Raw genomic sequence first — 55,815 nt, 5'->3', positions numbered from 1 at the left:
TCCCCGTCATTGCCGAAGGCGACCTGCCCACCAGTTTCGAACTGCCCGCCGAAACATTGAAGCAAATCATCGACAAGACGCGCTTCGCCATCTCGACCGAAGAAACGCGCTATTATCTGAACGGCATCTATTTCCATGTGTCCAACGACGGCGAGCCGGTGTTGAAAGCGGCGGCGACCGACGGCCATCGCCTGGCGCGCGTCACCGTGCCGCAGCCCGACGGCGCGGACGGCATGCCCGGCATCATTATCCCACGCAAATGCATCGCCGAACTGCGCAAGCTGCTCGATGAAGTCGACGGGTCGGTGCAGATCACCCTGTCGGCCAGCAAGATCCGCTTTGGGCTGGGCAGCGCGATCCTGACCAGCAAGCTGATCGATGGCACATTCCCCGATTACAGCCGCGTCATCCCGACCGGGAACGACAAGCTGCTGAAAATTGATCCGCGCAGCTTCGAGGAAGGCGTCGATCGCGTCGCCACCATCGCCACGGAAAAGACCCGCGCAGTCAAGATGAGCCTGGACCGTGACAAGATCACCCTGTCGGTCACAAGCCCCGAAAACGGCACGGCAGCCGAAGAAGTGCCCGGCGCGTTTCAGGGTGAGGGTTTCGACATCGGCTTCAACGCCCGCTATCTGCTCGACATATTGGGGCAGATCGACAGCGATCTGGTCGAGCTGCATCTGGCCGACGCCGCCGCGCCAACGCTGATTCGCGAAAATGACAGCAGCAACGCGCTCTACGTGCTGATGCCGATGCGCGTCTGACACGCGGATCGGCGCAAACCCGCTTTCCTGTCATGAATTTCGTAATTTAGCGGTCGGTCGCAGTAATTCTCTGTCAATGAACAGGCGCTAAACCATGGCGCATGTCATCGCTGCGCAAGCCCATTTCCGAAACCCAGTCCCGCCCCATGACGTTGATGGTGGCGCTGGGGCTGGCGGAAAGCGGCACGGAAGTGTCCGCGTCGTGGATATCGGGCGCGTTCGTCCACATCGCGCGGCTATGGCCGCTGCTGCTGCTGGCGAAAATATGCGTCGTCGCCTTGCTCGGCATCCCCTTCTATCGCTCCGGCGATGGGCTGCATGCGATGGCGCTGGCCGCCATGCTGCTGATCGACGGCGCGCTGATCATTGCCCCGCACAGACACACGTTCCAGCAACGCATGCCGCACATCCAGAACTGGCTGATGCTGCCGATGGTATTCCTGTCCGGGCTGACGTTCAGCCTCTGGCTGGGGCGCGAGCCGTTGGCGGCATCCGGCATCCTTGTCGCAGCTGCCGTGCCCGAATTGTCGGTCGCGCTGTTGGCGGTGAGCATATTTGGCGATCGCCGATTGCTTGGCATCAGCTATTTTCTGGGCGCACTGCTGGTGTGGGTGGTCGAAAGGGCAGGCATAACGCAGATCGGCCTGCTGATCAGTTGCGTCGCCGTCATGCTGATCGCGGCGCTGCGTCAGGCAAAGGCGGATCGCGACAAGGCGATCGAACGGCATCGGCAGGATTTGCGGGCGCAGCGGTCCGACCGTTTACTGCTGGAACATGAGCGGACCGGCCGCGGCTGGTTCTGGGAAACGGACCGGCAAGGCTGCCTTACCTATATTTCCGATACGTTGGTACAGACGCTGGATACGGCCAGAAACGGTTTGATCGGACGCCCGATTACCGAAATCATCCGTCACGGCGATCGGCAGCATGGCGATGGCGAACGGACACTGGGCTTTCACCTGTCTGCGCGCACCGGCTTTTCCGACATTTCGGTACAGGCCGCGATGGCGCGAGAGGAACGGTGGTGGTCGATTTCCGGCCAGCCGGTGTTCAACGAATATGGGCAGTTTCATGGGTTTCGCGGCAGCGGCACCGACCTTACCGAAATGCGCCGCAGCCAGGCAGAGGTCACGCGGCTGGCACAGTTCGATTCGCTCACCGGCCTTGCCAACCGCATCCAGATGCTGCGGTCGCTGGAACAAGCGGTAACCGCGCGCCAGGGCAAGCCGGGCGAATGTGCGCTACTGATGCTGGACCTGGATCGGTTCAAGAGCGTCAACGACACGCTGGGTCATCCGGCGGGTGACGCGCTGTTGCGACAGGTCAGTCACCGGTTGCAGCGCGTGGTCGGCGACAAGGGGCTGGTGGGTCGGCAGGGCGGAGACGAGTTCAAGATATTGTTGCCGGGCCGCCACGATCAGGCACGTCTCGCCCTGCTGGCGCAAAGCATCATCAGCGCCGTGTCACTGCCCTACACGATCGAAGGGGTGGCCGTGGTGATCGGCGTATCGATCGGCATATCCTTCTGCCCGCAGGATGGTGTCACCGCCGACGCGATGATTCGCAACGCGGACCTGGCCCTCTATGCGGCCAAAGGCGACGGTCGGGGCGTTCACCGTTTCTATTCGCCCGACATGCACGCCGATGCCGAAGATCGTCGTCGGCTGGAGGAGGATTTGCGCCACGCACTGGCCGACGATGGCCTGCATCTGGTCTATCAAGCGATCGTGTCATCACGCACCGAACAGATTACCGGCTATGAAGCGCTGCTACGCTGGATCCATCCGGTGCGCGGTTATATCTCACCGGAAGTTTTCATTCCCATTGCCGAGGATACCGGCCTGATCGGTCAGATCGGCGAATGGGTGCTGCGCACCGCCTGCCGCGACGCGACGCAATGGGCGGATGATGTTCGGGTCGCGGTGAACGTATCGCCGACCCAGTTCGCCAATCCCGGTTTCCCCGCGACGGTCATGAACGCGCTGGCGGCGGCTCAGCTGGCGGCCGAACGGCTGGAACTGGAAATTACCGAAAGCGTGTTCCTGAACGACGACGATGGCACCGACGCCATGTTCGCCCGGTTGAAAGGGCTGGGCGTCCGCCTGGCACTCGACGATTTCGGCACCGGCTATTCCTCGCTCGGCTATCTGAAAAAGGCACCGTTCGACAAGATCAAGATCGACCAGAGTTTCGTGCGTGGCGCGGCGAGCAAGGACAGCCGCAACAGTGCGATCATCAAGGCGATCGTCAGTCTGGCCGAAGCGCTTGGTATGGACACGACGGCGGAGGGCGCGGAAACGCAGGACGAACTCGCGCTGATTCGCAACTTGGGATGCAGCCATGTGCAAGGCTTCATCTACGGGCATCCGATGCCTGCCGCCGATGTGCTGGAGCGTCAGCAGGCCCATGGCGTCACCGCGATCGCTGACGGTTTCCAGTCCAGCCGCCCGGCGCGCAGGACGATGCTGCGCACCGTCGCCGTCCATCATGACGGCCATGTCTATACCGGCCGCGTGCGCAATATCTCCGCCACCGGCGCATTGATCGAGGGGCTGTGGAACGTGCCGCTGGGCACGCTGTTCGCGATCGAACTGGCCGAAGGACAGTCGGTCAACGCCACCGCCCGCTGGTCCAAGGAAGATCGTGTCGGCGTGGAGTTCGTCGGCAGCATCGATCTGGCCGCGCTGCGCAGTCCGCCACGGGCACTGGCGTCCTGATCCTGCCGCATCATCAGCAATAAAATGTCATGATGACGGGCAGGAACGCCCGGATCGCACGATCATTATCATCGGCACGTCCAACGCCAAGGAGACACGCCGATGAACCATTTCGACGATCGCGATCGCAACGAACCTGCACACCGCCATGGCCGAAACCTCGCCGCGATCGCAGGCGTCGCCGCCGTTCTGGCGATCGCGTCGATCAGCGCCTATTCCATGTCCGGCAAAAATGCGCCGGTAAAACCCGCCAGCGGTTCCGCTCAGGCCATGGCGCTGGCCAGTTCGCACGAGCCAGCGCACTAGGGCCGATCGACATTTAGATGATGACGAGCCGAAAATGGTGACTTTTCGTGACCCGGAGCGCAGCGTACTCAAAGTACGTGAGCACCGGAAGCGCGAGAAGTCGCCATTTGCAGGCCGTCAGGGCTGAATGTCGATTGGGCCTAATTTACGGTCACTCTATCCCCGTGGCCGCTGACCCGCTGCGAAATTGGGCAGGAACAGCTTTCGGAAGCTGATCGAGACCGTGCGTCCAAGCGGGTCGAGATAATCCTGCTGGTAACGCAGCGGCGTCAGCCCGCTGGCGTCCCTAACCTCGCGCCGCTGGTTGAAGATATTGTCGATGCTGAACTGCACCCGCGCCCCGCGCAGAAAAGGGATCTTGCTTTGCAGCCCCTGCATCTGCCCCAGATTGGCGAAGATGCGCAGGTTGGCGGTGGCGAGACTGCCAAAATCCAGCCGCGTGCTGCCGCCCGCCGTTCCGGTCAGCGCGCCATCGACATGGGTGCCGCTTTCCCAGTCGAGACCCAGCCGCGCGCCGATGCCGTTGTTGGTATAGCCGACCCGCGCCTCCACCTCATGCCGGGGCTGGCCACCTGAAGATCCGGTCGCGTCGCCGTTCAGCAGGTCGAGTTGCGGCACACCGGGCGCGATCGCGATGCTCTCGGTCAGGTGCCAAGTGTGATAGAGGCTGAAGCTCAGCCGTCCACCGCCCTGTCCACCACCACGGGGACCGCCAAAGCCGCCGCCCCCCGGCCCTCTGCCGCCGCCGGGACCGGCATTGCCGCCCTCGCCACGGGGCCGGTCGCCGCCTTCGCCGGGTGGCGGGCCACCTTGGGGACCGCGTGGCGGACGATTGCCGAACAGGGCCTGCAATTCAGGCGGGCGATCCTCCGGCTTGCCGCCAGCGGCGCGCCACGCTTCCACGACTTTCTGGATATGCGATTTCAGCGGGATCGACAGGTCGAAGCCCCAGCGCAACTGCTCGCTTTGCGACCGCAGGAAATTGATCGGCCGCGCATCGATCTGAAGCAGGGTGCCGTCCGCATCGCGCACGAACCGCTGGGGAAAGGCCGCTTCGATCGCAGGCGTCGGGCTGGGGAAGGCAGCGATCGGATTAGTCGTCCGGCTGTTGAGATAGGTGGCGGTCAGCGTCAGGTTCGGCTTTTCGAACGGCTTGATCCGCGCGCTCAGACGAAACTGATCGCGCACGCTTTCACGCAGGGACGCATTGCCGCCCGATAATTGGGTGACGAACACGCTTTGCCCGGTGGCATAGTCGAACACCGACACGTTGGGCGTCAGGATTTGCGGATCGGTAATCTGCGTGCCGGTCGGTGCGGCGCGATCCTGATTGGCGGACATCAGCAGTTGCACCGCGCTGACCGGTTTCCAGCGCAGGCCATAGCCCAGCGTCGATAGTGTGCCGAAGTCGGACAATTGCTGCGCAGCGACGTTCACATTGACGCCGATGTCGCCCACGCCGCCCAGCACACCCTTGGATCGGCTGGTGATCGGCAGGTCGAAGCTGAGCTGACCGCTGCCGATCTCACGATTATAGTCGGTGCTGCGTTCCACCCCGGACCGCACCGACCGGCTGGAAAAGCCATTGGCCGACGCGCCCAGTTGCACCGATGTCGTGACCTCCCCGGCGGGCAGGGAGAACAGCGATCCATTGACCAGCAGGTCGCCCGTCACGGCCTGCGACTTTGCACGGGCGCTGTCGGACAGGCGCGTGGACAGCAGGTCGGGCGAGAAATTGCCATAAGGATTGACGCTGGCGCTATTGCCATCGAGCGCGGCCTGGACCGCGTCGGTCGATACGCCCCGGTCAGTCCGGGTGCGCGTGATCGACAGGTCGCCATTGCCGGTGAACGACCATTGCCAGCTACCGCCCAGCCGCCCGTTCAGCGTCAGCCCGACATGCCCCGTCGTGCCGCGCACCTGTTGTCCCAGCGCCCCGGCCTGCGCCAGATAGCGATAGAGGGTCACGTCATTGGCGAAGGGGGAAAAGGGATTGTCCGCCGACAGGTTCAGCGCCGCCTGCGACAACCCCTGCAGCGAATCGCTGTCCGACAGTTCCAGCCGCCCGTTCAACGTCGCCGACACCCCGCCCAGCGCGCGGGCCAGCGTGGCATTGGCGGAAAAACTCTCCGTCGCGGGGCTGAGCGTGCGATAGCGGGTCAGGTCGCTGACGCTGGTGACGTTCGCCCCCGCCACGAAGCTGGCGAGCGAAGGCGCCCCGGTCCCGGCATTGGCTGGCACACTCGCCACGGTCACGCTCTGGCCCGCAAGCGCCGACAGCGCCGGGTCGATGTCGGCCCCGCGCACGGTGGAGGTGACATTGCCGTCGATAGCATAGGGGCGGCCCGGCGCGGTCGATACGATGTCCCGCTCGCTTTCCAGCAATTGCGCGGCGCGGCTATATTTCAGGTTCAGCGTAAAGCGATTGTCGCCGTTGATGCGCAGCAGGCCCGCTTCGACCTGCCCATTCTCCCGCCCGCCATCGGTGGTCGTGCCGCCGCGCATATCGGCGGTCTCCGCACGAAACCGCTGGCGCAGGACGATGTTCACGACCTTTTGCGTCGGCGCATAGCCATAGGACAGCGCGACCTGTTCGGGCAAAATATCGACCCGCGCCACCGCTTCGGATGGCAGGTCGGAAATTTCGGAAAAACTGGAAATCCGCTTGCCGTTCAGCAGGATCACGGGCGACCCGTTGGTCTGCGGCGACAATTCGGTGATGAGTTCGGAAATGGACGTGACGCCCAGCGCCCTGATGTCCGCGCCGGACAATTGCTGTTCGGGCTGGATCGTGCCGACCACCGACCCGCGTTGCGGCTGTCCGGTGACGATGATTTCCTCACCCTCCTCCGCCTGCGGCAGCGCGGCACCCTGCGGCATCTCCTGCGCCATCAGGGCAGCGGGCGATGCGCCCAGCATGAGCGACGCACAGACAATGGATGCGGAAAAACGCACGGATAGACCCCCAATGGACAGAATGACATTATGTCCGCTCTAGCGGGCAGTTGTCGCAGAACTCTGCCAAAGCCAAGCCCGATGTGTCGCAAAATGTATTGGCGGCGGTGGAGGGTTGGTTCAGGTGCTGGCGATATGTTGGCGGAACCAGTCGGCCAGATCGTCCTCCGACAGATTGCCAGCCGCCAGTTCCAGAAAAGCGACGACCAGTTCGGCGTCCGTTACGTCCAGGCTCTGGCCGTCGAGTAACAGAAATGTTTCGCTCACTACAGCCGCGATGCGTTTATTCCCGTCAATAAAGGGATGGTTGCGCGCTAGGCCGTAAGCATAGGCCGCCGCCAGCGCCGCTGCGTCCGGTTCGCCATAGTTGACCAGATTCTGCGGCCGCGCCATTGCGCTTTCAAACAGCCCGCGATCGCGCAGCCCATCGCCCCCGCCACCATGTTCGGCAATCTGTTCGGCATGCGCCGCCTCGGCGACTGGCACCGTCACCCAAACCCAGTCATGCCCGGCCATTATTTGGCCAATTCACGCAACGCACGCTTGCGCCGCGCCATGACATCGCGGGCTACTGCCATCTGCGCATCGAAATCCGGCTCGGCAGCGGACAATTCGATCCCGCGCGGGGTGATGACGACGGACAGGCTGTCCCCGGCACCGGCATGAAGATGCGCGAGCAACTCCTTGGGCAGAATGACTCCTGCGCTATTGCCGATTTTTGTGATTTTAAGGGGTGCGTTCATACGGTGGTTATAACAAACTTTCCAGCGTTCGCACAGTCGTAATGACGCCGCTATACTTCACTGACGATCAGCCGCAGGTGCGCCTCGCAGCAATCCCTCCGTACTCAGATCTTCGTCCACATCCGGCCAATGGATGCCATAGCCACCGCCTGCGATTTCCCAATGAGCGCGCTCGACTGGAGTAGCGTGAGCAAGACGGGGATACCATGCGAGCGGCACGGAAATGCTGCGGCCATCCATCAGGTCCACGATCAGGCTGTCGTCGTCGCACCGCACATCGGCGACACGTTCGTCGGTGATCTTAGCCGAAATATTCATGCCATGCCTCCAGAAGGCGATCGCGATGCTCCGCCACTAGGGCGAGTATGCCATTGATCTCCGAGCGACGAAAGCCGGTGTTCTTCGCCATCTTTACCGGATCGAGCCAAACCTTCATGGACGAGCCGCCTTTGTCTACATGGACATGCGGCGGCTCATTGGGTTCATGGCTGTAGAAGTAAAGGCGGTAGCCGTCGGGGCGAGCAATGGTTGGCATATCAGAACTCCTATTGACCGCCAATAAATGCCAATCTCATCGCCCAGCCTCTACGGACGCCAGATATGTGCCTCCCCTCAATCCCGCTCCCGATCCCCAGCGCCCATATACAGTTCGCTACCGGTTTCCCTGAACACTTTGCTCATTTCCGCCATCCCCTTCTCCGCGTCCTCCGCTGCGATAAACGCCGTCGCGTCCTGATTCTGCTTGGCGGCGAAGTCGCGCACTTCCTGACTGATCTTCATCGAACAGAATTTGGGTCCGCACATGGAGCAGAAATGCGCCGACTTTGCGCCTTCCGCAGGCAGCGTCTGGTCATGATATTGCTCTGCCGTGTCGGGATCGAGGCTCAGGTTGAACTGATCCCTCCAGCGGAAATCGAACCGCGCACGCGATAGCGCATCGTCGCGCACCTTGGCGGCGGGATGCCCCTTGGCCAGATCGGCGGCATGGGCGGCCAGCTTGTAAGTGATGACGCCCACCTTCACATCGTCGCGGTCGGGCAGGCCCAGATGCTCCTTGGGCGTCACATAACAAAGCATCGCCGTGCCATACCAGCCGATCATCGCCGCGCCGATGCCGCTGGTGATATGATCATATCCCGGCGCGATGTCGGTGGTGAGCGGCCCGAGCGTGTAGAAGGGCGCTTCGCCGCACGCTTCCAACTGCTTTTCCATATTCTGCTTGATCTTATGCATGGGCACATGGCCCGGCCCCTCGATCATCACCTGCACATCCTGTTCCCAGGCGCGCTTGGTCAATTCGCCCAGCGTATAGAGTTCGGCAAACTGCGCTTCGTCATTGGCGTCGGCAATGGAGCCGGGACGCAGGCCATCGCCCAGCGAATAGGCAATGTCATAGGCCTTCATGATTTCGGTAATCTCGTCGAACCGCTCATACAGAAACGATTCCTTGTGATGCGCCAGGCACCATTTCGCCATGATCGATCCGCCGCGCGACACGATGCCGGTCACGCGCTTTGCGGTCATCGGGATGTAGGGCAGCCGCACGCCCGCATGGATGGTGAAATAATCCACGCCCTGTTCGGCCTGTTCGATCAGCGTATCGCGGAATACGTCCCAGTTCAGGTCTTCGGCCACGCCGCCGACCTTTTCCAGCGCCTGATAGATCGGCACGGTGCCGATCGGCACGGGCGAATTGCGGATGATCCATTCGCGTGTGTCATGGATGTTGCGCCCGGTGGACAGGTCCATCACCGTGTCCGCGCCCCAGCGGATCGACCAGACCAGCTTGTCCACCTCACTCGCCACGTCCGACGCGACCGCGCTGTTGCCGATATTGGCGTTGATCTTGACCAGGAAATTGCGGCCGATCGCCATCGGTTCGGATTCGGGGTGGTTGATATTGTTGGGGATGATCGCCCGGCCCCGCGCCACTTCGTCGCGCACGAATTCCGGCGTCACATAATCGGGGATTTCCGCGCCCCAATCCTGCCCGTCGCGCACATATTCGGCCAGCCGCGCCCGACCCAGATTCTCGCGCTCCGCCACATATTCCATTTCCGGCGTGATGATGCCGCGTCGGGCATAATGCATCTGGCTGACGTTCGCGCCGGCCTTCGCGCGCAGCGGGCGGCGGTGCATGTCGGGGAATTGCGCGACGCCCGCCGAACGATCCGGGCCTTTGAGGCCGTTATCTTCGGGCTTCACCGCGCGCGCATCATATTCCTCCACATCGCCGCGCCCCACGATCCAGTCGCGGCGCAGCGCGGGCAGGCCCGCCATGATGTCGATCTGCGCATCCGGGTCGGTATAGGGACCGGACGTGTCGTACACGCGCACCGGCGCTTCCCCGCTGCCCGGTTCCAGCGTGATTTCGCGCATCGCAACCTTCAACGGCCCGACATGGATCTTGCGCGATCCGCGAATCGCGCCAGTGGTCACGCCGATTTCGGTGCGGGCGGGGATGTCTGCCATCTCATTCTCTCCTCATGGGCGAAGAAGAGAGACGGCAAGCGGTGTGAGCGCGGCAGACCCTCCCTACGCCGGTGTCAGCCGGATCAGGTTCGACGGGTCGCAGCCACAAAGCTGCCTCTCAACCATCTGCGGATGGTCCCCCGGGGATGCTGGACAGGATAGGGAAGTCGCGGCACAAGTCCAGAACCTTATGTTCGATCACCCCCCACCCGATCTGTCGACCAAGGCTGGCCGCAAGGCATGGCGCCACGAATATCGCATGGTCGCGGTACGTCCGCGTCGCTGGGGGCTATGGCTGCTGACCATCGGCTTTCTGCTGCTGCTCGCGCCATCGGCATTGGGCATACATGCCGTCTTCGGATGGTCGCCCAGCCTGATCGGGACAATCCTCATGGTCGCGGCGCTGCCCTTCCTGATCGCAGGCGCTCTCTTGCGCAGGCGATACCGGCGCGGACGGATGATGCCGCGCGCGCACTGAATCATCTGGCCTAAAGGCCACAATCGTGATGTCCGCGACGATTGCCTGTTGCATTGCAACAGGGGGTGTCGTTTGATCCTGTGATGCTCAAGGCCGCTTTACACCATCTCACCGCCTATCGTTACAGCCGTTCGATCCGCTTGGGACCGCAGGTCATACGCCTGCGCCCCGCGCCGCACAGCCGTACGAAAGTGCCCAATTACGCGCTGAAGATCGAACCGGCGAACCATTTCCTGAACTGGCAGCAGGATCCGCACGGCAACTGGCTGGCCCGCGTGGTTTTCCCCGATCCGGTCGATCATTTTTCGATCCAGGTCGACCTGCTGGCCGATCTCGACATCATCAATCCGTTCGACTTCTTCGTGGAGCCTTATGCGGAGACTTACCCCTTCGCCTATGACGACCAGCTGAAAACCGATCTGGCGGCCTATTTCGATGTCGAGGATCAGGGTCCACGGTTCGAAGCGATGGTCGCCCAATATGACGGCTACACCAGCCGCACCGTGGACTTTCTGGTCGAGGTAAACCGTCGCCTGCAACAACAGGTCGGCTATGTCATCCGCATGGAGGCAGGCGTCCAGACACCGGAAGAGACGCTGGACATCGGCACCGGGTCGTGCCGCGATTCGGCCTGGCTGCTGGTGCAATTGCTGCGACGCGTCGGCTTTGCCGCCCGTTTCGTGTCGGGCTATTCGATCCAGCTCGTCGCCGACGTCGAACCGATCGAGGGGCCAAAGGGGGTCACGCAGGACGTCGTAGACCTCCACGCCTGGGCGGAGGCTTATGTGCCGGGCGCAGGCTGGGTGGCGCTGGACGCGACCAGCGGCATGTTCGCGGGCGAAGGGCATATTCCGCTGTGCGCCACGCCACACTACAAGTCCGCCGCGCCGATCAGCGGCATGGCGGAACCGGCCGAAGTCGATTTCGAATTTGCGATGACGGTCAGCCGCATCGCCGAAGCCGTGCGCATCACAAAACCGTTCACCGACACCCGCTGGGACGCGGTGATGGCGCTGGGCGCGCAGGTCGATGCCGATCTCGCGGCTCAGGACGTGCGCCTGACCATCGGTGGCGAACCGACCTTCGTCGCGGTGGATGGCGGCGATGCGGAAGAATGGAATGGCGACGCCGTCGGCCCGACCAAGGCGGCCTATGCCGACCGGCTGATCCGCAAGCTGCGCGCCACCTTTGCGCCCGGCGGCATGCTGCATCATGGACAGGGCAAATGGTATCCGGGCGAAAGCCTGCCGCGCTGGGCCTACGCGGTCTATTGGCGCAAGGACGGCACGCCGATCTGGCACGACGAAAGCCTGATCGCGCCCGATAATGCCCCCGATGGCGCGCGCACGGTAACGGCCACGGATGCTCAGGCGTTTTTGGCGCATATCGCGGGCAATATGGGCTTTTCCACCGACTATACCCATGCGGTCTATGAAGATCCGGCGGTGTGGGCGGTCAAGGAAGCCGACCTGCCCATCAACGCCAGCCCCGACGACCCCAAGATCAGCGATCCCGAAGCACGCGCCCGCATGGTCAAGACGTTCGAGCGTGGCCTGGACCAGCCGGTCGGCTATGTCCTGCCGGTCCAGCGCTGGCAGAGCCAGGTCGCCACGCCGCGCTGGCAAAGCGAAATCTGGCAGTTGCGCCGGGGCAAGCTGTTCGCGGTGCCGGGCGATTCGGCGCTGGGCTATCGCCTGCCGCTCGGCTCGCTGCCCTATGTGCCGCCGTCGGACTATCCCTATATCCACCCCCGCGACACCAGCGAACCGCGCGAGCCGCTGCCCGATTTTCGCGCGCAGATACCCCAGCAGGCCAGCGTCGAGGATGTGCGCGCGCAACAGGCGCAGCGCGTCGCCGGACCGGACGGCGGTTCAGCCGCGCAGGAACGGGTCGAACAGGTCATCATCGAAGGCGCCGTCCGCACCGCCATCACCGTGGAACCGCGCGGTCATTATCTCTCGGTCTTCCTGCCCCCGGTCGAAGCGCTGGAGGACTATCTCGAACTGATCGCGGAGGTCGAATCGGCTGCGAGCGCAACACGCATCCCCGTGCGGATCGAGGGCTACTCCCCCCCGCCAGACCCCCGCATCGACGTGCTCAAGGCGACGCCCGACCCCGGCGTGATTGAAGTCAACGTCCATCCTGCCGCAAGCTGGGACGAAAGCGTCGCCATCACCGAACGCCTCTATGGCCTAGCCCGCGAATGTGATCTGACCGCCGACAAATTCATGGTCGACGGCCGGTCGGTCGGCACCGGCGGAGGCAATCATATCGTGCTGGGCGGGCCGACGCTGGTCGATTCGCCGTTCATCCGCCGCCCCGACCTGCTCAAGAGCTTCGTCCTCTACTGGCAGCGTCACCCGGCCTTGTCCTACCTGTTTTCGGGCCTGTGCATCGGCCCGACGAGCCAGGCACCCCGCATCGACGAAGCGCGGCATGATGGGCTGTACGAGCTGGAAATCGCACTGGCGCAGGTGCCAAATCCCTTCACCGGGGATGGCCCACCCCCGCGCCCATGGCTGGTCGATCGGCTGTTCCGCAACCTGCTGGTCGATGTGACGGGCAACACCCATCGCACCGAAATCTGCATCGACAAGATGTTCTCGCCCGACGGCCCGACAGGACGCCTCGGCCTGCTGGAATTTCGCGGGTTCGAAATGCCGCCAGAAGCGCGCATGAGCCTGGCGCAGCAACTGCTGATCCGTGCCATGGCGGCGTGGTTCTGGCGGCAACCGCAACAGGGCGGCCTCGTCCGCTGGGGCACGGCACTGCACGACCGCTTCATGCTGCCCCATTTCGTCTGGGCCGATTTCCTCGAAGTCCTGTCCGACCTGCGCGGCGCAGGCTACGACTTCGACCCCAACTGGTTCGAAGCGCAGCGGCAGTTCCGCTTCCCCATCCATGGCACGGTGGATGCCGGCGGCGTGGGCCTTGAAATCACTCACGCGCTCGAACCGTGGAATGTGCTGGGTGAAACCGGCGCGATCGGCGGCACGGTGCGCTATGTCGACAGTTCGACCGAACGGTTGCAGGTCCGCGCCACCGGTCTGGTCGCCGGGCGGCATATCGTGTCGTGCAACGGGCGGCGCGTGCCGATGATTGCGACGTCCGTGCCGGGCGAGGGCGTGGGCGGCGTGCGGTACAAGGCATGGGCGCCCGCCAACTGCCTGCACCCGCAACTGCCGACGAATGCCCCGCTCACCTTCGACGTGCTCGATAGCTGGAGCGGGCGGTCGCTGGGCGGCTGCGTCTATCATGTCGCGCATCCCGGCGGGCGCAATTACGACACCTTGCCGGTCAACGGTTATGAAGCCGAAGCGCGGCGCAAGGCGCGGTTTCAGGATTATGGCCACACGCCCGGATCGGTCGACATGCCACCCGCCGAAACGCAGGGCGAATTTCCCATGACGCTCGACCTGCGCCTGCCCCCGCCGGGCCTGTGATGGCCGCCGACCCGCTGATTGCACCGGACATGCAGGCGGACGGTTGGGCCGACGCCTATCTCGCCACCGCCCCGCGCGGCGACCTGTTCGGCGATGCGACGCCGGACATGGGCGCTCGCTGGCGGGCGATGCTGGCCCGACTCAGCCGTCAGGCACAGGGCAACCCCGCCACGCTGGACGATCATGTCGCGCGGCAGGCGGTGGACCTTGGCATGGCGTTCCGCCTGACCGGGGACGAACAGGAACGCGCCTGGCCGCTGGGCGCCGTTCCCCTGCTGATCGACGCGCACGAATGGGCCCATATCGAACAGGGCCTGACCCAGCGCGCCGAACTGCTCGAACAGGTCATCGCCAATATCTATTCCAGCCAGTCGCTGGTCCGCGACGGCAACCTGCCGCCCGGCGTCATCACCGGCAGCCCGCATTATTGGCGGATCATGACCGGCGCGCCGCCGCCGCAGGGCCATCATCTCCATTTCTATGCCGCCGACATCGGGCGCGGGCCGAGCGGCGAATGGCGCGTGCTGGCCGACCGGGTCCGCACGCCGGTTGGCATGGGCTATGCGCTGGAAAACCGGCTCGCTCTGTCGCGCGCGACCGGCGATCTGCTGGGCGCGATGAACACGCGGCGGCTCGCACCCTTCTTCGCCGAACTGCGTCGGGGCTTGGCCGCAGACTGCGAACGGTCCGACCCGCGCATCGGCCTGCTGACGCCGGGCCGCTTCAACCAGAGCTATGCCGAACAAGCCCACCTTGCCCGTTATCTCGGCCTGCTGCTGGTGGAGGGCGACGACCTGATCGTGTCCGACGGGCGGCTGTTCGTACGCACGATTCAGGGATTGAAGCGGGTCGATGGGCTGTGGCGCTGGATGGACAGCCGCTTTCTCGACCCGCTGGCCTTCGACGGCAAATCGCGCATCGGCGTGCCGGACCTGTTCGACGCCTGCGCTAATGGCGGCCTGATGGTCGGCAACTGGCCGGGCGCAGGCGTCATCGAATCGCGCGCCTTTGCCGCCTTCCTGCCGCAACTGGCGCAGGAGATATTGGGACAGGACCTCATCCTGCCCAACATCGCGACATGGTGGTGCGGACAAAGCGAGGAACGCGACCATGTGCGCGACCGGCTGGACGATCTCGTCATCGGTTCCGCCTTCGATCAGGACGTGGCTGGCCTGCCCGACACCCATTCCATCCCCGGATCGGCGCTGGACGCAGACCAGCGCGACGCGCTGCTGGCCGCCATCGCGCGCCGACCGATGGACTATGTCGGGCAGGAGGTGGTGAAACTGTCCACCACCCCCGCCATCGTCGATGGACAGCTTACCCCCCTGCCCTTCACCATGCGCGTGTTCGTGGCGCGCGATGCAGTGGGCCAGTGGCGCGTGATGCCCGGTGCCTTCGCCCGCCTTGCTGCGCATGGCGACATTCGCGCGGCATTGATGGGTCGGGGCGATATGTCCGCCGACATGTGCGTGGTCGACGAACGCCCTGCCCCGCCCGACAGCCTGCTGGGCAGCGGCGCGCCCGCCATCCGCCGGATCGGCGGCATGTTGCCAGCCAAGGCAGCGGATAACCTGTTCTGGCTGGGCCGCTATATCGAACGGACGGAAATGACGCTGCGCATCGTCCGCGCGATCGTGGGCGGTTCGATAGAGGCGGACCTTGGTCCATCGATCGGATCGCCGACCATCACCCGGCTGCTGGATCAGCTCGCGCTCTGGGGCGCGGTGCGCGGCACCGGCGGCGCGCTCGGCCCGCTGTGCGCCACCGCGCTGGGCGACGCGCGCCAGTCGGGCAGCGTCCGCGCGCTGATGGCCATCGTCGGCAATATCGGTCAGGGGCTGCGCGATCGGCTGGCCAGCGATTTCTGGCGACTCGTCCGCCTGCCGCTCCCCGCCTTCGACGGCGCAGTCACTGACACGCTGCTCGATGCGTCGTCGCGCATGATCGAGCGAATTTCGGCGCTGTCGGGGCTGGCGGCGGAAAATATGGGCCGCACCGACGGCTGGCATTTTCACGACATGGGCCGCCGCATGGAGCGTGCCATCAATGGCTGTCGGCTGATCGCCCGGCTCGGCGACGACGGCGCTTCGGCTGACGATCTGACCGTGCTGCTCGACCTGTCGGACAGCCAGATCAGCTACCGCACCCGCTATATGACCGGCCCTGCGCTGGCCGCGGTGCGCGATCTCGTCGCGCTTGACCCCTATAATCCGCGCGCCATCGCTTATCAGGCCCAGCGGCTTGCAGAGCATATCGCCACCCTGCCCACGCTGCGCGCCGACGGCATGCCCGAAGAACCGCGCCGTCTGGCCGACGCCCTCGTCGCGCGGCTGGCGCCCCTGACCGGCGACATGCTGACCATGGCCGATATAGCCGACGTCGAATCCCGCCTGCTTACCCTGTCCGACGCCATCGGCCAGCGCTACTTCCTGCAACTGCGCCAGGCGGAAAAGCCCGACGGCGCGGACCTGCTGTCATGATCTACCATGTCCGCCACCGCACCCTGTTGCGCTATGGCAGCGCCGTGCGGCTCGCCCGGTTCAACCTGCGCCTGAAACCCGCGCCATGGCCGGGGCAATGGACAGCCGATTATGCGCTGGATGTCGATCCCCTGCCATCGATCATCGAATCGCGCCCCGGCGGCTGGCCGGTCAATGTCGCGCGGCTGGTGATCGAACAGCCCATCCGCCAGCTCACCATCGAAACCCGGTTCCGCGCGGGCGTGCAGGACAGTCCCCCGCCCGAACCGCAACCGGGCGATCCGACCATCGCCGCCGTGGCGCAGGCGGCCCTGCTCGATCGCGACATGGGGCCAGCCGCCCCCGCCCACTATCTCTACGCCGGGGCGCGCACGCCGATGCTGGCGCAGATCGGCGACTGGACCGGGGCAACGCTCGCTCCCGACCGACCGATCATCGCCGCTGCGCTCGACCTTACGCTGCGTATCCAGTCGGAATTTCGCTACACCCCCGGCGCAACCGACGCCGCCACGCCGGTCGCCGACGCCTTTGCCGCCCGCCATGGCGTGTGTCAGGATTTCGCGCAGGTCATGGTCGTCGCATTGCGTCTCGTCGGCCTGCCCGCCGCCTATGTCAGCGGCTATCTGCGCACCAATCCACCACCCGGCAGGCCGCGTCTGGTCGGCGTGGACGCCATGCACGCCTGGGTCATGCTGTGGTGCGGGCCGACGCGCGGCTGGATCGGTTTCGATCCCACCAACGGCGTCATCACCGGCAACGGCCATCTCTTCGTCGCCATGGGCCGCGACTATGCCGACGTCGCACCGATGGACGGCCTGTTCGTCGGCGGTCGGGGCCAGAGCATCCAGTCGATGGTAGACGTCGCGCCGGAGGAAGAAGCAACCCTCTAAAAAATTCTCCCCTACAAGGGGAGGTGGCAGCGCATAGCGCTGACGGAGGGGTGTCACCGTCGCCTTACAAAGGCTACTTCACCGGCTCAAACACCAACGGCATCCCCGTGCGCGGACGGATGGTCAGGCGGCTGATCGGTTCCGGCTTGAACCCCAACGGTACGTCCAGATAATAGCGGCGCACGACCGACGCGATCACCGTCATCACCTCCTGCTGGGCAAAGCCCGCTCCCACGCACACGCGCGGCCCGCGTCCGAAGGGAAACCAGGCCTGCTTGACCATATCGGCATTGGCCGGATCGTCGAACCGGTCGGGGTCGAACGCATGGGGGCAGGTCCAATTATCCTTGTTCCGCTGCGTCAGCCATGGCGCGACCACCAGCATCGATCCGGTCTCCAGATGCTTGTCGCGCATGTCCATCGGGCATGTAACCTCACGCGGCAGGAACGACACCGGCGGATAAAGGCGCAACGTCTCGCGAAAGATATTGCGCACCATGCCCATATCCTTGAGCATCGGCGCGGCCAGCGGCGCGTCGCCCGCCACCGCCACGATCTCGTCCCGCACCCGATCCTGGATGTGCGCGCATTCTGCCAGCATATACAGCGCCCATGTCATCGTGCTGGCCGATGTTTCATGCCCAGCCAGAAAGATGGTCGACACCTGCTCCATCACCTGCTGGCAGGTAAAGGGCACGCCGCTCTCAGGATGCTTCGCCTCGATCAGCGATTGCAGGATATCGCGATGCGGCGCGTCCCCGCGCGCGTGCCAGCCCTCATAGCGCGCCTCCACGATCGGGCGGAACACGTCATGAATGGCGCGCGCGGGGCCATGGGATCGCTTCTCGAACCATCCCGCAGGCAGGCCATAGAGCCGCAGCATCGACGCCGAATGCGCCAGCCTCTGGAACCTGCCGAACGCAGTATGGATGATGTTCGACCGCGTTTCGTCCAGCGTCTGCGAAAACAGCGTGCGGAATATGATGTCGGCGGCGACATGCGTCATCATCGGATCGATATCGACCGGCTTGGTCCGGTCCGCAGCGTCCAGCCGGGTGAGCAGGTCGTCCGCCGCGCCCACCATCAAAGGCATCGACTTGGCCAGAGCGGTGTGGGCAAAGGCCGGGTTCACCATCGCCCGCTGGCTTTCCCAATCGGTGCCATTGGCGGAAAAGACGCTGTTGCCGATCAGTGGATCGAGGTTGCGGACCAGTTCGCTATGCTTGGGATAGGCTGTGCCCCCGCGCAATATCTGGTCCACCAGCGGCAGGGCATTGGCGATATACATGGTGCGTCCGGGCAAGCGGATTTCGCCCATCTTCATCGTATAGCTTTTGTCGAACAGCACATGGATCCAGCTATGCCAGCCACGCAGGAAGCGTTTGACCAGCCCGCGCTTGGTCCGGGGCGGCTGCGGATAGGGCGGGGTAAACAGATCGGTCAAGGGATCGTCCTGAAAGCGGCAACGGCGTCGTCCACGGTGCGCGGGCCAGCGGTCAGGCTGATGAAATCGAGCGGCGAGAGCCGGTCGCCCACGCGCAGATAGTCGAAATGCGCCTCATATTTATTCGACCAGCCGCCATGATAATTTTCGGGCCGATAGAACAGATGAAAACGCGGCGATAGCATATCGACCCGCGCGGCGTGGCGTTCCGCGACCAGCCGCAACGGGTTGACGTTATAATAGGCCGCGCCATCGGGGGGCGAAGATATGTCGACATAGCGAAACGCCTTGTCCGCCAGCGCCGCCAGATCCGCATGATACCATCCCGCATCGCTGCGCAGCCCGATCACCGGCACCACCTGGCCCAACCCCACCATCACCACATGATCGGGCAGCGGCTTGCCCCGCAACGCCAGCACCCGGCGCAGCAGCGTCATGCCCAATATCGTCCCCGCGCTGTGCGTGACGATCTGCACTTCGTCCCAGTCGCCGTCCAGTTCCGCCGCGATCCGCGCCGCAAACTGGTCCAGCCGCGCGTCGAGTTCCGCCCCCGGTCCGTTCGCGGCCAGCGCACCATGATAGGTCATGAACCGCAGCAGCCACGGCACCACCAGCTTGGCCAGCAACCGCCCCGACAGCAGCGCGCTGATCCCGATCCCCGCCAGCGCCCCGACCCACCATGGCAGCACGAGTGACAGCGCCAGCGCAGGCACCAAAGCCAGCAACAACGGAATCAGCACGGCAAACGCCGGCGGATAAAGAATGGTGATGACCGGGCCGGATCGCAGTCCCCGCATCCGCCCGAACTGCATGAACCGCGCATGGCCCCAATAGGCCCGCGCCGCCCGCCATGCCAGCGGCAGTGGATTGCGGATCCACACCTTCGCGATCAAATCTTCCCAGCGCAGATATTCATAATCGACCGCGACGCCCGCCCCTTCGTTCACCACGTCCCACTGCACCGACACCAGCGAACCGTCCGGCCCGGCGCGACGCCCGCCCACGGTCACGGCCTGCCCGGCCAGCCCGGTGTAGCGGCCCGCCTGTTCCCGATAAAGCTGGTGATAGAAACGAACGCCGCGTGGATCGAAACCGCCCAGGTAGAAGACTTTACGCTTGAACTTTTGCACTGTCCCGGCCCTAATCGGGTCATGAACACGCCCGAACGCGATTACTGCTATTTCATAGACCACCGCAAATACAACCGAAACATCGGTTGTCGTCGCCACGACAATGCCTATGGCATCAATGGCGGCGGCAGCGAGCGGGACCGCTGGCGCGCGGACATGGCCTTCTATCGCCATATGCGCGACAATGGCGATCCGATGGCGCTGCCGTCCCTGCTGGCCTGCCTGGCGTTCGGCTGGTTCTGCTGGAACTATCATCCGGGCAAGGGGCTATGGCGCGGCCAACTCTTGCGACGGTTCGCAAAAGCGCCCAAATGACCGGCATGACCAGCCCTAAACATGTGTCCGTCGGTTCCGTCACCTTCGGCAACGATCTGCCCTTCGTCCTGATTTCCGGCCCGTGCCAGATCGAAAGCCGCGACCATGCGCTGTTCGCGGCGGAAACCCTGCATGCCATCGCCGCAAAGGCAGGCGTGCCGTTCATCTTCAAATCCTCCTTCGACAAGGCGAACCGCACCTCGGTATCGGGCCAGCGCGGCGTGGGATTGGACACAGGTCTAGCCATATTGGCGGAGGTGAAGGCGACGCTGGGCTGCCCCGTCCTGACCGACGTGCATGACGCAACGCAGGTCGAAGCAGTCGCACAGGCGGTCGATATCCTCCAGATCCCCGCCTTCCTCTGCCGCCAGACCGACCTGCTGCTCGCCGCAGGCCGCACCGGCGCGGTCGTCAACATCAAGAAGGGCCAGTTCCTCGCCCCATGGGATATGGCCGCCGTCGCGCAGAAAGTCGCATCGACCGGCAACGACCGCATCCTGCTGACCGAACGCGGCGCGAGTTTCGGCTACAACACGCTGGTCAGCGACATGCGCGCCCTGCCCACCATGGCGCAGACCGGCTACCCCGTCATCTTCGACGCGACCCATTCGGTGCAGCAACCCGGCGGTCTGGGCAGCGCATCGGGCGGCCAGCGCGAGTTCGCGCCGCTCTTGGCCCGCAGCGCGGTGGCGGCAGGCGTCGCCGCGATCTTCGCCGAAGCCCATGAAGACCCAGACAACGCCCCCTCAGACGGCCCGGTCATGCTGCCCTTCGACTGGGTCGGCCCGATGCTGGCAAAGCTCAAAGCGATCGACGAGGTGGTAAAGGGGTAAACCGAGGGGTGAACTATCCCGTGTTCCCGCGCAGGCGGGAACCCAGTCCCAGCATCAGATCCGCCCGCCGCCGACGCGGGAACAGGCACGCCTCAGGGCCGAACCTGCCCCGTCCCCCGCACGATCCACTTGTACGTCGTCAACCCCTCCAGCGCGACCGGCCCCCGCGCATGCAGCCGCCCCGTAGCAATCCCGATCTCCGCGCCCAGCCCGAACTCGCCACCATCGGCGAACTGGGTGGACGCATTCCACATCACGATCGCGCTATCGACCGCATTGAGGAACCGTTCCGCCGTCCCGGCATCTTCGGTGATGATGGCATCGGTATGGTGACTGGCATGGGCGGCGATATGGGCGATCGCATCGTCCACCCCATCGACCATCCGCACGGATACGATGGCGTCGAGATATTCGGTGTCCCAATCGTCCGCCGTGGCGGGTGTGACGCGCGCATCCATCGCCTGCACCGCTTCATCGCCGCGCACCGCACATCCCGCGTCGATCAACGCCGTCACCAGCACAGGTGCCGCGCCATAAGCGCGATCGACCAGCACCGTTTCAGTCGCACCGCACACGCCAGTTCGACGCATCTTCGCATTGACCACCAACGCCTGCGCCATCGCCGGATCGGCCGCGCTATCGACATAGCTATGATTGATGCCGTCGAGATGCGCGAGCACAGGCACCCGCGCTTCTTCCTGCACCCGCGCGACCAGGCTCTTGCCCCCGCGCGGCACGATCAGGTCGATAAATTCCGCCGCACGCAGTAATGCGCCCACGACGGCGCGGTCAGTCGTTGGCACCAGTTGCACCACTTCGGCAGGCAGCCCCGCCGCGACGATCCCGTCCACCATGGCGGCATGGATCGCCCGATTGCTCTCCTTCGCCTCGCTGCCCCCGCGCAGGATGACGGCATTGCCCGCGCGCAGGCACAGCGCGGCGGCATCGGCCGTCACATTGGGGCGGCTTTCATAGATGATGCCTATCACGCCCAGCGGCACGCGCACCCGGCTGAGTTCCAGCCCGTTGGGCCGCACGCTTTTGTCGATGATGCTGCCAAGGGGGTTGTCGAGCGTCGCCACCTGATCCACGCCATCCGCCGTCGCCGCGACCCGCCCCGCGTCCAGCTTCAACCGGTCCAGCATCGCAGGCGACAGTCCGTTGGCGCGCGCATTGTCCATATCGCGTGCATTGGCGGCGATAATCGCCGGTGCCTGATCCCGCAAGGCTTGCGCAGCGCGGCGCAGGGCATCCGCTTTCTGCCCGTCGCTGGCCTGCGCAAGGATGGCGGCAGCGCCACGCGCACGCGCGCCCATCATCGCAATCAGCATTTCGGGGGTCTGGGTCAGGTCGTTCATATGCCTATCTCGCCAAAAAGGATGGCGGCGACTTAGCATGAAAGCCCGGCGCTGTGAAAGTCAGCTCCGACGACCGGGCCATGGGTCGCGTATGGCCCGGTCGGCGGCGGCAGGTCGACTGCCGTGCGACCATGCCTATCCAATGTCCGATCGCGGCGCATACCCCAACGGGGGTATGGCCGAAATAATTCACGACTTGGGCGGCTTGCACCCCTTGGCCGCTGCCAGCCCGCGCAGATAGCCGCGCCGGGCGACGCCTGCCGTCACCGCAGCCTCCAATCGCCGCTCCGCCGGGGCCGCACCGCTGATTTCGCGCACCAGCCCGCGAAAGGGAATGAGCGAATTGACGACCGTTTTGCCGACCGCCTCGGCAATCTTGCCCGTGCGATTTTCATTCGCCTGCGCACCGACGACGAAATCCTGCCCCAGCACCCCATTCAGTTCGCCCAGCGCATTGGTCAGCCCCTTGCATGTACGCGAAGCCGGCGGGGCATAGGGATTGTCTACAGCCTTGAGCAGCACCGGCGGAATCTGGTCCTTTTCCAGGCCTACGTCGCGCGCCGGCTGGCTGGCGATGGTGCCGGCCTTGCGCATCGTGTCGTCGCGCGGCCTGTCCTTGTCCTGCGCAGATGCGGCCCCCGATACGACACAGAGACTTATGGCAGCGATGATGATTTTCATGATGGTTCCTCCACCGCGCCAACCAGCGGGGGGCGATTTCGGTTCCATAACGAAACGATCTCCAGCGCCATACTTCTTTGTGCGCCAAAAAAAGACCTGATGGAGACAAGCCCGCTGCCCGTCGTTATGCGCTCAAAAGCCCCACAGGAGATGACCTGACATGACAGACGCGCCGATCACCATCGCTTCGGACATACTGAGCGCGGCGATCCACCCCCTTGGCGCGGAACTGACCTGGCTTAAAGATGCGCAGGGCCGCGACCTGATGACGGATGCCGATCCGCGCTGGTGGACCGGCCACGCGCCTTTGCTCTTCCCCTTCGTCGGCCGGTCGCGTGGCGACGCCTATCGGCTCGGCGGGCGGACCTATCCCATGCCCCAGCACGGCTTCGCCCGCCGCATGGACTTTGCCGTGAAGGAACGGACTGACGCATCGGTGCTGTTCCGCCTCGCCGCCGACAGCGCCACCCGCGCGGTCTATCCCTTCGACTTCCGGCTCGACATGGGCTTCACGCTGACGGGCGCGACGCTCCACATGACCGCGACGGTCATGAACCGGGGCGAAGCGACCATGCCCTTTTCCTTTGGCTATCACCCCGCCTTCGCCTGGCCGCTGCCCTATGGCGGCAACGTCGCGGACCATCGCATCCTCTTCGATCAGCCCGAACCCGCCCCGATCCGCAAGGTAGGCGCGGAACCCGGCTTGATCGCTCACGCCTCCGCTCCTTCCCCGGTCGATGGCGACACGCTCGTCCCGACCCATGCGATGTTCGAAGGGGACGCGCTCATCTGGGACGATCTGGCCAGCCGCTCGCTGCGCTGGGGCGTGCCGGGCCAGCCGAACCTCAAAATCGACTTCCCGGACACCCCATGGCTGGGCCTCTGGCAAAAGCCCGGCGCCCATTATCTGTGCATCGAACCCTGGGCCGGCATGGCCGATCTGGAAGGGTTCGACGGCGACGTATGGGACAAGCAGGGCATCCTATGCCTGCTACCGGGCGACAGCCGGTCCTTCCGCATGGACGTCAGCCTTGTGGACGTGTAACGGCGCATCCTAGATTCCGTTCGGGCTGAGCGAAGTCGAAGCCCTCCACTGAGCGCAGCGAAGTGCCTCGCCTCCGCTCGGCATGGCCCTTCGACTTCGCTCAGGGCGAACGGCCTTCATTACTCGCGACCCAGAAAATCATCATGACCATCCCATCCCGCCGCACCTTCGCGATCATTTCCCACCCCGACGCGGGCAAGACCACGCTCACCGAAAAGCTGCTGCTGGAGGGCGGCGCGATTCATATGGCGGGCGAGGTCAAGGCGCGCGGGCAAAACCGCCGCGCCCGGTCCGACTGGATGAAGATCGAGCAGCAGCGCGGCATTTCCGTCACCTCCTCGGTCATGACGTTCGAACGGACGCGCGATGGCGAAACCATCACCTTCAACCTGCTCGACACGCCGGGTCACGAAGACTTTTCGGAAGACACCTATCGCACGCTGACCGCCGTCGATTCCGCCGTCATGGTGATCGACGCGGCCAAGGGTATCGAGCCGCAGACGCGCAAGCTGTTCGAGGTGTGCCGTCTGCGCAACCTGCCCATCATCACCTTCGTCAACAAGGTCGATCGGGAGGGCCGCGAAACATTCGGCCTGCTGGACGAAGTGGCCGATCAGCTTCAGCTCGACGTCTGCCCGATGGGCTGGCCGGTCGGCATGGGCGGCGAGTTCGAGGGAATTTACGATTTCGCCACCAACCGCCTGATGCAGCCTGTCGGCCCGTCCAAGGAATTTGACGGCACCCGCCAGCAGTTCACCGGACTCGATGATCCGCGTCTGGCCGACTTCATCTCCCCGCGTGGCCTTGCAAAGCTGCGCGAGGAAGCGGAACTGGCGCAGGGCGGCTATGCCAGCTTCGACCTCGACCGCTATCGGCAGGGTGATCTGACCCCGGTCTATTTCGGGTCCGCGCTCAAATTGTTCGGCGTCACCGAACTCATCGACGCGCTCGCCGCCCACGCCCCGCCACCCCGCGCCCAGCCCGCCGAACCCGCCGCAGTCGAACCGGACGGCAGCGAAGTCACTGGCTTCATCTTCAAGGTGCAGGCGAACATGGACCCCATGCACCGCGACCGCATCGCCTTCATGCGCCTCGTCTCCGGCAAGTTCCGGCGCGGCATGAAGCTGACGCCTAGCGGTTCGGGCAAGCCGCTCGCCGTCCACTCCCCCATCCTTTTCTTCGCGCAGGACCGCGAACTGGCGGATGAAGCCTATCCGGGCGACATCATCGGCATCCCCAATCACGGCGCGCTGCGCGTGGGCGATACGCTGTCCGAAAAGCCCGGCCTGCGCTTCACCGGCCTGCCCAATTTCGCCCCCGAAATCCTGCGCCGCGTGCAATTGAAAGATCCCACCAAGACCAAGCAGCTACGCAAGGCGCTGGACGATCTGTCCGAAGAGGGCGTGATTCAGGTCTTCTACCCCGAAATCGGCAGCAACTGGATCGTCGGCGTCGTCGGCCAGTTGCAGCTTGAAGTCCTCATTTCCCGGCTGGACGCGGAATATAAGGTCGCGGCGGGCCTCGAACCTTCCCCCTTCGACACCGCTCGCTGGATCAGCGGCGACGAAACAGCGATCAAGGATTTCGTCGGCTTCAACAGCGCCCATCTGGCAAAGGACCGCGACGGCGCGCTCGTCTTCATGGCCCGCAGCGCATGGGACATTGGCTATCAGGAAGAACGCCACCCCAAGGTAAAGTTCAGCGCCACCAAGGAACGCTAACGCCCGCGCCTGCTGCGCTTATTTGCGCAGCAGGAACACCGCATGTTCGGCAAACAGATTGGCGTTCGCGTGCGTCGTTTCCCGGTCGCCCTTCAAAAACCATTGCCCGTCGATATGCCAGCCGCGCTCCTTCACCAGCGCGCGGAAATCGTCCACCGTCACATGATGGATGTTGAGCGTGTCATACCAGGTGTCGGGCAACAGCCGCGTCACCGGCATCCGCCCGCCCCACATCAACGATATGCGCCCGCGCCAATGGGCAAAGTTGGGGAAGGACACGAACGCCTGCCTCCCGATGCGCAGCAATTCCTCGACCACCAGATCGGGCCGCCGCGTCGTCTGCAATGTCTGGCTCAATATCGCATAATCGAAACTGGCGTCGGGATAATAGCCCAGATCCGTGTCCGCATCCCCCTGCACCACCGACAGCCCACGCCCCACCGCCGCCGCGACGTTCGACCCGTCAATCTCCAGTCCCCGCGCATCGACGCCGCTGTCGTCGCGCAGCGCCGCCATCAGCGCGCCCTCGCCGCACCCCACGTCCAGCACCCGCGCGCCACGCTTCACCGTGCGCGCGATCAGCGCCAGATCGGGCCGCAGTCCCGCGCTCACGCCCGGCCGCCCTTCAAAAAGCCATCCACCACCCGGTTGAGTTCGGGACATTCCAGCAGGAACGCGTCATGCCCGAACGGGCTGGACAGTTCCACGAAACTCGCCTGCGCGCCCCCAGCGTTCAGGGCATGGACGATGATCCGCGATTCGGTCGTGGGATAGAGCCAGTCGGTATCGAAACTAACCAAACAAAACCGCGCCTTGCTCGCCGCAAAAGCCCGCGCCAGCGACCCGCCATTATCCTCGGCAATGTCGTAATAATCCATCGCGCGGGTGATATAGAGGTAGGAGTTGGCGTCGAACCGCTCGACGAAACTCAGCCCCTGATGCCGCAAATAGCTTTCGACCTGAAAGTCCGCATCGAACCCGAACGTCTTGGCCCCACCCGGATTTTCCGGCCGCCCCTGCAACCGCCGCCCGAATTTCTCGGTCAGCCCTGCTTCGGACAGATAGGTGATGTGCGCGGCCATCCGCGCCACCGCCAGGCCTGCACTTGGCACCTGCCCATCGGCATAATAATCGCCCCCGCGCCACTGCGGATCGGCCATGATCGCCTGCCGCCCGACCTCGTGAAAGGCGATATTCTGTGCGCTGTGCCGCGCGGTGGAGGCAATGACGACGCAGCTTTCCACCCGTTCGGGGAAGAGCGTGGGCCATGTCAGCGCCTGCATCCCCCCCATCGACCCGCCGATCACCGCCGCCAGCCGATCGACGCCCAGATGGTCCAGCAAAGCCGCCTGCGCCCGCACCATGTCGGCGATCGTCAGCATCGGAAAGCGCATCGCATAAGGGGCGCCGGTCGCCGGATCGACGCTCGCCGGGCCGGATGATCCCATGCAACTGCCGATCACATTGGCGCACACGATGAAATGGCGCGCGGGGTCCACCGGCTTGCCCGGTCCCACCATGCGCCACCACCAGCCGGGCTTTCCAGTGACGGGATGGTCGGACGCGACATATTGATCGCCGGTCAGCGCGTGGCACAGCAGGATGACGTTGCTCCTGTCCCCATTCATCGCGCCATAGGTTTCATAGGCGATATCGATGGGGCCAAGGCTCGCGCCGCTCGACAGCGGCAACGGGCCGGGCAGGCGCACCTGCCGACGCAGACCGAACCGACTGTCTTGGGAAAGGGGAACGCTGGCCATGGCCCGCTCGCGCTAGGACCGCTGTTCCCCCCTGTCAATCTGGCGCTGTCAATCTGGCGCTGTCAATCTGGCGCTCGCGACGCACCATGCCTAAATAGGTCGCCATGACCTATCCCGATCGTCCGCCCGTCGTCGCCTATGGCCGACTCAACCCCTATCTGATGGAGGGGCTGGAACGCCGCTTCACCGTCCACAGCCTGCCTGCCGACGCGGACCTGACGACCCTGCCACCCCATGTCCGCGCAGCCCGCGCGCTGGTCAGCTTCGGATCGACCGGCGCATCCGCTGCCGTCATGGACGCGCTGCCCGCGCTGGAAATCATCGGGCTGTTTTCGGTCGGCTATGACAAGGTCGATGTCGATCATGCCCGCGCCAAGGGCATCCGCGTCAGCAATACGCCCGACGTCCTGACCGATGACGTCGCCGATCTGGCCGTTGGCCTGCTCTACGCCACGATCCGCAACATCGCCGCCAACGACCGGCTGGTGCGATCGGGCGCGTGGGAACGGGGCGAGGCGCCAGCCCTGTCCGCGCGCGTCACCGGCCGCCGCATCGGCATATTGGGCCTCGGCCGTATCGGCCGCGCCATCGGCAAAAGGCTGGAGCCAGTCGCAGGCCAGATCCTCTACCACAACCGACGCGAAGCCACCGACACCCCCTACACCTATGTCGCCGACGCCATCGACTTCGCGCGCCAAAGCGACGTCCTGATCGTCGCCACCTCCGGCGGGCCGGAAGCCGCCAGTCTGGTAGACGCCGCCATGCTCGAAGCGCTGGGACCGGAAGGGGTCATCATCAACATCAGCCGGGGCAGCGTAATCGACGAAGACGCACTCGTCGCCGCCCTAGCCGACAAACGCATCGCGGGCGCAGGCCTCGACGTCTTCGCAGCCGAACCCCATGTGCCGCCCGCCCTGCTGACCATGGACAATGTCGTCCTCCAACCCCACCAGGGCAGCGCCACCGTCCACAGCCGCAAAGCCATGGCCGACCTCGTCCTCGCCAACCTCGACGCCCATTTCGCAGGAAAGCCGCTGCTCACGCCGGTGGTGTAGGGTCGTACAATCCCTCCACCCGTCATCCCCGCGCAGGCGGGAATCCATCTCCCGCGTTTTGACTTCGAGAGATTGGTAGATGGGTTCCCGCCTTCGCGGGAATGACGAAATGGGTGGATAGGGAACGGTCCGGTTCAGCTTTCAAATCCCAATTTCTCCGACACGCTCGATGCCACAGGTTCCGTCTCCATAGTGCACAAGACCCGCTTCAACGGTCTTAATCATGACGCCTGTTGATGGGATGTCACCATCGTTCAAATCGACAGGTTGCGGATTGAGATGCTCGTATCCCTCGGCAAATTCCCGACTGTCAAAGTCGCAAACGATCACACCGCACATGCCATCAGCAACAACCTTGTCGCCAAGCTTCATCATTTGCCCTGAAATGTATCGCATAGCTGCCTCCTGAATGCGTTTAAGCAGGCAGTAGCCAAGGTCCGCAATCGGGAATGTTACTTGCAATGCTGAACGGCATAAATTGGTCGCATCCGGTCATCCACCCTCCTTGCAGGGCAAGATAATCCGGTCGCTTTATGGGCGCCACTCGCCACCTACCACCTTCGGTCATCCCGGACTTGATCCGGGATCCCGCTTTCTTTGAAAGGCGCGTGGAGCAGCGAGACCCCGGATCAAGTCCGGGGTGACGATGATGGTGAAGGCCGATTCTGCTCGCTTTTAGCAACCCGCATCCCCCCCCCTTTCAAAATAGGATTTCCTCTGATCTATCCTTGCCGATGGAAATCCCGCCCCGCCCCACCACCGCCCGATCCCGTGTCGCGTGCGTGTCGCCTGCGTGTCGCGCCGATGGCGCGTCATCGGCGCGCGATCGCCGCGTCACTGTGACCCACCAGACGCGCTACTGTCGCGTCCCTGGCGCATATCTGTCGCAACAGCGGCACTTCCGGCCAAAAAAGCACTACGACATTGTGAACTTCGCCCATGACCCCAACAGTGATCCCCAAATCCGCACCCCACTTTGCCTTTCCCACGGAACCGGCTAAAGCCCGCTCCCATGACTGACACCCGTTCGACACCCGCGCCCAAGGACTGGATCCTGGGCATTTCGCCTTATGTGCCCGGCAAGTCCGCCGCCGACGATGGCCGCCCGCTCATCAAGCTGTCCGCCAACGAAAATCCGCTGGGCACCGGGGCGGCGGCGCGCGCCGCGCTGGTCGCCGCCACGGCGGACCTTGCCACCTATCCCGATCCGTCCGCGACGAAGCTGCGTGAGGCGATCGGCGCGGTGCATGGGCTGGAACCGGAACGGATCATCTACGGCACAGGTTCTGACGAACTGCTCCATATCGCGGCCAGCGCCTATGCCGGGCCGGGCGATGAAATCCTTTACGTCCGCTATGGCTTTGCCGTGTACGACATCGCCACCCGGCGGGTCGGTGCGACCCCCGTCGTCGCCCCGGACAAACATTATGCGACCGACGTCGACGCGCTGCTCGCCGCCGTCACCGAACGCACGAAGGTCGTGTTCCTCGCCAACCCCAACAACCCGACCGGCACCATGACCAGTCGCGAAGAGATTGCGCGCCTCCATGCGGGCCTTCGCCCAGACATATTGTTCGTGCTGGATCAGGCCTATGCCGAATATCTTGACGCGGACGAGGATGACGGCGGGCTGGAACTGGCGCGCACGGCGTCGAACATATTGGTCACGCGCACCTTTTCCAAAATCCATGGCCTGGCCGCCGAACGGATCGGCTGGGGCTATGCCAGCGCCGAAGTGATCGACATCCTCCACCGCATCCGTGCGCCCTTCAACGTGACGACCGCAGGTCAGGCCGCCGCCATCGCCGCGATCTCCGACGCCGCCTGGGTCGAATCGAGCCGCACTCACACGGCACGCTGGCGCGACTGGCTGGCGAACGAAATCGGCGCCCTGTCCAATCACGGTCTGCGCGTCGTGCCGAGCAAGACCAATTTCCTGCTGATCCTGTTCGACGGCAAGCTGACCGCAGAAGCCGCGATGAAGGGCTTGTGGGACGCAGGCTACGCCACCCGCTGGCTGCCCGGACAAAGCCTGCCCAACGGCCTGCGCATCACCATCGGCACCAAGGCGCAGACCCGCGCGGTCGCCAACACGCTGCGCGCCATGGCGGAATCGGCCTGAACCGATGCTGCCTTTCGCCCGCATCACCATCATCGGCCTTGGCCTGATCGGGTCGTCGCTGGCCCGCGCGATCCGGGCAGAAATGCCGACGGTGCGCGTCACTGGCCATGACGCCGACCCGGCGGTGCGCGACACCGCACGCCGCATCGACCTGTGCGACGACATCACCGACACGGCGGGCGCGTCGGTGACGGACGCCGATCTGGTCATCCTGTGCGTGCCCGTGCGCGCCATGGGCGCGGCGGCGGCGGAGATTGCCGAAGACCTGCCTGCCGACGCGATCGTCAGCGACGTGGGATCGTGCAAGGCGGACGTGCTCGCCCAACTGAACGCCGCACTGCCCGGCCGCACGATCATCCCGGCGCATCCCGTCGCGGGAACCGAAAACAGCGGACCGGAAGCAGGCTTTGCCACCCTGTTCAAGGGCCGCTGGTGCATCGTCACTCCCCCCGCCGATGCGGACCCCGCCGCCGTTGAGCGCGTGTCGGAACTATGGCGCCGGGTCGGCGCCGACGTCGAAACGATGGACCCGGCGCATCACGATCTGGTGCTGGCCGTGACCAGCCACCTGCCCCATCTCATCGCCTACACCATCGTCGGCACCGCCAGCGATCTGGAAAATGTCACCCAGTCGGAAGTCATCAAATATTCCGCAGGCGGCTTTCGCGACTTCACCCGCATCGCCGCGTCGGACCCGACCATGTGGCGCGACGTGTTCCTGGCGAACAAGGACGCGGTGCTCGAAATGCTTCAGCGTTTTTCGGAGGATCTCTCAGCGCTGCAACGCGCGATCCGCTGGAACGACGGCGACGCCCTGTTCAACCTGTTCACCCACACCCGCGCCATCCGCCGCTCGATCATCGAACAGGGTCAGGACGATGCCAAGCCCGACTTCGGCCGGGCGCACTAATCGACGGTCAGAGCAGACGGAGGGTTAAGCGCGTTGATCGCAGCATGGACGCGTTCCTCCGCCTCCCGCCGGTCCAGCCCCGCCGGCACGATCTCGCCCACCTTATAGGTAATGACGCCCGCTTTCTTCCTGAAACTGCCCCGTGGCGACACTGCCCCGCTGTCGAGCGCAATCGGCACGACCGGCAGCCGCAACAGGGTGTAAAGCCCCGCAAAACCCGCCCGCAACGGCGGCGCTTCGCCATGACGAACGCGGGTGCCTTCAGGAAAGATCAGCACCGCCCGCCCCGCCGCATTGGCCGCCTGCGCCTGACTGCGCAGCGTACGCATGGCCGACGCCCCGCCGCTCCGCTCGATAGGGATCAGCCCATAATAGGTCGCCACCTTGCCCCACAGCGGAATGTCGAACAATTCCCGCTTGGCGGCAATGACCGGACGGTCGAACACGGTCAGCAGGTCGATCGTCTCGAACATCGATTCATGTTTGACGATGTAGAGATACTCGCCAATCGGCAGATCACCGACGATCCGCACCCGCTGCCCCAGCAACCAGCGCGCGCACAGGCGATGATAGCGGCTCCACCCCTTGGCAATCTTCTGCACCGCCGACGGCGAAAAGGGTCCGCAGGCCAGCGCCGCCAGCACGAACATCAGGCTGCCGGGATAAAATGCCACCATGAAGGCAAGGGAACGAAGCGGGGTAATCATGAAATGCCCAAGCCTTCAAACGCCAAGGAGCGCCGCAACCCGGCGCAGCAGATATTTATTATATTCCCGCGCCAGCACGGTCAGGCTGGGACGGCTGGGCACCGCGTCGTAGAGGATCGTCACCCGATCGGGCAAGGCCTGATGCAGTTCCAGCGCGGCGCGGCGCATATGCCAGTCAGTCGTAATCAGGCGCACCGTCTTATAATCGCGCCGCTCCAGCCAGTGCGCCGTTTCGATCCCGTTGGACCGCGTGTCGATCGCCTCCCGCCCCAACGTGATGCAGCAGGTGAACAGGCTCTCGCGCGCCTTATATTCCGCCGCCAGTTCGCCGGGCCGCACCGATCGATCAACGCCAGAGATCAGCATCCGCTTCGCCGCGCCATCCTCCAGCAGGGCGATACCCCGGTCGATCCGCCCCGCCCCGCCTGTCAGCACGACGATCGCATCGGTCGGTCGCCCATCGAGGGGCTGGGGCAGAAAGACGCCGAACCAGGCAAAGCCCAGCATCCAGCCAAGCAGCATGAGCGCGATCAGCCGGACGATCACAACGCCCGCCCCAAGGCCCGCAACACCGTCCATCGCGCCGCCAGCGTCGCCAGCACAACACCACCGACCGGCAATGCTGCCAGCAACACCCATCCCGCCCAGTCCAGATTCACCGCGCCCAGCAGTTCCGATCCCGTCGCCGACAGCCGCAACCCGATAATCAGGATCGCCAGCAACGCAAAGGCAAAGCCCAGCGCCCCGCCCATCATCGCGTCCAGACCGATACGCCGCTGAAACAGCCGGGCGATCTGCACATCGGTCGATCCCATCAGGTGCAGCACGTCAATGGTCGTGCGATGGCTGTCATGCGCGCCGCGAGCCGCCAGCACCACGACGGCCCCGGTCGCCAGCCCCATCAACACAACGACCGCCACCGCCAGCCAGCCAAGCGCCGACAGCAGCCCGGCCAGCGGCAACAGGAATGCGGCATGCGGCTCGATACGCAGACGCGGCGACAGGCCGCCGAGCAGCCGACGCAGATGCGCGACCTTGGCGGCGGCATCACCCGGCGTCAGCGTCACGTCGATCAACGCAGGGACGGGCAGTTCGCCGCTGGTGGCGTCATCGCCCAGCCATGGCCGCAACTGATCGGCCAGCACGGCGGGATCGACCGGGATCGCCGTGCGTACGCCATCCGCGCCACGCAGTGCAGCCAGCGTGCGTGTCGCCAGCCGCGCGCGCGCCTGCGCATCCGCCTCCACCACCTGCACGCTGGCTCGCCCGGCCAGGTCCGCGCTCATCGCCCGCACTGCCGCGCCCAGCCCCAGCCCGGCGGCGGCCGCCAGCACGGTCAGGAACATCATGATCGCGATGATCCACGGCATCGGCCCCGCCCCGCGTCCACCGGGCAGCAGGCGATGCCGCGCAGCCCCAGACGCACGACGATCGGCGCGCGTCGCCATCATTCGGCGTCCGGTCCGCGCGGCGGATAACGCAGCGAACCTGTCGGATCGGCCAGCCGCCCCTTGTCCAGCCGCATCATCTGCGCCCCCGTCACCTGCGCCATCAGCGGCAGGTCATGGGTGGCGACGACGATCGTCGTACCCAGCCGATTGAGCGCTTCGAACAGGGTCATCAATCGGCGGGCCATGTCCGCGTCGACGTTACCGGTCGGTTCGTCCGCCACCAATATTTCGGGGCGACCGATCACCGCGCGGGCAATGGCGACACGTTGCTGCTCGCCACCCGACAGGGTCGCGGGCCGCGCCTGACCCCGATCACCCAGGCCAACCCAGTTCAGCATTTCGCTGACCGGCGCGTCGATCTCCCTCTCCTGCATCCCCGATACCCGCAGAGGCAGGGCGATATTGTCATAGGCGGACAGATGCGGAACCAGACGGAAATCCTGAAACACCACGCCGATGCGGCGGCGGAAGCCGGGCAATCGCTTGCGCGGCAGCGTCACGACATCCTCGCCGAACAGGCGGATGACGCCCCGGCTGGGCCGTTGCGCCAGATACAGCAATTTAAGCAGCGACGTCTTGCCCGCGCCGGACGCGCCGGTCAGGAAATAGAAGCCGCCGCCGTTCAGCGAAAAGCTGACATCGGTCAGCGTTTCACTGTCCAGACCATAGCGCAGGCCGACATTTTCGAACTGGACGATGGCCGACATGTGTGGATGACGCGCGTCATGCGCTCCCTGCTTCCCCGGAGTTATAGCCATGGCACAGGGGGCAGGCCACAGTAAAGCCCGCGAGTCGCGAAGGAATGGGATGGGATGCGTGTTGACCGCTTGCGCACGAGTCCCTGCCATGCCTAATAAGCGTCATGATCCTGGTGTGCCCTAATTGCGCGACGCGCTATGTTGTGCCGGACAGCGCGGTTGGCGTGAACGGTCGCCAGGTGCGCTGCGCCTCGTGCAAGCATAGCTGGTTCCAGGAACCAGCGCGCCTGTCACCGCGCGAAACGGCACCAGTCGCAGCCGTGCCGGTTGTTGAAACGCTGGTCGAGACATCTGCCCCTCCCGCAACGGCCATGTCCAGCGCCCCTGTCGCGCCGGTCCCCGTTGCGTCAACACCTGCCGCACCGCCGCCTGCACCCAGGGCCGAACCCACCGAAAGCGCGCCACCGATCGCCGCGCCTGCCGACCATCGTTTCGACGACATTTATGCGGGCGCTCCTTCCATCGACGCAGGCGGGGACAGCCATTTCACCCCCGCCCCGCCATTCAAGCCGCGCCGCAACAGGCTCAAACTGTGGACATGGGCAGCGGTCGCTTTTGCACTGGCCGTTGCCGCCGCCGGGGGCGCGCTGCATTATTTCGGGCCGCCGGGCTGGGCGGTCAATCTGGGCCTCGTCGCTGAAGAAGGCGACCCGGACCTGCTCTTCTATCTGTCCAAACCCGCCGAACGACGCAAGCTGCCGACGGGCGAGGAATATTTCGCCTTCGGTGCGCGGATCGTGAACAGCGGCGCGCAGGCGCTGCCCGTCCCTCCCGTGCTGGTGCAGCTACGTGACCGGCAGAACCGGCTGGTCTTCAGCTGGACGACGAAGGCCGACAAGACGCGCCTGAAACCCGGCGAAGAAGCCTCGATCAACGAGAGCCGGATCGACATCCCCAAAAACGCCGAAAATCTCTCGCTGACCTTCGTCCAGTAAAGGGCCGCTCGTCACCCACCTCCGTTCGTTTCGAGCGAAGTCGAGAAACCAGACACAGCCTCATCCTCTAAGGATAACTGACCGTCTTGGGCCGCCCCTGCGGGATCGGGATAAACTCCTGATCGTCGCCGGGAATCAGCGGAAAGCGCAGCGCTTCCCAATCTTCACGCGCCTGCATCAGCCGGTCGGTGGAGGAGGATACGAAATTCCACCATACATGGCGCGGCGACGTAAAGGCTTCGCCCCCACACAGCACGACGCGCCCACCATCCACGCTCATCAACGTCGCGCGCACGCCCGGCCGCAACACATAAAGCGTCTGGGGGATCAGCATCACCCCATCGAGCGCCGCATCGCCGCCCGAAACATAGATGGCCCGCTCATCCGCCGACGGATCAATCGGGATGCGACCGCCGGGCGATAGCTGGATATCGGCATAGATGGTCTGGGCATAGGTGGTGACAGGCGACGTTTGCCCCCACAGCGACCCCATGATGACGCGCGCGCGCACCAGCCCATCCTCGATCACCGGCAATCCTGCTTCGCCCACATGCTCGAACGCCGGGTCCATTTCCTCTACGGCGTCGGGCAACGCCAGCCATGTCTGGATCGCCGAAAGCCGCGAAGCCTTCGCGCGTTCGTCGTCGGGGGATCGTTCGGAATGGACGATGCCCTTGCCCGCCGTCATCAGATTGACCGCGCCACCCTCGATCAACTGCTCCGTGCCGAGCGAATCGCGATGCAGGAACGCGCCTTCATACATATAGGTCACGGTGGCCAGGTTGATATGTGGGTGCGGGCGCACATCGATGCCCTGCCCCGCGCCGATCTTGGCCGGTCCCGCCTGATCGAAGAAGATGAACGGGCCAACCATCGTGCGCCCCTTGACCGGCAGCGAGCGATGCACCTTGAAATCGCCCAGATCATGGGTCGTGGGCGTGATCGTCTGGATGATGATGTCGTCTGCGGTCATTTACGCTTCTCCCGGTGCGCGGGCCTTGATGGCAAGGGCGTGAACCTTGTCATGCAGCAGGTCGGCAAGCGCGCTGTTCACCTGCCGCTGCCGCGCGACGCGGCTCTGGCCGGTGAAAAGCGGCGATACGATCTCCACCGTAAAATGGCTCTCGCCCGACCCGTCATGCCCGGCATGGCCGCGATGTTTTTCGCTGTCGTCGATGACGGCGAGATGGTCGGGGGTCAGCGCAGTTTGCAGCCGCGCCTCGATTTCGGTGGCCACTGGGCCTTTCAGAATCTGGGTCATGGCCCCTATATAGACGGTTTGCCGCGACTTGCATCAGGACTCCCTTGTCGACCGACCCTTTCTCGACCCGTCGTTTCAACCGTTTCCATGGCCGGGTGGAAGGCGACCGCCCCTGCTCCGCGCCCGGCTGCCCGGAACCGGGCGAATTTCGCGCGCCCCCGGCTGAGGGCAGCAGCCCGACGAGCGAAGGCCCGCGCTGGCGCTGGTTCTGCCTCGATCATGTCAAAGCGTTCAATCAGGGCTATAATTTCTTCACCGGCATGTCCCCGGACGAAATCGCCGCCGCCCAGCGCCCCTATGCCGGGTGGGAGCGGGAGACGCGCGCTTTTTCCTCCAACGCGCACAGCCCACCGCCCAAATGGGCCGACTTTTCCGATCCCCTCGACGCGATCGGCGCGAAGTTCAAGGAACGCGTGGCCAAGGCGCGGGCAGACGCCCAGATGCGGCAGGACGGCGTGTTTCTCTCAGCCGAAGACCGCAAGCAACTGGCCGTCATGGGCCTGTCGGTGGACGCGGACCGCAAGGGGCTTCGCACCCGCTACACCGTGCTGCTGCGCCGCTATCACCCCGATCATAATGGCGGCGACCGCAGCCACGAAGGCGCTCTGCAAGGCGTAATCGCCGCCTACGCCCATCTGCGCAAGGCAGCCGCCTTCGCCTGAAGACGCTGTTACAGTAGGAACCATCCAATCAGCGCCCCGACCTGCATGACCGCAATCATCATCAGATGCGTCGAAAAGGGTTCCTTGCGGGTCTTATGACGAAACAGATGCCGTGCCAAAAACGCACCGGGCGTTCCACCGACACATGCAAGCGTCAGCAAGTCCGATTCCCGGATGCGCCGTTCACCCGCGATCGCCTTGGCCTTATCCAGATAAAAGGCCATCATGGTAACGGCATTTATTCCCAGAAAGGACATAGCGAGCATCATCATCGTCACCCCAATATCCCGACATTGGTGAAGAAAAGTTTTCGTACGCCTGTCCAGCGGTGACCTTACGACACAAACGACCATATCCGGCCACCCTTGCCGATCGCCCACCACGCTGCCATAGGCGCCGCCCGCCATCTGGAGATACGCCATGCACACGCCCCGCGCCCTGGGCCTGGATTTCGGCACGACCAACAGCGTCGTCGCCATCGCCGATGGCGGCCAATCCGACCTCATCGCATTTACCGGCGCGCAGGCGACCGGCGCGGTGTTCCGCTCGGCCCTGTGCTTCTGGCATGAGGAAAGCGTAAAGGGCGGCATCGCGCATGAAGCCGGGCCATGGGCGATCGCGGAATATATGGAATATCCCGAAGACAGCCGCTTTCTCCAGTCCTTCAAGTCCGTCGCCGCCAGCGCCATATTCGAAACCGCCAACGTGTTTGAAAAACGCCTGCGGTTCGAAGAACTGGGCCAGATGTTCCTCGCCCGCATGGTCGCCCATGCCGGTGGCGCGCTGGACGGACGCCCCGATCGGATCGTCGTCGGGCGGCCGGTCGAATATGCCGGCTCCCGCCCCGACGAAGCCCTCGCACGCAAACGCTATGATGCCATGTTCGCCGGGTTCGGCGCGGACATCCATTATGTCTATGAACCGCTCGGCGCGGCGTTCAGCTACGCCAGCCGCCTGACCCAGCCCGCCACCATCCTCGTCGCCGATTTCGGCGGCGGCACCAGCGATTTTTCCATCGTGCGCGTGGAAGCCCCCGGCTCTGCCCGTCGCGCCACCCCGCTCGGGTCGGCAGGCATCGGTATAGCGGGCGACCGGTTCGACTATCGCATCATGGACCATCTGGTGCTGCCGATGCTGGGCAAGGGCGGCAGTTACCAGTCGTTCGGCAAGACGCTGGAGATACCGCGCAGCTATTTCGCCGATTTCGCCGACTGGTCGCGGCTCGCCCTGATGCGCAATCGGCGGACGATGGACGAACTGACGCGCCTGCAAAAAAATGCCGACGATCCGCAAGCCATCGGCCGCATGATGACCGTGATCGAAAAGGAACTGGGCTACCCGCTCTATGATGCCGTGGGCAGCCTGAAACGCGCGCTGTCGATGCAGGATAGCGCAGCGTTCCGCTTCACCGGCGGCGGGCTGGAGATCGAGACGCAGGTATCGCGCGCCGACTTCGAAAGCTGGATCGCCCCCGACCTCGCCCGGATCGAAGCGACGGTGGACAAGGCGCTGGCCAAGGCAAATGTCGGCCCCGAAGCGATCGACCGCGTGTTCCTGACCGGCGGCTCTTCGCTCATCCCGGCGATCCGCGCGATCTTTGACGCCCGCTTCGGGGCGGACAGGATTGCGACCGGCGGGGAACTGACCTCCATCGCGCATGGTTTGGCGTTGATCGGGGAAGAGGCCAATTTGGCCGAATGGGCAGCTTGATAGTCGGGCGCTCCGCCTCCACTCTATCGACACGCCCTTGATGGATCGGTTAGGGCGATCGTGACTCGCAGAAAGATGACGACCCGATGACTGATATTTCGAACGTCCAGCCCGATACCCGCGCTGAAACGCTGATGGACGCGCCCGACCGCGAAGTGGACGCGCGCGAAATGTTCGGCATCGATGTCGACATGAAGATTCCCGCCTTCAGCCAAGCCGACGAACGCGTGCCTGACCTCGACCCCGCCTATGTGTTCGATCCCGACACCACGCTGGCGATCCTGGCGGGTTTTGCCCACAACCGCCGCGTCATGGTGCAGGGCTATCATGGCACCGGCAAGTCGAGCCATATCGAACAGGTCGCCGCGCGCCTGAAATGGCCGTGCATCCGCATCAACCTCGACGCGCATATCAGCCGCATCGATCTGGTCGGCCGCGACGCCATCGTCCTGCAGGACGGACAGCAGGTGACGCAGTTCAAGGAAGGCCTGCTCCCCTGGTCGCTCCAGCGCCCCGTAGCGCTCGTATTCGACGAATATGACGCCGGTCGCCCCGACGTCATGTTCGTCATTCAGCGCGTGCTGGAAACTGACGGCAAGATGACGCTGCTCGATCAGAACCGCGTCATCCGCCCCAATCCTTATTTCCGCCTGTTCGCGACCGCCAACACCGTGGGTCTGGGCGACACGACCGGCCTCTATCACGGCACGCAACAGATTAATCAGGGTCAGATGGACCGCTGGAATCTGGTCGTGGCGCTGAACTATCTGCCCGCCGCGACCGAAGCGCAGGTGGTTCTGGCCAAGTCGGGCGAATATGATCATGAAGGCGGCCGCAAGGAAGTCGAGCAGATGATCAAGGTCGCCGAACTGACGCGGCAGGGCTTCATCAACGGCGACATCTCGACCGTCATGTCGCCGCGTACGGTCATCAGCTGGGCGCAGAACGCGCTCATCTTCAAAAATGTCGGCTTCGCCTTCCGCCTCTCCTTCCTCAACAAATGCGACGAAGCGGAACGGGCGCTGGTCGCGGAATATTATCAGCGCGTATTCGGCAAGGACTTGCCCGAAAGCGTGGCGAACCGGGCGAAGTGACGATGTTTTTCTTCGATTTGCAATTTAATCGATGGAATGTAAGTGAGATAGTCTGTATTTCCGTTCCTATATCTCTTGATGGTAGCGATAATAAAAATGGCCGTAACGTCGAATTAAAAAATGGCAAAAAAGTTGTTATTGATGAGCGGAATTTCGACAATATAGATAATTTTGTTTTACATACCTTACCGGCCAAACCTGACCTTCTAGCTATCGCTTACGAAGATGATGAAGGCATAGAGCTTAAGCCAGTCCTAGCTTGGGCGTTGACGGCGGGTGGTAAATGCCTTCCAGTGACAAGGGATGGTGTGAACGATGGTGGAAATGGCGTTATGCCAATCATCGACTCAACACTTAAGCAAGACGTAGTCGGCTTTTACAAATCTCTTGCTCATTACCATGACTCATATGAAACGCCTGAAAGTTCTACGCTATGATCGTCGTCGAGCGGATCGCGCCAGACGGGACTGCGCACCGGGTCAGCATCCGCGGTCACGAAATCGTCGCCGATATGTCCGCGCCTGATGGCGACGACGCCGGACCGGACCCGCACGACCTCTATGATGCGGCGCTGGGCGCGTGCAAGGCGATGACGATGCTCTGGTATGCGCAGCGCAACGCCATTCCGGTGGAGGACATCCATGTCGGCGTGGTCCGCGACGCGAGCGAAGAGCGCAACGGCGTCTACAAGCTGACGACCCGCATCGCGCTGACCGGCCCGATGACCGACGAACAACATGACAGGCTGATCGCCGTGGCCGCCAAATGCCCGGTTCACAAACTGATGAGCCAAGTCGAAACGCAGATCGAAACCGTTGCGGTTCCGCGCGTGGGCAACCCCGAACGCGCATGACCGAACGCTCCGCCCTCGACGCTTTTAAGGACGTGCTGTCCGGCACAGCGCGATCCATGGCGCGCGACATGGAGGTGGAGGTGGGCTTTACCGCCGACGCCCCGCATATGGCGGGCAAGGCGATCAAGGTGCCCACGCCATCCCGCGCGCTGCCCGCCGATCAGGTGGCGCTGGCCCGTGGTTTCGCCGACGCCAACGCCCTGAAATTACGGCACCATAATGCCAGGGTCCATGCCGCGTCCGCACCGGGCGAACCGGTCTCGCGCGCCGTGTTCGACGCGGTGGAGCAGGCACGGGTGGAAGCAATCGGGTCGCGGCAGATGGTCGGCGTCCGCGCCAATCTCAACCATGCGCTCGACCTGCGCCTGAAGTCTGACCCCATCCGCCGGGCGCGCTCCGCCGACGAAGTGCCGCTGTCGACAGCGCTGGCGCTCAAGGTGCGCGAACGACTGACCGGCCAGCCAATCCCCAAGGACGTCGCGCCGGGCGTGGCGATGGTCGATCAGTGGATCGAGGACAAGGCCGGTGCCGATCTCGACGCCCTCGCTCTGGCGATCGATGACCAGCGCGCATTCCAGAAGATGGCGACGGCGATGCTGGAGCATCTCGCGCTGATCGATGCCGATGTGCCGCCCGATACCGAAGAACCCGAAGCACAGGACGAAGGCGAGGATCAGGAAGACCAGTCCGAAGACGGCGATTCGGGGCAGGACGAATCCGGTGACAGCGATGTGAATGCCGAAGCCCGCGCTGAAGATCAGGGCGGTGATACCGAAGACGGCGAAACCGACTATAGCGACGAATTCGACGCCGATAATGACGCGGGCGCGGATGATATGGGGGAGGAAGGCATGATGCCTGTCCGCCCCAACCGCCCGCTGTCCGACCTGCCGCCCGGCTTCGATTACAAAGCCTACACCACCAAGCATGACGAAATCGTCAGCCCGGAAGACCTGTGCGACGAGGATGAGCTGGTCCGGTTGCGCGGCTTCCTAGACCAACAGCTCGTCAGCTTGCAGGGGGCCGTGACCAAACTCGCCAACCGCCTGCAACGCCGGTTGATGGCGCAGCAGTCGCGGTCGTGGGACTTCGATCAGGATGAAGGCATGCTGGACGCCGCCCGGCTGGCCCGCGTCATCATAGACCCCACCCGGTCGCTGACCTACAAGATCGAGCGGGATACCGAATTTCGCGACACCATCGTCACCCTGCTGATCGACAATTCAGGCTCCATGCGCGGACGGCCGATCAGCATTGCGGCGATCAGTGCCGACATCATGGCCCGCACACTCGAACGCTGCGGGGTCAAGACCGAGATTCTGGGCTTTACCACTCGCGCGTGGAAGGGCGGGCAGAGCCGGGAGGAATGGCTGTCGGCCGGACGCCCGCCCATGCCCGGACGCCTCAACGACCTGCGCCACATCATCTATAAAAAGGCCGACGATCCGTGGCGGCGCGCGCGCAAGAATCTGGGCCTGATGATGCGCGAAGGGCTGCTGAAGGAAAATATCGACGGCGAAGCACTGCTTTGGGCACACAGCCGCCTGATCGCACGTTCCGAAGAACGGCGCATCCTGATGGTGATTTCCGATGGCGCGCCCGTTGATGACAGCACTTTGTCGGTCAACAGCGGCACCTATCTGGAACGCCATCTGCGCCAGGTGATCGAATGGATCGAAAACCGCTCACCCGTGCAACTGGTCGCGATCGGCATCGGTCATGACGTGACGCGCTATTACCGGCGCGCCGTCACGATCATGGATGCCGAACAGCTGGGTGGGACGATGGTCGAGCAACTGGCGGGCTTGTTCGATGAGGACTAAGCCTTGATTTCGTTTCGTTATAACAACGAAATTTTCCGCAATGGCCATAACCTTTGGTCCTCATTCAGGAAATCGCACCCCCCTGTCAGGACTAATCCATGAGCGTCGCATTCCGTCGTGAAGGCGACGACGAGCATATGGAACCGAAGTTCGAGCTGCCGATTCCGCCCGGTCCCAACTGGGTGACGCAGCGCGGCTTACGCCTGACGCGCGAGAAGGTAGCGGAACTGGAAGCCGCAGACATAACGGCGCTGGACGAGGAAACCGCCAAGAAACACAAGCGCGTCCTACGCTACTGGCGCACCCGGCTCGCCACGGCAGAGCTGCGACCTGCGCCGGACGGCGACACCATAGCCTTCGGATGCCGGGTCACCTATCGCTTGAACCAGCAGGACAAGACCGTCGGGATCGTCGGCGATGACGAAGCCGATCCGCACGAGGGCCGCATCAGCTTCTCCTCCCCCATCGCCCGCGCCATGATGGATGCCGAGGTCGGCGAAAAGTGCGATTTTGCGGGCAAGACCGATGCCGTCGAAATCCTGGCCATCGATATCCTCGACGAAGCCTGACTGACGAAGAGGGGCGGAGGGATCCTATGATCGCTCCGCCCCTCTTCGTGATTGATTGAATCTAAAAAGCCTTACGCCCCCCGGCCTGCCTCGAACAGGAACCAGGCCCGCTGTTCGGCCTGATCGGTCCAGTCATCGACAATGCCCTCGGTCGCATTGTCGCCCGCCTCCGTCGCCGCCGCCTTCACGGCGCGGAAAGATTCGACCAGCGCCAGATTGTCGTCACGCAATTCCTTGAGCATGTCGGCCGGGCTGACGAAATCGGCGTCATTGTCTGTCACGCTCTGATGCCGGGCAATGTCACCGATCGACCGCAGCGTCACATTGCCGGTCTTGCGTACGCGTTCTGCGATCAGGTCCGTCGTCGCGAGAATTTCGGTAGCCTGTTCATCGAACATCAGATGATAGTCACGGAAATGTGGGCCGGACACATGCCAGTGAAAATTCTTGGTCTTGAGATACAGCGCATAGCTGTCGGCCAAAACGCCATTCAGCGCAGCGGCGACAGACTTGGTCGCATTGCTTTTCAGATCGGTGGGCGTGTCGAGATCGGGCGCGGTCATACTGGTTCTCCTGCTGGGATTTAGTTTCGGATATATAATGATCCGGCGTCAAGATGGTGCCGTATAAACCGTAAGAATCCGCGGCAAATTCCCGATCAGTGTCAGCGAAGCGATCGATCAGACCAAGGCGAGTGCAGACAATCCAAGAACGGCACCGGTCACCAGCATGATCGCACCACCCCCGATACGAATGGCCCGCGACGGGAGCAGTGCCAGCAGCCTGTCCCGCAACAGCACCACCGGCACGAGCGCGACGATCACGCCGATCGCACCACCTATGCCCGCCAGCACAGGATGACCGGTCCGGGTCGCTATGCCCAGAATCAGGAATTGCGGACCGTCGCCAAAGCCCAGAATGAACAGGCCAAGCGCAGTCGTGACGAATGCGCCTGTCGGCCAGCCCGTCAGCAAGTCAGGCGCGCCGACCGGCCATAACAGGCCCACGCCCAGGAACAGAACCGAGAGGGCCAGAAAAAGGAGACGGGCATCTGCCCCCATCATCGGCCCGATCCATGCGCCAGCCGCAGCGGACAGCACAGCGTTGGCAGTAGCAGCGGCAACAATGCCAGCGATCACTGCGCCATTGCGGCGGTAACGGACCGCTAGCGCCAGAACCAGCAACTGGCTCTTGTCACCAATTTCGCCAAGCAAGGCGCCAAGCAAGGCGAGCAGCAGGGCGTCCATCGATGCGGACGATTCAGCCGCGCAGGGCGATGAGAGGTGCGGCGGGCATATGGGCGACCAGCGAGCCGATCGAGACAGACGGAGGGCCATCCTCCGGCATGTCCGCCGCGATCGCATCGCGCATCAGGTCGAGGTAGGACAGGACGACCGGACCCATGCCATGCAGCGACAGCGCCGATTCGAGCGTGCTGGCCAGCCCTTCGACCACATCGAGCCGAAAGGCGCGCGCGACATGGCGAATCTGGTCCACCTCGTCATGCAGGCGCGGAACGGACATATGGCCGCGTTGGCCAGCCACACCATCAACCCGACGCATCAGGTCGGCCAGAATCACCAGCATTGGATCATGTCGCATGGCGGACGTTTCCCCTGTCCAGTTGCCCAAGTCGCCATGATGGGCGCAACGGGTTAAGGCCGCGTAAACCGCCGGTTCGCCGTGCGTGCCCGCCCGCTAGCCTTGACAGCAGACTGAATCTGCCCCATGGGCCACGGCTGAAACGGGCGGTTCTACTGGACCGCTTTTCTTTTTTGTAATTCACGACCAGGGATTTGGGCCATGGCCAAGCCAGCAACTGTCAAGATTCGCCTCGTCAGCACCGCTGACACCGGCTTCTTCTACGTCACCAAGAAGAACCCTCGCACCAAGACCGAAAAGCTGAGCTTCAGCAAATATGACCCGGTCGTGCGCAAGCATGTCGAGTTCAAGGAAGCCAAGATCAAGTAAGCCGTCCACGGGCCACGCGCCCGGACGCAGGATCGGTTTCGATATAGCAAAAGGCCCGCCTCCATCTTGGATACGGGCCTTTTGCTATTACCGATATTTTGGGGACTATAACGCCCCCTTGCGACCCGAAGGCCGCAAGGGGTGTTCAGATCAGTTCCCGACCGGCTGGTCGTCGGTCCGGCGCACGACCACGGTCGAAGAGCGCGGCTCCTGCCCCGACACTGGCCAATTGCCAGTAGGATGCTGGATGTTGACGAAGAAGGTCTTCAAGTCCGGCGTATAGGCAAGGCCGGTAATCTCGCACCCGACCGGGCCGACCAGAAAGCGCTTGGACTGCTTGGTCGTCTGGTCGATGTAGAACATCGCATTATGGCCAAATGCCTGATCGATCGTCCGACCGGTCACGCCCGAATTACCCGGCACGCTATGATCGGTCTGAACCCACAACCGGCCCTTGGGGTCGATGCGGATGCCATCGGGGCTGGAGAAGGTGTCCCCGTTGATATTGCCGACCAGGTTCGCGCCGCCCGACGACAGAGATGGGTCACCTGCCTGAAGGAAGATTTCCCAAGTGAACTTGGTCGCGAGCGGCGAGTTGCCCTCTTCCTTGAACTTGATGATATGGCCGTGCAGGTTGCTGACGCGGGGGTTGGCGGCATCCGTGACGCGGCGGCCGCTATTGTTGGTCAGCGTGACGAAGATCGCGCTGTTATCGGGCGCAACCGTGATCCATTCCGGCCGATCCATGATGGTGCCGCCCGCGACACGCGCGGCGGACGCGCATTTCACCAGCACATCGGCCTGGCTCGCAAAGCTGACCGTGGTCGGCGCGGCGGGGGTCGTGCTTTGGCTGGTGTTGCCGGGGTCGAACGCTGCTGCCGTCAGGCCGTTCTGCCCCTGCACCAGCGCGCGCCATTCGCCCGATCCGTCGGCGTTGAAACGTGCGACATAGAGCGTGCCATAGTCGAGCAGGCTGGTGTTCGCTGCCCGGTTGGTGGTGCTGTAGGCTGTGTCTGGAATGAATTTATAGATGCAGCCCGGCGTCGAATCATCACCCATGTAGAAAGCGACGCGGCGGTCGCTATTGGCCATGAAGGCGACATTTTCATGGCTGAAACGGCCCATGGCCGTGCGCTTGGTCGGCGCGGCCAGTTCCAGATAGGGGTCGATTTCGACCACCCAACCATAGTTGGTCGCAGGCTGGGTCGGGTCGAGATAATTGTCGGTGGATTCTTCGCACGTCAGGTACGTCCCCCAAGGGGTGCGGCCTGACGAGCAGTTGTTGAGCATGCCCTTGATCGTCCCGGACAGCAGGCCAGCGGCGGGGCCACCGGCGCGATAGCTGCTGTTGCCGGTATAGCGCTTGTTATATTTCGATCCGGCTTTCACCGCCCATTTGCCATCGGTCCCCTTGGCGACTTCGACCACGCCCACGCCCACAGCGGACAAGGCGAGCGACTTCTGCGTCGCGCTGGCCGTGGCGGCATTATAGCTACCGGAAAACAGGATGTTGTAATCTGGCAGTTCGAAATTGATCGCGATCAGGCCGCCGGCATTGGCGTCCGTACCGGTCAGTTCGAAATATTCCATGCCGTCATGATTGCCGCCCGCCCATTTTTCGGCGTCGGCCGCAGTGGGATAGCTGCCCGAATAGGGCGTACCGGCCTCGATCGAATCGCCCGCCTTCAACAGCACGTCGACGGTGTAGCCTGCAGGCACGGTCACTGTATCGTTCTGGTTCGCGGCGACCGATGCGAAAGTGATCGCATAGCTGGGCGCAGGGGTGGGAGTCGGCGTTGGGGTCGGCGTGGGAGTTGCGCTGTCGTCATCATCGTCGCCACAGGCGGCAAGCGTGCCGAGCATCGGCAGGACAGACAGGCCAAGCAGTCCGTTTTTCAGGACGGAGCGGCGGCCGGGATTGGCGGCGACGATCGCTTCCAGACTGTCATCGCCCAAAGCAATGGCCGGCTGCGCGGCACGATACGGCGCGCGCGCCTCGTCGGTCAGGTGAGACATGGATATACCCCTGTTGTTGTCATGGGTCGTCGGCCAGACGCCGCGCCCTTCGCAATGGCGAGGTGGCACAGGGGGATGACGTGAAAGCGGCTCTATGAAGTCGTGCGCGTGAAAGCTGCGTGACAAGAGAATGACAAGATAGTCCCGACCGTTACAGCAGGGCGTTCACCTGCTCCATGAAGCGCAGGACGGATATGGGTTTCGACACATAAGCCTGCGCCCCCGCCGCACGGATTCGGTCCTCATCCCCCTTCCCCGCATAGGCGGTGACCGCCATGATCGGGACCGGCGAAAGGCGATCGTCGCCCTTTAAGGAAATGATGAGGTCAAGACCACTGACATGGGGCAGATGAATGTCGGTGATGACAAGGTCGGGCAGGAAGTCGCGCGCCTGCGCCAACACGTCGCGTCCGTCGCGCAACGGCAACACCTCATGGCCGTGCGCACGCAGGAGGTCGCAAAAAAGTTTGAGATTAAGTTCGTTGTCCTCGACAACGAGCACGCGCTTTGCCACCAGTCACTCGCAATATCAGTTCATGAAGCAGACCCCCGACCGCTTCCCCGCCGAAAGTCCATCATGCGACCCGATACAGAATATGGCAAGCGCGATAGCGGCCCGCAGAGCGCGCAGGAGGCGATGACTTTAGCGCTGATGGCGCTGGGCTGGACCATATCGGACGGCGATCGCGCCGACCGCTTACTGGCGCTGACTGGACTGGATGCCGATGCGTTGCGTGCCGGGATCGATCAGCCTGCGATATTGGGCGCCGTGCTGGCATTTTTGGCTGATCATGAGCCGGACCTGATCTCCTGCGCCTACGCGATCGACACCACGCCAGCGGCATTGATCGCGGCTCAGGAAAGATTGAGTAAATGACCCGCCCGTTGATCATCACCGATTGCGACGAGGTATTGTTGCACATGGTCGTGCCATTCCGTGCATGGCTGGACGAAGCGCATGATGTGCATTTCGACATGCGGGAACGCGGTTTCGTCGAAGCGTTGCGGCACAAGGATAGCGGCCTGCCGCTGGAACGCGATCTGGTGTGGGAATTGCTGGTCGCTTTTTTCGATACGGAAATGCATCGTCAGGCACCCATCGCCGGCGCGGTCGAAGCGCTGGGAAGGCTGTCGCGCATTGCCGACATCGTCGTGCTGACCAACATCGGCGAGCGGCACCATCAATTGCGGGTCGAACAGTTGGCAAGCCATGGCCTGGATCTGCCGGTCCATTGGAACCGTGGTCCCAAGGGCGAGCCGCTGGCGCGGATCGTCGCCGATCGGCAGGCGGACGTCGCCCTGTTCATCGACGATCTGGCTGAACATCATGAATCGGTCGCCATCCATGCACCCGGCGTCTGGCGACTGCACATGGTTGGCGAACCGGAAATCGCCGCCGATGTGCCTGCCGCCACCCATGCCCATGCCCGGATAGACGACTGGGCGGCGGCGGAACGTTGGATTACCGACCGGCTGGCACACGGCCCGACCCCTTCTTCCCTGATCCCAAGCGATGGAGTTTCCCTATGAGCATCGAAGCGCGCCTGACCGAACTGGGCATCACCCTGCCCCAGCCTGCCGCGCCCGTCGCCGCTTATGTGCCCGCAGTGGAGGCGGGTGGCCTGCTGCATCTGTCGGGTCAGATCGCCTTTACCGACGGCGCATTGATGACCGGACGGCTGGGTGAGGACCGGGATCTGGACTATGGCGTGCGCGCGGCGCGGGCTTGTGGCCTCAACCTCATCGCACAAATGAAAGCGGCATTGGGATCGCTCGACCGGGTCGAACGGATCGTGAAGCTGGGCGCGTTTATCAGCAGCGCTCCGTCCTTCACCGACCAGCCCAAAGTCGCAAATGGCGCATCCGAATTGATGGTCGAGATATTTGGTGACGCGGGCAAGCACGCTCGCAGCGCCGTGGGCGTGCCGGTACTGCCGCTGGGCAGCGTAGTCGAAATCGACGCCATCGTCCTGGTTCGCCCGGCCTGAGCAAGAGACCCGACGACCAACTGGCATGGCTGACCGCCCGCCCCTTCGCCCATCGCGGGCTGCACGGGCCGGGCATCATCGAAAACAGCATGGCGGCATTCGAGGCCGCCATCGCGGCAGGATTTGGCATCGAATGCGATGTCAGGATCAGCAGCGACGGGCAGGCCTTCCTGTTCCACGATGCCGCGCTGGCACGGATGACAGGCGCTAACGGCGCGATCGAAACACTGGATAGTGCGCACATCGACCGGTTACGGCTTGCGGACGGAAAGCCAGTTCCCCGACTGTCGGCACTGCTGGCGCTATGCCCGCCAGACTGGCCGCTGTTGTTGGAGGTCAAGGCCGATGGCTCGCGTGCCGAACCGTTCTGCGAAGCGGTAGTGCGGGACTTGGCCCGGCAGCAACGGCGAGCCACCGCGATCATGTCCTTCCACCCTGGAGTCGTGCGCTGGTTCGCGCGGAACAGGCCACAGACGGTGCGCGGGATGATCGTCACGGAGCAGAACAAGGGCAAGGCGCGCGCCCGCATCGAAAGCACCCTTGCACTTTGGCTGGCAAAGCCCGACTTTCTGGCTTGTGACGTTCGTGACCTTCCTACGCCGCTATCCGTTCGCGCTCGCTCTCAGGGCGTGCCCATGCTGACCTGGACCGTGCGCAGCGATGCAATGTGCGCCAGCGCTGCGCGGCATGCCGACCAGATCATCTTCGAGCGATCGCATGACTGACGTCGTGGCGCGCATCGCCGCGGGAGTCGCCGACCTGCCCCGCGACCAGTGGGACGCCTGCGCCGGGTCCGACAATCCTTTCGTCTGCTGGGATTTTCTGGCCGCGCTCGAACAATCGGGCAGTGTTGGCGAGAGCACGGGTTGGCAGCCGCTGCCACTGGTGATCGATGGGCCGGACGGCCGCATCGCCGCCGCTGCGCCACTTTACGGCAAGAGCCACAGCCAGGGCGAATATGTATTCGACCATGGCTGGGCCGATGCCTGGGAACGAGCAGGGGGACGCTATTATCCCAAGATTCAGCTCGCCGCGCCCTTCTCTCCCGTCCCCGGACCAAGGCTTCTGCTACGCGACAGGGCGCTTGCACCCGCCCTGATCGCAGCGATCGAGACACTTGTGGAACGCGACCGGCTGTCGTCGGCGCACGCAACCTTCATCGCGCCGGACCAGATAGCGCTATTCGAAGCCGCAGGCTGGATGATTCGCGAAGACAGCCAGTTTCACTGGACCAACAGGGGCTATAGCGCTTTTGCCGATTTCCTCGCCGACCTGTCGAGCGAGAAACGCAAGAACATCCGCAAGGAACGCGCCCGCGCTGTGCAGGGGCTGGAGATCGTCCATCTGACGGGCAGCGACCTGACCGAGGCCCATTGGGATATATTTTGGGAATTTTATCAGGATACCGGCGCGCGCAAATGGGGACAGCCTTATCTGACGCGATCATTCTTCTCCCTGCTAGGCGAGCGGATGGCGGACAAGATATTGCTGGTTCTCGCCCTACGCGACGGGCGGGCGATCGCAGGCGCATTGAACCTGATCGGCACGGACACGCTTTTCGGGCGCTATTGGGGCTGCGTCGAGGACGTGCCGCATCTCCATTTCGAACTATGCTATTATCAGGCGATCGACATTGCGATCGCACTTGGCCTCAAACGCGTCGAGGCTGGCGCGCAAGGCAGCCACAAGCTCGCCCGCGGTTATGCGCCCGAGCCTACATTTTCCGCCCATTATATTCCCGACGCGGGCTTTGCCAGGGCGATTGCCGACTTTCTGGCTGCCGAACGGGCAGGCGTTCAGGACGACCGGCAATGGCTGATCCAGCGAACGCCCTTTAAAAAGAGCGATGGATCATCAGGCGGCGCGTAATTGTGTAGTGGCAATAATGGCGCGCGCCTGGCGCTGGGCCTCGGCAATTTCGCGGGCCGTCATTTCTTCGGCGATTTCCGCACGCATGCTCTGCCCCTGTTCGCTGCCACGCAGCGCGGCAAGATTGAACCATTTATGGGCTTCGATCAAGTCGATGACCACGCCACCCGTGCCGCAACTATAAGCGACGCCCAGATCGAAACACTCTTCCGCCGATCCTGCCGCAGCGCGCGACAGGCGCGCATCTATTAGAAATTGCGCGCTCTTTATGCTGTTGCCCATAATGCTATGTCCCTGTTCAAATCTAACTCAATGGATCTGGACCCCCTTTTCCACGAAAAGCAGATTGGACCGGGAACCGATAAAAAATGGTTAACGCGGTATGGGAGATCGTCATGCCGCCGCCAGTAAACACGGGCGTAAGCAAGGTTAATGGAACACGCTGCCTCCCTTAATCCGTGGCAGATAAGGACTGGCATCGACACGCCATTATCCCCATAGCCACCGCATGACGCAGCCAATATCCGCAAACCACGCGCCCACAGGCAAGGACATCCATTTCAGGGAGTTCGTATTGCTGTGCGCATGTCTGATGGCGATGAACGCGATGTCGATCGACCCGATGCTGCCCGCGCTGCCTGCCATTGGTCGGGATCTGCACATTCCCCATCCAAACGACCGCCAATTGATCATCAGCGTCTATTTCATGGGGCTGGGTATAGGGTCGTTGCTGTTTGGCGTGCTGTCCGACCGTTATGGTCGCAAGAAAGTCCTGGGCAGTGCGATGGTGCTGTTCATCCTCTCCTCGATCGCTTGCGCAGGCGCGCAGAGTTTTGGCATGATGCTGATCGGTCGCGGCTGCGCTGGCTTCTTTGCAGGGGCAAGCCGCGTCATTACAGTGGGCATCGTGCGCGATCGTTTTCAGGGCGATGCCATGGCACGGGTGATGTCGCTGATCTTTGCGGTCTTCATGCTGATCCCGGTCATGGCACCCAGCTTCGGCCAGGCCGTGCTGTTGATCGCCCCATGGCGCTGGATCTTCTGGGCATTGGCCATACTGGCGACGATGATCCTGCTGTGGATGGTCATCCGGTTGCCCGAAACGCTGGCGCCGGAAAACCGGGTGCGCATTTCGGCCGGTGCGATTTGGCAAACGGTGCGCGTCGTCGTCACCACACGCAGTTCGATTGGCTACATGATGGCCAGCGGGGTAGTGATGGGCGGCCTGATCGGCTTCATCCTGTCGGTGCAACAGATTTTCTTCGACATCTTTGACGCTGAACAGATTTTTCCCATCGCTTTCGCCCTGATTGCCGGGAGCATGGGGATCGGCAGCTTGGTCAACAGCCGGTTGGTGTCGCGCTTTGGCGCGCGGCGGCTAAGTCAGGGCGCGTTGTTGATGTTGATCCTGACCGCCATCATTCATCTGGCGGTGATCTGGCTCGAACGCGAAACGCTCGTGACGTTCATTGCATTGCAATCGCTCACCATGCTGTCGGTGGCCTTCACCGCATCGAATTTCAGCGCGATCAGCATGGAGCCATTTTCCAGAGGCGCAGGCGTCGCTTCATCCTTTCAGGCATTTTTGACCACGGCCCTGTCGAGTATATTGGGCAGCGTGATCGGACGCGCCTTCAATGGCTCCACCTTGCCATTGACGTTGGGTCTGGCGGTCTTCGGCGCCCTATCCTTCCTCATCATTATCTGGGCAGAGCGGGGCCGCCTGTTCACCCGTCCAAATCATGCCGCGCTCCGCGACAATGTGGTCCAGCCTACGACATAAAAAAGGGGCGGTTTCGCGCCCCTTTTTTTTCAAATCATCAGGCGTCCCGGTCACTGCCCGGTAGCGGCGGCACCGGCAAAGGTGGAATGCCTGCATCGCCTTCATGGCTATCGACGATTCCGCGCCCGACATGGGAGCGGCGATAGCTATAGCCATAATAGACGAGCAACCCGACTGCGGCCCAGGCCACGAACATCAGCTTCGTTTCGGTGCCAAGGCTGATGAACAGGTATAGACAGCCCAGAATGGCGATCGGCGCCGTGATCATCACGCCGGGCGTGCGGAACGGGCGCTTGCGATCTGGATCCGTCTTGCGAAGCACCATCACCGCGATCGACACGGCGGCAAAGGCAAATAATGTGCCCGAGTTGGAGATGTCCGCCAATATGCCGACCGGGAAGAATGCCGCAAACAACGCGACGAAGATGCCGGTCAGGATGGTGATGACATAGGGAGTCTTATATGTCGGATGCACCTTGGAAAAAACTTCCGGCAGCAGGCCATCGCGGCTCATGACAAAGAAGATGCGGGTTTGGCCGAACATCATCATCAGGATGACCGAAGGCAGTGCAAGACCGGCGGCAAGCCCCAGCAGGTTGCCGATCTGTGGCCACCCGATTTCGCGCAGAGTCCAGGCCAGCGCTTCCTTCGAACAGGTGACAGCTTCGGCACCCGCCGCAGTCAGCGCAGCGCATTGTTGCGACAGCGCCGTGGAACCGGGAGCAAGGATTTCACCAGCAGGGCCAGACACGGGCTGTGCCCCCACCGTGCCGATGACACCGGCGGCAACCAGCATGTAAAAGACGGTGCAGATCGCAAGCGATCCGATCAGGCCGATCGGCATGTTGCGCTGTGGATTTTTCGTTTCTTCGGCCGCAGTCGATACCGCATCGAACCCCACATAAGCGAAGAAGATCGATGCAGCCGCTGCCGATACGCCGGAAAAGCCGAGCGGCATAAACGGCGTGAACTTGTCCATATGCATGACCGGCAGCGACAGGACAACGAACAGCGTCAGTGCAGCAACCTTGATCGCGACCAGCACCGCGTTGACGCTGGCACTTTCCTTCGTCCCGATCACCAGCAGCCAAGTGACCAGCCCAGCGATCAGCATCGCGGGCAAGTTGACCATGCCGCCGTCGAACGGCCCACGCGTCAGCAGGTCGGGTATGTCGATCGCGAACGTATGTTCCAGCAAACCGACGACATAGCCGGACCAGCCTACAGATACCGCCCCCGCCGCTACCGCATATTCCAGAATCAGCGCCCAACCGACCATCCAGGCGATGAGTTCGCCCATGACCGCATAGCTATACGTATATGCCGAACCGGACACAGGCACCATCGACGCCATTTCGGCGTAACATAGCGCGGCAAAGGCACATACGAACCCTGCGATGACGAAGGACAATATCATGCCTGGCCCCGCCTTTTGCGCTGCCTCTGCCGTCAGCACGAAAATGCCGGTGCCAATGACGGCGCCAATGCCCAGCATCGTCAATTGAAATGCGCCCAGAGAGCGATGCAACGATTTCTTTTCGGCTGTCGCCAATATGGCGTCCAGAGGCTTTACGCGCCCGAATATCATGAATGGAACCCTTTATCTTTCGATCTTGTGCCCCGGCGGCTCGACCAGCCCCCTTTTGCTATACTGCCAGAGACTATCGCCTAATCCGGCGCGCGCAAGTATGTTGCGTCGTCGTGACATGATCAATGTACGCGCTGCAGGAAGGAAGCCTGATGATCGAATTGTTAACGTCGCCTGTGTTGGGCGGCATACCCCATGGTTTTGCCGGACGGCGCGGCGGTGTTTCGCAGGGCATATATGCCGGTTTGAACGTCGGAATCGGTTCCGACGACGACCCGACGGCTGTTGCAGCAAATCGAAATCTGGCGCGCGACGCACTGTTGCCTGACGCAGAGCTGATCACCGTGCGGCAGGTGCATTCAGCCGAAGTTCTGACGGTGACTCACGCGGTCGGCAAGGATGAACGGCCTGCCGCTGATGCGATGGTGACGGACAGGCCGGGGCTTCTGCTGGGGATATTGACGGCAGATTGCGTACCGGTGCTGTTTGCCGATCGCACGGCGGGCGTGATTGGCGCAGCGCATGCCGGATGGAAGGGAGCGATTGGTGGCGTAACCGATCAGACGATTACCGCGATGGAGGCGCTGGGAGCGCGACGTGGTTCCATTGTTTGCGCGATTGGGCCATGCATTGTGCGTTCGTCTTATGAGGTCACGCTGGATTTTGCGGATCGGTTTGAGCGGGACGAGCCAAACAATGCGCGGTTTTTCACGGCGGGGCGTTGGGGGCATGCTCAGTTCGATATCGCAGGCTATGTGGCGTCGCGTTTGCAGGACGTAGGTGTGCGACAGATCGCACTGTTGGAAGAGGACACCTATACTCAACCGTATCGTTTTTTCAGTTATCGTCGATCATGTCATTCAGGAGAAGCTGACTATGGTCGTCAGATTTCGATGATCGGGTTGCCGGGCTAAGCTATTTAGGGCGTAGTAGTGATCGGCGTGACATCTGGCCTCTTCTGGCCGAGAATGCACAAGGCCCCGGCGCTTTCGCGTCGGGGCCTTGTGGACTGTCGGTTTCGGTGGTTGCGGGAGTAGGATTTGAACCTACGACCTTCAGGTTATGAGCCTGACGAGCTACCGGGCTGCTCCATCCCGCGTCAACCTGTTTAGCCTCAAGCACCGGGGGGAACATCGGTTCCCCTGGCTT

Annotated in this window: 57 protein-coding genes, 1 tRNA gene and 1 riboswitch (1 of these 59 only partly in view); of the genes, 30 read left to right on the top strand and 28 right to left on the bottom strand. The window is 63.4% G+C overall.

Annotated elements, in window-relative coordinates:
* The 3 genes from dnaN to WA070_RS05645 all read left to right on the top strand — a co-directional run.
* Positions 1-767, top strand: the 3' portion of a protein-coding gene (gene dnaN / locus WA070_RS05655) for a DNA polymerase III subunit beta (RefSeq protein WP_422633145.1). The gene continues 346 nt to the left of window position 1, outside the view; only the last 767 of its 1,113 coding nucleotides appear in the window; the start codon falls outside the window, past its left edge; it ends in the stop codon at positions 765-767.
* 101 nt (positions 768-868) lie between these two features.
* The gene (locus tag WA070_RS05650; protein WP_422633144.1) at positions 869-3,484 is read left to right on the top strand and encodes an EAL domain-containing protein; all 2,616 of its coding nucleotides are present in this window, start codon (positions 869-871) and stop codon (positions 3,482-3,484) included.
* 102 nt (positions 3,485-3,586) lie between these two features.
* Positions 3,587-3,790, top strand: coding sequence for a hypothetical protein (locus tag WA070_RS05645; RefSeq protein WP_422633143.1), 204 nt, complete (start codon positions 3,587-3,589; stop codon positions 3,788-3,790).
* A gap of 156 nt (positions 3,791-3,946) precedes the next feature.
* Here WA070_RS05645 and WA070_RS05640 read toward each other — a convergent pair whose 3' ends face one another.
* The 6 genes from WA070_RS05640 to thiC all read right to left on the bottom strand — a co-directional run bounded on the left by WA070_RS05640 (position 3,947) and on the right by thiC (position 9,960).
* Positions 3,947-6,745 (bottom strand): TonB-dependent receptor, encoded by a 2,799-nt coding sequence (locus tag WA070_RS05640; RefSeq protein ID WP_422633142.1) that lies wholly within the window; start codon positions 6,743-6,745, stop codon positions 3,947-3,949.
* A 120-nt stretch (positions 6,746-6,865) separates the two neighbouring features.
* Entirely contained in the window at positions 6,866-7,261 is a 396-nt protein-coding gene (locus WA070_RS05635; RefSeq protein WP_422633141.1) for a type II toxin-antitoxin system death-on-curing family toxin, read from the bottom strand.
* The gene (locus tag WA070_RS05630; RefSeq protein ID WP_422633140.1) at positions 7,261-7,488 is read right to left on the bottom strand and encodes an AbrB/MazE/SpoVT family DNA-binding domain-containing protein; all 228 of its coding nucleotides are present in this window, start codon (positions 7,486-7,488) and stop codon (positions 7,261-7,263) included. The genes WA070_RS05635 and WA070_RS05630 overlap by 1 nt, the downstream gene beginning before the upstream one ends.
* 57 nt (positions 7,489-7,545) lie before the next feature.
* Complete coding sequence (locus WA070_RS05625; RefSeq protein ID WP_422633139.1) at positions 7,546-7,806, bottom strand: DUF2442 domain-containing protein; 261 nt, start codon at positions 7,804-7,806, stop codon at positions 7,546-7,548.
* Positions 7,790-8,023, bottom strand: coding sequence for a DUF4160 domain-containing protein (locus tag WA070_RS05620; protein ID WP_422633138.1), 234 nt, complete (start codon positions 8,021-8,023; stop codon positions 7,790-7,792). Before WA070_RS05620 ends, WA070_RS05625 begins: the two co-directional genes overlap by 17 nt.
* Before the next feature lie 77 nt (positions 8,024-8,100).
* Positions 8,101-9,960 (bottom strand): phosphomethylpyrimidine synthase ThiC, encoded by a 1,860-nt coding sequence (gene thiC / locus WA070_RS05615; protein ID WP_422633137.1) that lies wholly within the window; start codon positions 9,958-9,960, stop codon positions 8,101-8,103.
* Positions 9,961-10,003: 43 nt separating this feature from the next.
* Positions 10,004-10,113, bottom strand: a riboswitch (TPP riboswitch).
* Positions 10,114-10,150: 37 nt separating this feature from the next.
* Here thiC and WA070_RS05610 point away from each other — a divergent pair.
* From WA070_RS05610 to WA070_RS05595, 4 genes are all read left to right on the top strand, one after another.
* On the top strand, positions 10,151-10,438 hold the full coding sequence (locus WA070_RS05610; protein ID WP_422633136.1) for a hypothetical protein: 288 nt from the start codon (positions 10,151-10,153) through the stop codon (positions 10,436-10,438).
* 83 nt (positions 10,439-10,521) lie between these two features.
* Positions 10,522-13,881, top strand: a complete 3,360-nt coding sequence (locus WA070_RS05605) for a DUF2126 domain-containing protein (protein WP_422633243.1) — start codon at positions 10,522-10,524, stop codon at positions 13,879-13,881.
* A complete protein-coding gene (locus WA070_RS05600; protein WP_422633242.1) occupies positions 13,881-16,364 on the top strand; it encodes a circularly permuted type 2 ATP-grasp protein in 2,484 nt (827 codons plus the stop codon). Before WA070_RS05605 ends, WA070_RS05600 begins: the two co-directional genes overlap by 1 nt.
* The gene (locus WA070_RS05595; RefSeq protein WP_422633135.1) at positions 16,361-17,254 is read left to right on the top strand and encodes a transglutaminase family protein; all 894 of its coding nucleotides are present in this window, start codon (positions 16,361-16,363) and stop codon (positions 17,252-17,254) included. The genes WA070_RS05600 and WA070_RS05595 overlap by 4 nt, the downstream gene beginning before the upstream one ends.
* 73 nt (positions 17,255-17,327) lie before the next feature.
* Here the strand turns inward: WA070_RS05595 and WA070_RS05590 are convergent, their stop codons facing one another.
* Complete coding sequence (locus tag WA070_RS05590; RefSeq protein WP_422633134.1) at positions 17,328-18,698, bottom strand: cytochrome P450; 1,371 nt, start codon at positions 18,696-18,698, stop codon at positions 17,328-17,330.
* Positions 18,695-19,828 (bottom strand): hypothetical protein, encoded by a 1,134-nt coding sequence (locus tag WA070_RS05585; RefSeq protein ID WP_422633133.1) that lies wholly within the window; start codon positions 19,826-19,828, stop codon positions 18,695-18,697. The genes WA070_RS05590 and WA070_RS05585 overlap by 4 nt, the downstream gene beginning before the upstream one ends.
* A gap of 21 nt (positions 19,829-19,849) precedes the next feature.
* Between WA070_RS05585 and WA070_RS05580 the strand changes: the two genes are divergently transcribed.
* Both WA070_RS05580 and kdsA read left to right on the top strand, forming a co-directional pair.
* The gene (locus WA070_RS05580; protein WP_422633132.1) at positions 19,850-20,143 is read left to right on the top strand and encodes a hypothetical protein; all 294 of its coding nucleotides are present in this window, start codon (positions 19,850-19,852) and stop codon (positions 20,141-20,143) included.
* 5 nt (positions 20,144-20,148) lie between these two features.
* A complete protein-coding gene (kdsA, locus tag WA070_RS05575; RefSeq protein WP_422633131.1) occupies positions 20,149-20,976 on the top strand; it encodes a 3-deoxy-8-phosphooctulonate synthase in 828 nt (275 codons plus the stop codon).
* A 92-nt stretch (positions 20,977-21,068) separates the two neighbouring features.
* Here the strand turns inward: kdsA and WA070_RS05570 are convergent, their stop codons facing one another.
* Both WA070_RS05570 and WA070_RS05565 read right to left on the bottom strand, forming a co-directional pair.
* Entirely contained in the window at positions 21,069-22,334 is a 1,266-nt protein-coding gene (locus tag WA070_RS05570; RefSeq protein WP_422633130.1) for a glutamate-5-semialdehyde dehydrogenase, read from the bottom strand.
* A 189-nt stretch (positions 22,335-22,523) separates the two neighbouring features.
* Positions 22,524-23,015: a hypothetical protein gene (locus WA070_RS05565; RefSeq protein ID WP_422633129.1), complete on the bottom strand. Its 492-nt coding sequence runs from the start codon at positions 23,013-23,015 to the stop codon at positions 22,524-22,526.
* A gap of 160 nt (positions 23,016-23,175) precedes the next feature.
* Between WA070_RS05565 and WA070_RS05560 the strand changes: the two genes are divergently transcribed.
* The gene (locus tag WA070_RS05560) at positions 23,176-24,060 is read left to right on the top strand and encodes an aldose 1-epimerase family protein (protein ID WP_422633128.1); all 885 of its coding nucleotides are present in this window, start codon (positions 23,176-23,178) and stop codon (positions 24,058-24,060) included.
* A gap of 143 nt (positions 24,061-24,203) precedes the next feature.
* The gene (locus WA070_RS05555) at positions 24,204-25,781 is read left to right on the top strand and encodes a peptide chain release factor 3 (protein WP_422633127.1); all 1,578 of its coding nucleotides are present in this window, start codon (positions 24,204-24,206) and stop codon (positions 25,779-25,781) included.
* Between the two features lie 18 nt (positions 25,782-25,799).
* Here WA070_RS05555 and metW read toward each other — a convergent pair whose 3' ends face one another.
* Complete coding sequence (metW, locus tag WA070_RS05550) at positions 25,800-26,393, bottom strand: methionine biosynthesis protein MetW (protein WP_422633126.1); 594 nt, start codon at positions 26,391-26,393, stop codon at positions 25,800-25,802.
* Entirely contained in the window at positions 26,390-27,541 is a 1,152-nt protein-coding gene (metX, locus tag WA070_RS05545) for a homoserine O-acetyltransferase MetX (RefSeq protein ID WP_422633125.1), read from the bottom strand. Before metX ends, metW begins: the two co-directional genes overlap by 4 nt.
* Positions 27,542-27,645: 104 nt before the next feature.
* Here metX and WA070_RS05540 point away from each other — a divergent pair, with 104 nt between their 5' ends.
* Positions 27,646-28,596, top strand: coding sequence for a 2-hydroxyacid dehydrogenase (locus WA070_RS05540; RefSeq protein ID WP_422633124.1), 951 nt, complete (start codon positions 27,646-27,648; stop codon positions 28,594-28,596).
* Between the two features lie 141 nt (positions 28,597-28,737).
* Here WA070_RS05540 and WA070_RS05535 read toward each other — a convergent pair whose 3' ends face one another.
* Positions 28,738-28,992 carry a hypothetical protein gene (locus WA070_RS05535; protein ID WP_422633123.1) on the bottom strand — a complete coding sequence of 85 codons (255 nt, stop codon included), beginning with the start codon at positions 28,990-28,992 and terminating at the stop codon, positions 28,738-28,740.
* 616 nt (positions 28,993-29,608) lie between these two features.
* On the opposite strand from WA070_RS05535, the gene hisC reads away from it, so the two are divergent.
* Entirely contained in the window at positions 29,609-30,718 is a 1,110-nt protein-coding gene (hisC, locus tag WA070_RS05530; protein WP_422633122.1) for a histidinol-phosphate transaminase, read from the top strand.
* A gap of 4 nt (positions 30,719-30,722) precedes the next feature.
* On the top strand, positions 30,723-31,628 hold the full coding sequence (locus WA070_RS05525; RefSeq protein ID WP_422633121.1) for a prephenate/arogenate dehydrogenase family protein: 906 nt from the start codon (positions 30,723-30,725) through the stop codon (positions 31,626-31,628).
* On the opposite strand, the gene WA070_RS05520 is transcribed toward WA070_RS05525, so the two are convergent.
* From WA070_RS05520 to ftsE, 4 genes are read right to left on the bottom strand one after another with little or no spacing between them, the layout of a single operon-like run.
* Positions 31,625-32,335, bottom strand: a complete 711-nt coding sequence (locus tag WA070_RS05520; RefSeq protein WP_422633120.1) for a lysophospholipid acyltransferase family protein — start codon at positions 32,333-32,335, stop codon at positions 31,625-31,627. The two genes, WA070_RS05525 and WA070_RS05520, sit on opposite strands and share 4 nt — an antisense overlap.
* Positions 32,336-32,350: 15 nt before the next feature.
* Positions 32,351-32,881, bottom strand: coding sequence for a YdcF family protein (locus tag WA070_RS05515; protein ID WP_422633241.1), 531 nt, complete (start codon positions 32,879-32,881; stop codon positions 32,351-32,353).
* Positions 32,878-33,783, bottom strand: a complete 906-nt coding sequence (locus tag WA070_RS05510; protein WP_422633240.1) for a cell division protein FtsX — start codon at positions 33,781-33,783, stop codon at positions 32,878-32,880. The genes WA070_RS05515 and WA070_RS05510 overlap by 4 nt, the downstream gene beginning before the upstream one ends.
* Positions 33,783-34,493, bottom strand: coding sequence for a cell division ATP-binding protein FtsE (gene ftsE / locus WA070_RS05505; protein WP_422633119.1), 711 nt, complete (start codon positions 34,491-34,493; stop codon positions 33,783-33,785). Before ftsE ends, WA070_RS05510 begins: the two co-directional genes overlap by 1 nt.
* Before the next feature lie 155 nt (positions 34,494-34,648).
* Here ftsE and WA070_RS05500 point away from each other — a divergent pair, with 155 nt between their 5' ends.
* Positions 34,649-35,479: an MJ0042-type zinc finger domain-containing protein gene (locus WA070_RS05500; protein ID WP_422633118.1), complete on the top strand. Its 831-nt coding sequence runs from the start codon at positions 34,649-34,651 to the stop codon at positions 35,477-35,479.
* A gap of 67 nt (positions 35,480-35,546) precedes the next feature.
* Here WA070_RS05500 and WA070_RS05495 read toward each other — a convergent pair whose 3' ends face one another.
* Together WA070_RS05495 and WA070_RS05490 are read right to left on the bottom strand one after the other, a co-directional pair.
* The gene (locus tag WA070_RS05495) at positions 35,547-36,452 is read right to left on the bottom strand and encodes a pirin family protein (protein ID WP_422633117.1); all 906 of its coding nucleotides are present in this window, start codon (positions 36,450-36,452) and stop codon (positions 35,547-35,549) included.
* Positions 36,453-36,740 (bottom strand): BolA family protein, encoded by a 288-nt coding sequence (locus WA070_RS05490; protein WP_422633116.1) that lies wholly within the window; start codon positions 36,738-36,740, stop codon positions 36,453-36,455.
* Between the two features lie 44 nt (positions 36,741-36,784).
* Here WA070_RS05490 and WA070_RS05485 point away from each other — a divergent pair, with 44 nt between their 5' ends.
* Positions 36,785-37,402 (top strand): DnaJ domain-containing protein, encoded by a 618-nt coding sequence (locus WA070_RS05485; protein WP_422633115.1) that lies wholly within the window; start codon positions 36,785-36,787, stop codon positions 37,400-37,402.
* A gap of 8 nt (positions 37,403-37,410) precedes the next feature.
* Here WA070_RS05485 and WA070_RS05480 read toward each other — a convergent pair whose 3' ends face one another.
* Positions 37,411-37,668 carry a DUF1294 domain-containing protein gene (locus tag WA070_RS05480; RefSeq protein WP_422633239.1) on the bottom strand — a complete coding sequence of 86 codons (258 nt, stop codon included), beginning with the start codon at positions 37,666-37,668 and terminating at the stop codon, positions 37,411-37,413.
* A gap of 154 nt (positions 37,669-37,822) precedes the next feature.
* On the opposite strand from WA070_RS05480, the gene WA070_RS05475 reads away from it, so the two are divergent.
* The 6 genes from WA070_RS05475 to WA070_RS05450 all read left to right on the top strand — a co-directional run bounded on the left by WA070_RS05475 (position 37,823) and on the right by WA070_RS05450 (position 43,451).
* Positions 37,823-39,112, top strand: a complete 1,290-nt coding sequence (locus WA070_RS05475) for an Hsp70 family protein (protein WP_422633114.1) — start codon at positions 37,823-37,825, stop codon at positions 39,110-39,112.
* A gap of 86 nt (positions 39,113-39,198) precedes the next feature.
* Positions 39,199-40,206, top strand: coding sequence for a cobaltochelatase subunit CobS (gene cobS / locus WA070_RS05470; RefSeq protein WP_422633113.1), 1,008 nt, complete (start codon positions 39,199-39,201; stop codon positions 40,204-40,206).
* A gap of 2 nt (positions 40,207-40,208) precedes the next feature.
* On the top strand, positions 40,209-40,643 hold the full coding sequence (locus tag WA070_RS05465) for a hypothetical protein (RefSeq protein ID WP_422633112.1): 435 nt from the start codon (positions 40,209-40,211) through the stop codon (positions 40,641-40,643).
* Positions 40,640-41,059, top strand: coding sequence for an OsmC family protein (locus WA070_RS05460; RefSeq protein WP_422633111.1), 420 nt, complete (start codon positions 40,640-40,642; stop codon positions 41,057-41,059). The genes WA070_RS05465 and WA070_RS05460 overlap by 4 nt, the downstream gene beginning before the upstream one ends.
* Positions 41,056-42,882, top strand: a complete 1,827-nt coding sequence (gene cobT, locus WA070_RS05455) for a cobaltochelatase subunit CobT (protein ID WP_422633110.1) — start codon at positions 41,056-41,058, stop codon at positions 42,880-42,882. The genes WA070_RS05460 and cobT overlap by 4 nt, the downstream gene beginning before the upstream one ends.
* Before the next feature lie 98 nt (positions 42,883-42,980).
* Positions 42,981-43,451 (top strand): GreA/GreB family elongation factor, encoded by a 471-nt coding sequence (locus tag WA070_RS05450; protein WP_422633109.1) that lies wholly within the window; start codon positions 42,981-42,983, stop codon positions 43,449-43,451.
* A 71-nt stretch (positions 43,452-43,522) separates the two neighbouring features.
* Here the strand turns inward: WA070_RS05450 and WA070_RS05445 are convergent, their stop codons facing one another.
* From WA070_RS05445 to WA070_RS05435, 3 genes are all read right to left on the bottom strand, one after another.
* Positions 43,523-44,014 carry a Dps family protein gene (locus tag WA070_RS05445; RefSeq protein ID WP_422633108.1) on the bottom strand — a complete coding sequence of 164 codons (492 nt, stop codon included), beginning with the start codon at positions 44,012-44,014 and terminating at the stop codon, positions 43,523-43,525.
* 117 nt (positions 44,015-44,131) lie between these two features.
* A complete protein-coding gene (locus WA070_RS05440) occupies positions 44,132-44,698 on the bottom strand; it encodes a TMEM165/GDT1 family protein (RefSeq protein WP_422633107.1) in 567 nt (188 codons plus the stop codon).
* Between the two features lie 13 nt (positions 44,699-44,711).
* Positions 44,712-45,053: a hypothetical protein gene (locus WA070_RS05435; RefSeq protein ID WP_422633106.1), complete on the bottom strand. Its 342-nt coding sequence runs from the start codon at positions 45,051-45,053 to the stop codon at positions 44,712-44,714.
* A 201-nt stretch (positions 45,054-45,254) separates the two neighbouring features.
* Here WA070_RS05435 and rpmG point away from each other — a divergent pair, with 201 nt between their 5' ends.
* Positions 45,255-45,422: a 50S ribosomal protein L33 gene (gene rpmG, locus WA070_RS05430; RefSeq protein ID WP_006959016.1), complete on the top strand. Its 168-nt coding sequence runs from the start codon at positions 45,255-45,257 to the stop codon at positions 45,420-45,422.
* A 150-nt stretch (positions 45,423-45,572) separates the two neighbouring features.
* Here rpmG and WA070_RS05425 read toward each other — a convergent pair whose 3' ends face one another.
* Positions 45,573-47,438, bottom strand: a complete 1,866-nt coding sequence (locus WA070_RS05425; protein ID WP_422633105.1) for a PhoX family protein — start codon at positions 47,436-47,438, stop codon at positions 45,573-45,575.
* 151 nt (positions 47,439-47,589) lie between these two features.
* A complete protein-coding gene (locus WA070_RS05420; protein ID WP_422633104.1) occupies positions 47,590-47,952 on the bottom strand; it encodes a response regulator in 363 nt (120 codons plus the stop codon).
* A 63-nt stretch (positions 47,953-48,015) separates the two neighbouring features.
* Between WA070_RS05420 and WA070_RS05415 the strand changes: the two genes are divergently transcribed.
* From WA070_RS05415 to WA070_RS05395, 5 genes are read left to right on the top strand one after another with little or no spacing between them, the layout of a single operon-like run.
* The gene (locus WA070_RS05415; protein ID WP_422633103.1) at positions 48,016-48,315 is read left to right on the top strand and encodes a DUF3572 domain-containing protein; all 300 of its coding nucleotides are present in this window, start codon (positions 48,016-48,018) and stop codon (positions 48,313-48,315) included.
* Positions 48,312-48,968 carry an HAD family hydrolase gene (locus WA070_RS05410; RefSeq protein WP_422633102.1) on the top strand — a complete coding sequence of 219 codons (657 nt, stop codon included), beginning with the start codon at positions 48,312-48,314 and terminating at the stop codon, positions 48,966-48,968. Before WA070_RS05415 ends, WA070_RS05410 begins: the two co-directional genes overlap by 4 nt.
* Positions 48,965-49,426, top strand: coding sequence for a RidA family protein (locus tag WA070_RS05405; RefSeq protein ID WP_422633101.1), 462 nt, complete (start codon positions 48,965-48,967; stop codon positions 49,424-49,426). Before WA070_RS05410 ends, WA070_RS05405 begins: the two co-directional genes overlap by 4 nt.
* Positions 49,423-50,151, top strand: coding sequence for a glycerophosphodiester phosphodiesterase family protein (locus WA070_RS05400; RefSeq protein ID WP_422633238.1), 729 nt, complete (start codon positions 49,423-49,425; stop codon positions 50,149-50,151). Before WA070_RS05405 ends, WA070_RS05400 begins: the two co-directional genes overlap by 4 nt.
* Positions 50,144-51,295: a GNAT family N-acetyltransferase gene (locus WA070_RS05395; RefSeq protein ID WP_422633100.1), complete on the top strand. Its 1,152-nt coding sequence runs from the start codon at positions 50,144-50,146 to the stop codon at positions 51,293-51,295. The genes WA070_RS05400 and WA070_RS05395 overlap by 8 nt, the downstream gene beginning before the upstream one ends.
* Here WA070_RS05395 and WA070_RS05390 read toward each other — a convergent pair.
* Positions 51,281-51,577, bottom strand: a complete 297-nt coding sequence (locus WA070_RS05390) for a hypothetical protein (RefSeq protein WP_422633099.1) — start codon at positions 51,575-51,577, stop codon at positions 51,281-51,283. The two genes, WA070_RS05395 and WA070_RS05390, sit on opposite strands and share 15 nt — an antisense overlap.
* Before the next feature lie 226 nt (positions 51,578-51,803).
* Here WA070_RS05390 and WA070_RS05385 point away from each other — a divergent pair, with 226 nt between their 5' ends.
* The gene (locus WA070_RS05385; protein WP_422633098.1) at positions 51,804-53,078 is read left to right on the top strand and encodes a multidrug effflux MFS transporter; all 1,275 of its coding nucleotides are present in this window, start codon (positions 51,804-51,806) and stop codon (positions 53,076-53,078) included.
* A gap of 37 nt (positions 53,079-53,115) precedes the next feature.
* Here WA070_RS05385 and WA070_RS05380 read toward each other — a convergent pair whose 3' ends face one another.
* Positions 53,116-54,666: an amino acid permease gene (locus tag WA070_RS05380; protein ID WP_422633097.1), complete on the bottom strand. Its 1,551-nt coding sequence runs from the start codon at positions 54,664-54,666 to the stop codon at positions 53,116-53,118.
* A gap of 152 nt (positions 54,667-54,818) precedes the next feature.
* On the opposite strand from WA070_RS05380, the gene pgeF reads away from it, so the two are divergent.
* The gene (gene pgeF, locus WA070_RS05375) at positions 54,819-55,580 is read left to right on the top strand and encodes a peptidoglycan editing factor PgeF (protein ID WP_422633237.1); all 762 of its coding nucleotides are present in this window, start codon (positions 54,819-54,821) and stop codon (positions 55,578-55,580) included.
* A gap of 108 nt (positions 55,581-55,688) precedes the next feature.
* Here the strand turns inward: pgeF and WA070_RS05370 are convergent.
* Positions 55,689-55,765, bottom strand: a tRNA-Met gene (locus WA070_RS05370).
* Between the last annotated feature and the right edge of the window lie 50 nt (positions 55,766-55,815).

Origin of the sequence: Sphingobium sp. (assembly GCF_049304695.1) — a bacterium.
Lineage (GTDB): Bacteria > Pseudomonadota > Alphaproteobacteria > Sphingomonadales > Sphingomonadaceae > Sphingobium.
Note: the sequence above shows the minus strand (reverse complement) of the source record. Positions and strands in the feature narration are given on the sequence as shown.

What these genes read in the sequence shown, in the direction of transcription:
- WA070_RS05650 (WP_422633144.1), top strand. Translation starts at nt 869, where the DNA reads ATGTCATCGCTGCGCAAGCCCATTTCCGAAACCCAGTCCCGCCCCATG.
- WA070_RS05645 (WP_422633143.1), top strand. Translation starts at nt 3,587, where the DNA reads ATGAACCATTTCGACGATCGCGATCGCAACGAACCTGCACACCGCCAT.
- WA070_RS05635 (WP_422633141.1), bottom strand. Translation starts at nt 7,261, where the DNA reads ATGGCCGGGCATGACTGGGTTTGGGTGACGGTGCCAGTCGCCGAGGCG.
- WA070_RS05630 (WP_422633140.1), bottom strand. Translation starts at nt 7,488, where the DNA reads ATGAACGCACCCCTTAAAATCACAAAAATCGGCAATAGCGCAGGAGTC.
- WA070_RS05625 (WP_422633139.1), bottom strand. Translation starts at nt 7,806, where the DNA reads ATGAATATTTCGGCTAAGATCACCGACGAACGTGTCGCCGATGTGCGG.
- WA070_RS05620 (WP_422633138.1), bottom strand. Translation starts at nt 8,023, where the DNA reads ATGCCAACCATTGCTCGCCCCGACGGCTACCGCCTTTACTTCTACAGC.
- thiC (WP_422633137.1), bottom strand. Translation starts at nt 9,960, where the DNA reads ATGGCAGACATCCCCGCCCGCACCGAAATCGGCGTGACCACTGGCGCG.
- WA070_RS05610 (WP_422633136.1), top strand. Translation starts at nt 10,151, where the DNA reads ATGTTCGATCACCCCCCACCCGATCTGTCGACCAAGGCTGGCCGCAAG.
- WA070_RS05605 (WP_422633243.1), top strand. Translation starts at nt 10,522, where the DNA reads ATGCTCAAGGCCGCTTTACACCATCTCACCGCCTATCGTTACAGCCGT.
- WA070_RS05600 (WP_422633242.1), top strand. Translation starts at nt 13,881, where the DNA reads ATGGCCGCCGACCCGCTGATTGCACCGGACATGCAGGCGGACGGTTGG.
- WA070_RS05595 (WP_422633135.1), top strand. Translation starts at nt 16,361, where the DNA reads ATGATCTACCATGTCCGCCACCGCACCCTGTTGCGCTATGGCAGCGCC.
- WA070_RS05580 (WP_422633132.1), top strand. Translation starts at nt 19,850, where the DNA reads ATGAACACGCCCGAACGCGATTACTGCTATTTCATAGACCACCGCAAA.
- kdsA (WP_422633131.1), top strand. Translation starts at nt 20,149, where the DNA reads ATGACCAGCCCTAAACATGTGTCCGTCGGTTCCGTCACCTTCGGCAAC.
- WA070_RS05570 (WP_422633130.1), bottom strand. Translation starts at nt 22,334, where the DNA reads ATGAACGACCTGACCCAGACCCCCGAAATGCTGATTGCGATGATGGGC.
- WA070_RS05565 (WP_422633129.1), bottom strand. Translation starts at nt 23,015, where the DNA reads ATGAAAATCATCATCGCTGCCATAAGTCTCTGTGTCGTATCGGGGGCC.
- WA070_RS05560 (WP_422633128.1), top strand. Translation starts at nt 23,176, where the DNA reads ATGACAGACGCGCCGATCACCATCGCTTCGGACATACTGAGCGCGGCG.
- WA070_RS05555 (WP_422633127.1), top strand. Translation starts at nt 24,204, where the DNA reads ATGACCATCCCATCCCGCCGCACCTTCGCGATCATTTCCCACCCCGAC.
- metX (WP_422633125.1), bottom strand. Translation starts at nt 27,541, where the DNA reads ATGGCCAGCGTTCCCCTTTCCCAAGACAGTCGGTTCGGTCTGCGTCGG.
- WA070_RS05540 (WP_422633124.1), top strand. Translation starts at nt 27,646, where the DNA reads ATGACCTATCCCGATCGTCCGCCCGTCGTCGCCTATGGCCGACTCAAC.
- WA070_RS05535 (WP_422633123.1), bottom strand. Translation starts at nt 28,992, where the DNA reads ATGCGATACATTTCAGGGCAAATGATGAAGCTTGGCGACAAGGTTGTT.
- hisC (WP_422633122.1), top strand. Translation starts at nt 29,609, where the DNA reads ATGACTGACACCCGTTCGACACCCGCGCCCAAGGACTGGATCCTGGGC.
- WA070_RS05525 (WP_422633121.1), top strand. Translation starts at nt 30,723, where the DNA reads ATGCTGCCTTTCGCCCGCATCACCATCATCGGCCTTGGCCTGATCGGG.
- WA070_RS05520 (WP_422633120.1), bottom strand. Translation starts at nt 32,335, where the DNA reads ATGATTACCCCGCTTCGTTCCCTTGCCTTCATGGTGGCATTTTATCCC.
- WA070_RS05510 (WP_422633240.1), bottom strand. Translation starts at nt 33,783, where the DNA reads ATGGCGACGCGCGCCGATCGTCGTGCGTCTGGGGCTGCGCGGCATCGC.
- ftsE (WP_422633119.1), bottom strand. Translation starts at nt 34,493, where the DNA reads ATGTCGGCCATCGTCCAGTTCGAAAATGTCGGCCTGCGCTATGGTCTG.
- WA070_RS05500 (WP_422633118.1), top strand. Translation starts at nt 34,649, where the DNA reads ATGATCCTGGTGTGCCCTAATTGCGCGACGCGCTATGTTGTGCCGGAC.
- WA070_RS05495 (WP_422633117.1), bottom strand. Translation starts at nt 36,452, where the DNA reads ATGACCGCAGACGACATCATCATCCAGACGATCACGCCCACGACCCAT.
- WA070_RS05490 (WP_422633116.1), bottom strand. Translation starts at nt 36,740, where the DNA reads ATGACCCAGATTCTGAAAGGCCCAGTGGCCACCGAAATCGAGGCGCGG.
- WA070_RS05480 (WP_422633239.1), bottom strand. Translation starts at nt 37,668, where the DNA reads ATGCTCGCTATGTCCTTTCTGGGAATAAATGCCGTTACCATGATGGCC.
- WA070_RS05475 (WP_422633114.1), top strand. Translation starts at nt 37,823, where the DNA reads ATGCACACGCCCCGCGCCCTGGGCCTGGATTTCGGCACGACCAACAGC.
- cobS (WP_422633113.1), top strand. Translation starts at nt 39,199, where the DNA reads ATGACTGATATTTCGAACGTCCAGCCCGATACCCGCGCTGAAACGCTG.
- WA070_RS05465 (WP_422633112.1), top strand. Translation starts at nt 40,209, where the DNA reads ATGTTTTTCTTCGATTTGCAATTTAATCGATGGAATGTAAGTGAGATA.
- WA070_RS05460 (WP_422633111.1), top strand. Translation starts at nt 40,640, where the DNA reads ATGATCGTCGTCGAGCGGATCGCGCCAGACGGGACTGCGCACCGGGTC.
- cobT (WP_422633110.1), top strand. Translation starts at nt 41,056, where the DNA reads ATGACCGAACGCTCCGCCCTCGACGCTTTTAAGGACGTGCTGTCCGGC.
- WA070_RS05450 (WP_422633109.1), top strand. Translation starts at nt 42,981, where the DNA reads ATGAGCGTCGCATTCCGTCGTGAAGGCGACGACGAGCATATGGAACCG.
- WA070_RS05445 (WP_422633108.1), bottom strand. Translation starts at nt 44,014, where the DNA reads ATGACCGCGCCCGATCTCGACACGCCCACCGATCTGAAAAGCAATGCG.
- WA070_RS05440 (WP_422633107.1), bottom strand. Translation starts at nt 44,698, where the DNA reads ATGGACGCCCTGCTGCTCGCCTTGCTTGGCGCCTTGCTTGGCGAAATT.
- WA070_RS05435 (WP_422633106.1), bottom strand. Translation starts at nt 45,053, where the DNA reads ATGCGACATGATCCAATGCTGGTGATTCTGGCCGACCTGATGCGTCGG.
- rpmG (WP_006959016.1), top strand. Translation starts at nt 45,255, where the DNA reads ATGGCCAAGCCAGCAACTGTCAAGATTCGCCTCGTCAGCACCGCTGAC.
- WA070_RS05425 (WP_422633105.1), bottom strand. Translation starts at nt 47,438, where the DNA reads ATGTCTCACCTGACCGACGAGGCGCGCGCGCCGTATCGTGCCGCGCAG.
- WA070_RS05415 (WP_422633103.1), top strand. Translation starts at nt 48,016, where the DNA reads ATGCGACCCGATACAGAATATGGCAAGCGCGATAGCGGCCCGCAGAGC.
- WA070_RS05410 (WP_422633102.1), top strand. Translation starts at nt 48,312, where the DNA reads ATGACCCGCCCGTTGATCATCACCGATTGCGACGAGGTATTGTTGCAC.
- WA070_RS05405 (WP_422633101.1), top strand. Translation starts at nt 48,965, where the DNA reads ATGAGCATCGAAGCGCGCCTGACCGAACTGGGCATCACCCTGCCCCAG.
- WA070_RS05395 (WP_422633100.1), top strand. Translation starts at nt 50,144, where the DNA reads ATGACTGACGTCGTGGCGCGCATCGCCGCGGGAGTCGCCGACCTGCCC.
- WA070_RS05390 (WP_422633099.1), bottom strand. Translation starts at nt 51,577, where the DNA reads ATGGGCAACAGCATAAAGAGCGCGCAATTTCTAATAGATGCGCGCCTG.
- WA070_RS05385 (WP_422633098.1), top strand. Translation starts at nt 51,804, where the DNA reads ATGACGCAGCCAATATCCGCAAACCACGCGCCCACAGGCAAGGACATC.
- WA070_RS05380 (WP_422633097.1), bottom strand. Translation starts at nt 54,666, where the DNA reads ATGATATTCGGGCGCGTAAAGCCTCTGGACGCCATATTGGCGACAGCC.
- pgeF (WP_422633237.1), top strand. Translation starts at nt 54,819, where the DNA reads ATGATCGAATTGTTAACGTCGCCTGTGTTGGGCGGCATACCCCATGGT.